Raw genomic sequence first — 56901 nt, 5'->3', positions numbered from 1 at the left:
GCCGCCAGCAGGGGGGTGCTGCCGTCGTGCTCGGCGCTCTTTCCCCGCGCACCCGAAATGCCCAGGTGGAGATCTTCCAGTCCGGCGATGTCGACTATCTCGTCGCCACCGACGCCATCGGCATGGGCCTGAACCTCGATCTCGATCACGTCGCCTTCGCTCAGAACCGCAAGTTCGACGGCTATCAATACCGCAACCTGACCGCCGCCGAGCTTGGCCAGATCGCCGGCCGCGCCGGCCGGCACCTGCGCGACGGAACGTTCGGCGTCACCGGCCAGGTCGACCCGTTCGACGAGGATCTGGTCGCCAAGATCGAGGGACACGATTTCGATCCGGTGAAGGTGCTGCAGTGGCGCACCGCCGATTTCGACTTTTCCAGCCTCGATGCGCTGAAGCGCTCGATCGAGGCCAATGCGCCGGTCGAAGGCTTGACCCGCGCGCTGCCGGCCGTCGACGCGCAGGCGCTGGAACAGCTGTCGCGCGACGGCGACATCCGCGATTTGGCCACCGGCAAGGAGCGCGTGGCGCTGCTTTGGGAAGCCTGCGCGCTCCCCGACTATCGCAAGATCGCGCCGGCACAGCATGCCGATCTTATCGCCTCGATCTATATGGACCTTGCACGTCACGGCCATGTCGATGAGAATTACATGGCCGAGCAAGTGCGGCGCGCCGACACGACGGAAGGCGATATCGACACGCTATCGCACCGGATCGCGCAGATCCGCACCTGGACTTTCGTCTCCAACCGCCCGGGCTGGCTGGCCGATCAGCTACACTGGCAGGAAAAGACGCGCGAAATCGAAGACAGATTGTCGGATGCGCTGCATGAGCGGTTGACGAAACGCTTCGTAGACCGCAGGACTTCCGTCCTCATGCGGCGCCTTAGAGAAAATACCATGCCTGAAGCCGAAATCAGCCCCTCCGGAACCGTCCTCGTCGAAGGCCATCATGTCGGCGAGTTGCAGGGGTTCCGCTTCACCGCCGACCAGAGCGCCGGCGGCGAGGACGCCAAGGCGGTGCGCACCGCCGCCCAGAAGGCGCTCGCGGCCGAGTTCGAGGCGCGCGCCGAGCGCTTTGCCGCCTGCGCCAATGGCGACCTGGCTTTGGGCTCGGACGGCGTCCTGCGCTGGATCGGGGCGCCGATCGGCACGCTGGTCGCCGCCGACGAGGCGCTGAAGCCGCGCCTGGTTCTGCTTGCCGACGAGCAGCTGACCGGCCCCGCTCGCGACAAGGTCGCGGCGCGCGCCGAGCGTTTCGTCAATTTCCAGATCGAAACGCTTTTGAAGCCGCTGGTCGACCTGAAGAATGCCGACCAGCTCGCCGGCATCGCGCGCGGCATCGCCTTCCAGCTGGTCGAGCATTTCGGCCTGATCAATCGCCGCGACATCGCGGAGGAGATGAAGTCGCTCGACCAGGAAGGCCGCGCAGCGCTTCGCCGCCTCGGCGTCCGCTTCGGCGCCTACCATGTCTTCGTGCCGGCGCTGATCAAGCCGGCGCCGGCTGGCCTAGTGACGTTGCTGTGGGCGCTGAAGAACGACGGCAAGGACAAGCCCGGCTTCGGCGATGTGGTGCATGCGCTGGCCTCCGGCCGCACCTCCGTGGTCATCGACCCGGCCTTCGACAAGACCTTCTACAAGCTCGCCGGCTACCGCAATCTCGGCCGCCGCGCCGTGCGCGTCGATATCCTCGAGCGGCTTGCCGACCTCATTCGCCCGGCGACCAACTGGAAGCCCGGCCTCGGCCAGCGTCCAGACGGCGCCTATGACGGTCACGCCTTCATGGTGACGCCGCCGATGATGTCGATCCTCGGCGCCACGGCCGACGACATGGAGGAGATCCTGAAAGGTCTCGGCTATCGCTCGGAGGCCAAGCCGGCCGCCGAGGTTAAGGCGAAGCTCGACGCGCTGGACGACGCCGCCCGCGAAGCGGCCGCGGCCAAGCTCGCCGCGGATAATGCCGCGCGCGCCGCGCGGGAGGCAGAGGCACAAGCCGCGGCAACTGATACGGTCGCGGAGGTAACGGTCGGGGGCTCGGAGCCGGCTGCCGCCGAAGCTCCGGCTGAAGCCGTCGCGGACGTGGCGGTGGACGCTGCCACGGCAGAGCCGGCAGAAGCTCCGGCCGAGGTTACGGAAGAGGCCGCAGCGGTGGAAGACGCCGCAGCGGTGGACATTGCGGCAGCGCCCGAGTCGGCCGAAAGCGCCGACGCTCTTACCTCTCCCCACCACCAGGTGGAGGATAGTGCCGGCGGCGAGGCGCCAGCCGAAGCCGAGGAACCAAAACCTGTACTCCTGTGGCGCCAGGCGCGTTTCGACCATCAGCGTCCGCGCCATCGCCACGACAACCGTCGCGACAATCGCCCGCGCGGCGCCCAGCCCGCACGCGAGACAGGCGCCGCAAGCGGTCAGCCCGGCGATCGGCCCGCCCAGGAAGGCCGCCGCGAGCAGCGCGAAGGCGCCGGCAAGCCGCGCTTCGACCGCTCTAAGTTCAAGCCGAGGCCCGAGACGGGCGACCGGCGTGAGGGCGCTGAACGGCGCGAAGGCAAGCCGCAAGGCGAACGCCGCGAAGGCCGGCCGGACTGGAAGGGCGGCAGGCAGGACGGCAAGGGCAACGCCCCGGGCGGCAAGCCAGCCTTCCAGGGCAAGCCGCGCGAGGAACGCCCGCAGCGCTTCGATCCGGATTCGCCCTTCGCCAAGCTCGCCGCCTTGCGCGACCAGCTGAAGAAATAGGTTCGAGCATGATCCCGAACCGAAGGACCGCGTCAGCGAAAAGTGGGAACCGGTTTTCGGATAAGATCATGTTCTACCAAAGCTAGCCGCGATGGTTGGAGAAGGCCGTCAACGCATCGACAAATGGCTGTTCTTCTCGCGCGCGGTGAAGTCGCGGTCCTTGGCGGCAAAGGTCGTCGTCGCGGGACGCGTCCGCATCAATCGCGACAAAGCAGCGCAGGCGTCGGATCTGGTCAAGCCCGGCGACGTGCTCACCATCATGCTCGAGCGCCGTATCCTCGTCTGGAAGGTGCTGAACTGTGGCGCCAGGCGCGGCCCGGCCGACGAGGCGCGGCTGCTTTACGAGGATCTGTCGCCGGCGCCGGCACCCAAAGGCGAGGCGGTTCCGGACGCCGTTCCAGCCTTGCGCGAGGCCGGCAGCGGCCGCCCGACCAAACGCGAGCGACGGCAGACCGACCGGCTGCTCGGCGACGACTGAGATATAGCCGGGCCGCGGCACGGCTGCAGCAATTCCAGGAAAACTGCGCAACGGTTGGGCTGGAGGACTTGGCCGAAGCTTTCCGGCTGGAATTCCATTCCGCGACACCGGCTGCGCCTGCAATCCCTGCCCTTGCATGCGGCGGGCAAAGGCGTTACCTCAGCCGAAAAGCCCAGCAAAATGGGACGTTCCGGAGCCTGCAATGACCTATGTCGTGACCGACAATTGCATCAAATGCAAATATATGGACTGCATCGAGGTCTGTCCGGTCGACTGTTTCTACGAGGGCGAGAACATGCTCGTCATCCATCCTGACGAGTGCATCGACTGCGGCGTCTGCGAGCCCGAATGCCCGGCCGACGCGATCAAGCCGGACACCGAGGGCGGCCTCGACAAATGGTTGCAGATCAATTCCGAATACGCCGAGAAGTGGCCCAATATCACCGCCAAGAAGGAGCCGCCGGCGGACGCCAAAACCTTCGACGGCGAGACCGGCAAGTTCGAGAAATATTTCTCGGCGGAGCCCGGCGAGGGCGATTGATATAGCGGCCGGGAATACCGGCATGACGCGGCGTAACCGGACCGATACAATTGCTGTCTTGACGGGCAGCGCTGCCGCTTGGCGTTAGCGAATGCAGCAAAACCTTGATTCTTCCGACTTTTTGTGTTACATCAACGAAACATGCCGGTGACACAACGTCGATTTATGGCGCTAACGCCCCAAATCACTGAAAGGTGAGCTTTTAGATCCGGACCAGAGCGATCTGGGGCAGGCGGTCGCATTCGTGCGATATGCCGGCCCTTGGCTTTTCCGGTGGGTTCATCCTGTTGCGCGGCTAACGGTCGGCTTTGCCGACCTCGTGGGTTCGAGCCGGCATGATGCCGGCTGCACAACTTAAGGAGTTCAGGGCGTAATGGCAACGATCACCCCGCAGAAGAAGTCCAACGCGGCTCGCCACGGGTTCAAGACCGGCGAATTTATCGTCTATCCGGCGCATGGCGTCGGCCAGATCGTGGCGATCGACGAGCAGGAAGTTGCGGGTCACAAGCTGGAACTGTTCGTCATCGATTTCCAGAAGGACAAGATGCGGCTGAAGGTGCCGGTCGCCAAGGCGACCTCGATCGGCATGCGCAAGCTGTCGGAAGAGGATTATGTCGACCGCGCGCTGAAGGTCGTGCAGGGCCGCGCCCGCATCAAGCGCACCATGTGGTCGCGCCGCGCCCAGGAATACGACGCCAAGATCAACTCGGGCGACCTGATCTCGATCTCGGAAGTTGTGCGCGACCTCTACCGCGCCGACAACCAGCCGGAGCAGTCCTACTCCGAGCGCCAGCTCTACGAAGCCGCGCTCGACCGCATGGCCCGCGAGATCGCCGCGGTGAACCGCATGTCGGAGACCGAGGCGGTGCGCCTCATCGAGGTCAACCTCAACAAGGGTCCGAAGCGCGGCGCCAAGGCCGACAACGAGGAAGCCGAGCAGGAAGAAGCTGCCTGAGCTTTTTCGCTTTTGAGTTTACGAAGAACCCGGCCTCGCGCCGGGTTTTTTGTTTCTGGTACCCACTTCTACACCCCGCTGCCGGCTTCCTTCTGCGCTTCCTCTTGCCTGAGCGAGGCGATGAAGCGCTTGGTTCGCTCGCGCTCCGGATTGTCGAACACGACCGAAGCCGGGCCTTTCTCGACGATGACGCCGGCGTCCAGGAACACCACCTCCTGCGCGATCTTCGAGGCGAGCCTGAGATCATGCGTGGCCATCACCATGGTCGTGCCTTCGCGGGCAAGCTGTCCGAGCACGTCTACCACTTCCTGCGCCAGTTCCGGATCGAGCGCAGAGGTAGGCTCGTCGCAGAGCAGCACGCGCGGCGACGGCGCCAGCGCCCGGGCGATCGCCACGCGCTGCTGCTGGCCGCCGGACAGCGTCGCCGGCCAGTCATCGGCCTTGTGAGCCATGCCGACCTTTTCGAGCAGCGCCATCGCCCGCTCGCGCGCCCTCGGCTCAGGCCATTTCAGCACCGTCACCAGCCCTTCCATGACATTCTCGATCGCTGTGCGATGCGGGAAAAGCTGAAAATTCTGGAACACCATGCCGGTCTGCAGGCGGATGCGCTGAATATCCTTGGCCGGCACCTTGCCACCCGGATGGAACGCAAGCGTCTCGTCGCCGATGCGCAGGGACCCGGACGTCGGGATTTCCAACAGGTTGATGCAGCGTAAGAGCGTGCTTTTGCCGCCGCCGGAAGGGCCGACCAGCGCAGTCACGCTGCCCTCGTCGAGGGTGACGGTCACGCCCTTCAGCACAAGATTGTCGCCGAAGCGCTTTTCGATGTTGCTGAGGCCGATCATGCGTTGGCCTCCAGGAACCCGCCATAGCGGTTGAGCCGCACTTCCAGCCGCGCCTGCAGCGCCGACAGCACCGAGCTCAACGCGAGATAGAGCGCGGCCGCTTCGACATAGAGGATCAGCGGCTCATAGGTGGTCGCGACGATGCGCTGCGCGGCCTGGAACATCTCGGGCACCGTGATTGCCGCCGCGAGCGAGGTGTCCTTGACCAGCGAGATGAAGGTGTTGGAAAGCGGCGGCACGGCAACGCGGCCCGCCTGTGGCAGGATGGTGCGCCGCATCGCCTGGCTCCAGGTCATGCCGATCGAATAGGAAGCTTCCCACTGCCCCTTCGGCACCGAGCCGATGACGGCCCGGATGATCTCAGACGTATAGGCGCCGATGTTGAGCGTGAAGCCTATCAGAGCGGCGGGAAAGGCATCGAGCAGAATGCCGACCGACGGCAGGCCGTAGAAGATCAGGAACAACTGAACGAGCAGCGGCGTGCCGCGAAAAATCCAGACATAGAAGCGCACCATCGCGACCAGCGGCTTCGGGCCGAACAGCCGGATCAGCGCCGTCACCAGTCCGGCGATGAGCCCAAGCGCGAAGGACAGGAGCGTCAGCGGCACGGTGAAGATCAGCGCCGCCCACAACAGCGTCGGCAACGATTCCAGCATCAATTGCAGCCAGTGCGGCACGAAGCGCTTCTCCCTTCCAGATACGGCGGCGCGTCCCCCGTATGGACCGACTATCATGCAAAAACCGGCGGGCCGTCAAAGACGACCCCGATGAATGCCGTGCAAAAACAGCGGGCCGTCGAAGACGGCCCGCCGGTATCCGAGCAAGGAGACGATTGCCTTACTTCGAAACGTCCTGGCCGAAATACTTGTCGGCGATCTTCTGGTAGGTGCCGTCGGCCTTGATGTCGGCCAGCGCCTTGTTGATGGCCGCGACCAGCTCCGGATCGCCCTTGCGCACGATGACGCCGGAATAATCGGCATTCTCTTCCTGCGCCGCGATCTTCACATTGGCGTCCGGCTTGTGCTTCTTGAAATCGAGGAAGGACAGGCTGTCATTGATCGTGGCGTCGGCGCGGCCGGTGAGCAGAAGCTGGATCGACTGGTCGAACCCGTCGGTGCCGACGAGCTCGGCGCCGTTCTTCTCGGCGAGCTTGCCGAAATTGGAGGTCAGCGACTGCGCCGACTTCTTGCCCTTGAGATCGGCGAAGGTCTTGATGTCGGTGTTGTCGCCGCGCACGATCAGCACCGCCTTCGAGGCGATGTAGGGATCGGAGAAATCATACTTGGCCTTGCGCGCATCGGTGATGCCGACCTCGTTGATGACGGCGTCGTAGCGGTTGGCGTCGAGGCCGGCGATCAGGCCGTCCCACTTGCCTTCGAGGAATTGAACCTTGACGCCGAGCTTGTCGCCGATGGCCTTGGCGATCTCGACGTCGAAGCCGACCAGCGCGTTGGATTCGTCGTGATAGGTGAAGGGCGCATAGGTGCCTTCAGTGCCTACCTTGAGCACCCCGGCCTGCTTGATCTGGTCGAGATTGGCGCCGGCATAGCCGGCGGTGATCGCCAGAACCTGCAGCGTTCCGGCGATAAGAAGCGGTTTGAGCCATTTCATTTTTCTGTGATCCCGTTTTGACCGGTGTCCCGGCGCGATTGTGCGAGCCGGAAACTGGCAGATAGAAGGCAGCAAAATAAGGAACCAGATTTCAAAAATCGGCTCTGCCAGAAATCTGATTCTCTAAACCGCCGAGAATTCGCCAGAAGGCCTTCCCGGTAGATAACAGAACGTTTCCGCCGGCACCATCTGCCCCCTCGGGCGGCGGAACCATCCATGCGCCTGACACGTTGCATGGCTGTTGTAGGGCGCGGCGGCATCTTTTCAACCGCCATACGCGCAATCGTCGCAAAAGGAGCCGGCATGATCGAAGACGCGGCAGGACGGACATTGGTCCGGGCGGCAATGAAGGCTCCATACCTCGAGCGCGACGAGGAGCATGTCCTTGCGCTTCGTTGGAAGGAAGAGAACGACCAGCACGCGCTGCACAGGATCACTGTCGCTCATATGCGCCTTGTGATCTCCATGGCCTCGAAATTCCGCCATTACGGGCTGCCGCTCGGCGATCTGATTCAGGAGGGCCATGTCGGCCTGCTGGAGGCGGCCGCCCGTTTCGAACCCGCGCGCGAAGTACGCTTCTCAACCTATGCCACCTGGTGGATCCGCGCCTCGATGCAGGATTACATCCTGCGCAACTGGTCGATCGTACGCGGCGGCACCAGTTCCGCGCAGAAGGCGCTGTTCTTCAATCTCAGGCGTCTGCGCGCGCGCCTCGCCAACGGCGCCGAGCCGCTCTCCAACGCCTCGCTCTACCGCGAGGTCTCGGCGGCGCTGGGCGTGCCGGAGGCGGACGTGGCGATGATGGATTCGCGCCTGTCTTCCCCCGACAGCTCGCTCAACGCGCCTTTGGCCGACGAGAACGGCGCCGCCGAGCGGATGGATTTCCTGGTCTCCGAAGACCCGCTTCCCGACGAAATCGTCGGCGAGAGGATCGACGTCCAGCGCCGCGCTATCTGGCTGCGGAGCGCGCTCGGCGCGCTCAACGCCCGGGAGCTTCGCATCATCGAGGAGCGCAGGCTGAGCGATGACGGCGCCACGCTGGAATCGCTTGGCGAACAGCTCGGCATCTCCAAGGAGCGCGTCCGCCAGATCGAGGCGCGCGCCATGGAAAAGCTGAAGCTGGCGCTGGTGAAGCAAAATCCTGAATTCCTGGCGGAAGCCGCCTGAAGTCAGTCCGGGACCAAACTCAAAGATAAGAATAACACGCCGTCATCGGGGCCGTTTTTCCTCGATGATAACTAGGATTGTGAGCTCTTTAACAGACTGTTGCGCCGCAATCGGCTTTTTGACTCCTCCAGATCACACCACATGGGGGATTTGCCATGCTGCGATGCTGCGCGCTGATTGCACTCTTGATCCTCGTGGGTCTCACGACGTTTCAAGCGCATGCCGAGCGAAGGGTTGCCCTTGTGATCGGCAATTCGCAATACCGCGAAATCCCGACGCTCAAGAACCCGGACAAGGACGCGGAGAACGTGTCGAGGACATTCCGGCTGGCCGGCTTCGAGGTGTTCGCCGCCAAGGACCTGACCAAGCTTCAGTTCGAAGAGCGGTTCCGCAACTATCTGGCGGCGGCGGACGGCGCCGATCTGGCGGTTGTCCATTATTCGGGGCACGGCTTCCAGATCGGCGGAGAGAATTTCCTGATCCCGGTCGACGCGTCGCTGAAAGATGCGGCCGACATGGAGGTCCAGGCCATCAAGGTCGACGACATATTGCGGCAGCTGCGATCGAGATCGAAAGTCCAGATGATCATCCTCGACGCCTGTCGCAACGATCCTTTCCCGCGCAAGGACTATTGGCTGCGCGATCAGTTGATCGTCGCCGGCGGCGGCGGCCTTGCGCAGGTAACGGGTTCGCAGAACACGCTGATTGCCTTTGCCACCGAGCCGGGGGCGGTCGCCTATGACGGGTCCGGCGACCTCAGCCCGTTTTCGTCGTCCTTCTCCCGCCGTGCGCTGGCGCCGGACCAGGAGATACGCTCGGTGATGGCGGCCGTCCGCCGCGACGTGGTCAAGGCCACCAACGGCAAGCAGGTTCCATGGGAGAACTCCTCGCTGATCGACGACGTCGTGCTGATGCGCGGGGCGGAGCAACCAGCGCCGTCACCCGATACGCAACAGAACGAGCAGGTGGCGGAGCGCGGAATCCAAGTCGCCGATGCCGCCGAAGCGATTGGAAGTCTCGACATCCGTGTCCCGCTCGGCGTCGGTCCGGTTCCGCTGAAACTGGAGTTTCCGGCCAAGGATGCCTCTATCAGCCTTAAGCTTGCGAGCTACCCGGCGGCCGGCACGCTGTCCCTGCCCGATCGTGTCCTTTCGCCGCAATCGAGCCTGACGGCCGCCGAGGTCGACAAACTGCGCTACGAGCCGCAGATAGGCTCGGTCGCGCCCGTCGAAGTCGGCATCGAGATCCGCGCGGGCAGCGCCGCGAAGCGGTCGACGATGCAACTCTCGCCGAGCGTCGACCCTTGCGACCAAGCCGCCGGCGAGCCGCTCGACCTGCAGGGCGTTGTCTCGGGCCGCTTGCCGAACGAGATCGGCGGCGGAGCTGTCGAAGCTTGCGAGGCGGCGGTGAAGTCCTATCCTGACATTGCGCGCTTCCGCTACGAGTTGGGGCGGGCACTGCTGGCGTCGGGCCGGCTTGACGAAGCGAGGAATGTGATCCAGGAGGCGGCCGATAAGGGGCACGTCCGTGCCGTGTACGAGCTCGGCTACATCGCCGCATCCGGAATGAGCGCGGCTCCGGATTTGACCAAAGCCAACAGCCTCTATGCGCAGGCGTCGGACAAGGGAGATCCCTACGGCATGACTGCCTTGGGGCGCGCTTTGTTCGACGGTGTCGGCGTCCAGCGCGACACCGGCAAGGGACTGGACCTGCTGCTCCAGGCAGCGGCGATGGGGCATGTCGATGCCACCAAGGACCTTGCGGTGATCTTCAAGGAAGGCCGCAACGGCGTACCCGCCGACCCGGCCCGCGCCTTGGCTTTCCTCCGAGCCGGCATCGACCGGCAGGAGGCTTATTCGATGGCCATTCTCGGTCTCTCACCCAAGCGAAGCGAAAAGACGGTCCCGGTGTGCAAGCCCAAGGTGGTGACCAAAGTGGTCACGAAGATAAAGGTGGTCCGTACCCCCGCGCCAAAAGCGCCGCCACCGGTCACCAAGATACCGGCCAAGCGCATACCGAACGGCACCGGATCAGCATCTTGGCGTGGCAATGGCGGCGATCACCCCGAGCCCCGCGGCGGCGGATCTGACAGCGGCAGCACCGACGGTGACAGCACCGGCAGCACCGACTCCGGCAGCACCGACACTGGCAGCACCGGCAGCACTGACTCCGGCAGCACCGACACTGGCAGTCCCGGCAGCACTGACTCCGGCAGCACCGACACTGGCAGCACCGGCAGCACTGATTCCGGCGGCACTGATACTGGCAGCACCGGCGGCTCTGACGGGATCAGATAGCAGCATCGATGGCGTGGACGCAGCCAGCCGAACGGCAGCGTCGAGAGAGCATGATCCCGATAAGTGGGAACCGGTTTCGGACGACATCATGCTCCAACAAGGATCGTGATGGCGATTCAACGAAACGCCGTCACCATCAAGCGGCCGCCGGAAAGCGGGGTGTCGGTCTTATTTGTCGGTGACGATCTTGACCTTGTCGCCGGACGACACAGTCGCGCCCGGCGACATGGCGTTGAGCACGCGGAACAGATCGAGCTTGCGATCGACGCCGACCATCTGCGCGGCGAGCGAGCCCATAGTCTGGCCGGCCTGGACGGTAATGACCCTGATATGCAGCGGCTTCAGCGCCGCCTTCTCGGCCGGGCTCAGCACGCGGAAGGAGCCGCTGACCGAGCGCGCCACAGGGTCCAGCGAAGTGCTGGCCGAGGGCGCGGCCGTCAGCAGCCTGTAGACCTGCCCACCGGCCCGGATCACCGCGATGTCGAACTGCCAGCCTTGCGCGCTGGCATGGGCCGTCGCCGCATCGTTGCCGTTGATCGTGTCCTGGCGCACGCTGGCGTCTTCCAGCCCCGCGACCCAGCCGCTGCGGATGTAATCGGTGAGCGACACGGACTTGTCGATCGCCACGCCGTCGAAGCGGATGGCGATGTCGCCCGGCCCGGTCGCGGTCACGGCGGCCGCCGAATTGTCGATGACAAAGCCGTCCGGCACGGTGAACGAGACGCCGAGATTGGGATGCATGAAGGTCTGGCCGCGCACATAGCCTTCTTCCGGCGTGTCGCCGTAAAGCAGGCCGTCTATGCCGGCCAGAAATGCGTCGCGGTCGCGCGTGCCGACGCCGGGCGGGCCGAAATTGCGCGCGAGGCGCTGCGCCAGCTCGATACGCTGCGGCGTGTTCGGGTGCGTCGCCAGGAAGTCGAGGCTGGCGTCTGTGGCGCCGCTCACCGAGCGGAAATCCGTATAGGCCGACATCGACTGCAGGAAGCGGCCGGCGGCATAGGGATCATAGCCCGCCTCGCCGATCGACTTGATGCCGATGGCGTCGGCCTGCAGTTCCTGGTTGCGCGAGAATTGCGCGAGCCTGAGCTTGCCGCGGATCAGCGCCGCCTTGGCGGTCGGGCTGTCGCCGAGCACATCGGAGACCACCTTGGTCGCCAGGCCCTCCTCCGCTTCGAGCTGCTGCCGCTGCAGGCCGTGATTCGCGGTGACGTGCCCCATCTCATGCGCGATGACGGCGGCAAGCTCGGAGGAATCGTTGGCCAGCGCCAGCAGGCCCCGCGTCACATAGAGATAGCCGCCCGGCAGCGCGAAGGCGTTGACGTTGGGCGAATTGAGGATGGTTATGCGATAGGTCTGGGTCGGGTTGGCCGACACCACCGTCAGATTGCCGACGACCTTGGCCACCATGCGTTCGAGCTTTGGGTCGGAATATTCGCCGCCATAGGTGGCGAGAATCCGCGGGTGCTGCGCCTTCGCCATCTCTGCGAGCTTGGCGTTGGCCACGACATTGTCGACGGTGATCGGCTTGTCGGAAGGTTGGAAGCCGCTCTCCTGCACGTCCGGCGGCGTGAACATCTGGCAGCTCGCCAGCAAGGCGACGCTCGCCAGCGCGAGAAATCGTGCCAGCGGCTTCATCCACACCTTCTCAGCGCCGCTCGACAGGTCGGCTTCCTTCCAAATCTTTCGGCAAATCACGGTCCAGCCGGACCAGCATGGCCGGACCTAGCCATACTCCCCCGGACAAGGCAAGCAAACGCCGGATCGCCCATTGCCGGTTTGGCCATAAATTATGTCCGCTTCCGGGCAACATGTTGTGATCCGGCAACGGTGCCGCCTCGATCGCCGATATAGCGCCGGAACGCATCCGGTCCAGACCGATCGAAGAAATCCTCGGCGGGCCCGGCTGCCGCGATCGTGCCTTCGTCGAGAAATGCCACGTCCTGCCCGACGCGGCGCGCATCTTCCGGCTGATGCGTCACGAACAACACCGTCATTTCGCGCTCGGCATGAATGCCAGCCACAAGATCCAGCATATCGTCGCGCAGCGCCGGGCCGAGCGACGCGAAAGGTTCGTCGAGCAGCAAAACGGGCCGGTCGCGCAGCAGCACGCGCGCCAGCGCCACGCGCTGCCGCTCGCCGCCGGACAGCTCGCGCGGCAGCCGCTTTTCCTTGCCGGCAAGACCAACCCGCGCCAGCGCCTCGGCGACCTCGGCGCGATCGGCGTCGCCGAGTTTCAGCGACGGCGAGCGGCCGAGCCCGACATTGGCTTCGACGGAAAGATGCGCAAACAAATTGTTTTCCTGGAACACCATCGACACCGGCCGCGCCGAAGGCGGCGTGTTTCCGAGATCGACGCCGCCGATCAGGACCTTACCCGCATCAGGCGCTTCGAAGCCGGCTATCAGATTGAGCAGCGTCGACTTGCCGGAGCCGCTCGGCCCCATGATGGCGGTGATCCTGCCGGCCGCGAATTCGGCGTCGAAGCGGAAGGAGGATTCGCCATAGCTGAACGAGACGCCATCCAGCGCGACGGCGAGGCCCTTTTGCGCGGCGGTGCCGTCGATGGTCGTCATGACTTTCCTTCCCGCCCCAGCCAGTCGGCCGCGACCACCAGCATCAGGCAGACGAGGCCGAGCAGCAAGGCAAGTCCCGCGGCGTCGGCTGTCCTGTAGCTGCTCATGCGCGCCAAAAGCAGATAGGGCAAGGTCTGCACGGAATCGCTGCCGAACAGCGCGATCACGCCGAGATCGCCGAGCGACAGCGCCATGGCGAAGGCGAAGCCGGTGGCCAAGGGCCGCCTCAGCGACGGCCAGTCTATCAGGCTGAGTCGGTTCCAGCCGGTTATGCCGAGCGCAAGGCAAAGCCGCTCGTGGCGCTCGCTCGCCGCGTCATAGGCCGGGCGAACGGCGCGAATGGCGAAGGGCATCGCCATCACTGCGTTGACGGCGACGACCATGACCGGCGCGATGGCAAAGACATCGGTGACGTGGCGCAGCGCCAGAAACCAGCCGGCGCCAAGCACGATCGGCGGCACGACGAGCACGAAGCCGGCGCCGGTGTCGGCGGCATGTTCGAGCAGGCCCATGGCCCCGCCTGCCCGGCGCCGTAGGGCCAGCGCGCGCCGTGCCGCGATCAGCGCCAGCGACAGCGTCACGCTGAGAAGCGCCGCAAGCAGGGCAAAGCCGGCGCTGGTGAAGGTGGCGCGGCGCACCGCCGCTTCACCGGCCAACCGTCCGAGATCCGTCCCCAGACCTGAAAGCACGGTCGCCAGCATCGGTCCGGCGACGAACAGCAGGGCAAGCATGATGAGGCCGGCATTCAGCGCGCTTTCGATCCGGCCCGCCGAAAGGTAGCGGCGCGGCGCCACCGGCAGATTGGCATCACCGACCGTGTTGGCGCCGAGCCGCGTGAGTGCTGCGACCACGACGAAGGTGAGCGCGATCTGGAGAAACGTCAGTGTTACGGCCCGCGTAGGATCGAAATCGAAGCGCAGCGCCTGGTAGATGGCCACTTCCAGTGTCGTCGCGGCCGGACTGCCGCCGAGCGTCAGCACGATGGTGAAGGAGGTGATGCAGAGCATGAAGACCAACCCGGCAATCCCCGGCAGGGCCGCGCGCAGCACCGGCCATTCGATCAGCCGGAAGGCCGGCCAGGCACCCATGCCGAGCTGGCTCGCCAGCCGCCACTGGTCGGCGGGAACGGTGCCCAGCGCCTCGAGGAACAGGCGCGTCGCCAAGGGCAGGTTGAAGAAGACATGAGCGACAAGGATGCCGGAGAGGCCGTAGATCCCCGGCCAATCCGCACCGCCAAGTCTGGCGAGGACGCCGGCTAAATATCCGACCCGACCGTAGAGCGCCAGAATGCCGAGCGCGGCGACGATCGCCGGTAAGGCCAGCGGCAGGGTGAACAATTGCAGGATCAGGCCGCGACCTGGAAAGGCCGGATGCCTCGACAAAGCGCGCGCCACGAGCAGCGCCGGCGCGACCGACAGCAGCGTCGAGAGAGCCGCCTGCCACAGCGTGAAGCGGGCGACGCGCAGGAGATAATTGTCGAAGGCGGCGGCAGCGCCGGAGAGATCGTGCGCGCCTTCGACGGCGAGGCCGGCGAAGGCACCGCCGATGAGGAGGGCGATGGCCGCCAGCGCGACGACGCCGGCGGTGACGCGGGAGTCAGGGTGCACGGCGGCTTGCACGTTGCACCTTGGTGGAATTCAGCAAACGCCGTGTTCCTTCGCGCCCCCCTCTGTCCTGCCGGACATCTCCCCCACAAGGGGGGAGATCAGCAGCGCCCGCCCCTCGCTCATCACTGCAACGTCGCCAGTTGGCGAAACCGCCGATGACGGCCAATTTCCCCCCCTGTGGGGGAGATGTCCGGCAGGACAGAGGGGGGCGCCGTAGAGCGATCATCTTGCGCGAATAGCGATCCTACTTGCTCATCACCGCCAGCCACTCATCCACCCACGCCTTGCGGTTGGCGGCGACCTCCTGCGGGCTGAACAGCAAGGTCTTGGTCGGCTTCACCAGTTTGTCGAAGGCCGGGTTGAGCGGCTTGTCGGTCTTGCCGGCCGGGAACATCCAGTTGGTTTCCGGAATGACATCCTGGAATTTCGGTCCGGTCATGAAGGCGATGAACTTTTGCGCCAGCGGGTTCTTCGCGCCCGTCGTGGTGATGCCGGCAACCTCGATCTGCAGGTATTCGCCTTCCTCGAACGAGGCGGCCTGGTAGCGCTCGGTGTTCTCGGCCACCATGTGGTAGGCCGGCGAGGTGGTGTAGGAAAGCACCATTGGCGCCTCGCCCTTGGTGAACAGGCCATAGGCCTCGCTCCAGCCCGGCGTCACCGTCAGCACTTTCGATTTCAGCTTGGCCCAGGCTTCCGGCGCCTTGTCGCCATAGACCGATTTCACCCACAAGAGCAGGCCGAGGCCCGGCGTCGAGGTGCGCGGATCCTGGATGACGATCTTGTCCGTGCCGGCGCCTTCGACCAGTTCCTTCAGGCTCTTCGGCGGGACTTTAAGCTTCTGCGTGTCATAGACGACGGCGAAATAGCCGTAGTCGAAAGGCACGAAAGTGTCGTCGCTCCAGCCTCCAGGCACGTCGATGGCGGAGACTTCGCCATGCGGCACGAACAGTCCGCTCGCCTTGGCGTCGGCGGTGAGATTGGTGTCGAGGCCGAGCACGATGTCGGCCTTGGTGCCGGCGCCTTCGAGCTTGACGCGGTTGAGGAGCGCCACGCCGTCGGCCACCGAGACGAATTCGAGATCGCAGCCGCATTCGGCCTCGAATTCCTTCTTCACCGCCGGGCCGGGACCCCAATCGGCGGTAAAGCTTTCATAGGTATAGACGGTGAGCTTGTCCTTCGCAGCGGCAGGCGCGACGCCCGCCAGAAGCGAAACTAAGCCGGTTGCGAGAATGAGATGGGACAGTATTGCGCGCATATCGGCGCCTCCTTCGTTCGAGTGACAAGGAATTGAGGCGCCGGATCGTCCGAAACGTCTAATCCCTCCGCCGGTACAAACCGGATCAGGTTCAGCGGGTTGGCTTGATCGCCTCTCAGCCGGATCACGTCCGGCACCCCGTTAGAGCGTTTCGACAGATAGGCCCCGCCGAAGCAGCGCGCAAGCGGAAGTTTGCCGGGCAGCTAATGTTCGCCGGTAGCCTCGCAGCCGAAGCGCACGGCATCCCGCTTCCGTTTCGCCCGACGGGCTGGTAAGGGCGACGGCCATGGGCACATTCACCATCCTGCTTGCCGGCGAGCTTATCCGCACGCCCCGGCTCGAACGCCAGATCGCTGGCTCGCGCGTCATCGCCGCCGATGCCGGCATCGGCCATGCCCGCATGCTTGGACTTGTCCCCGAACTTTGGGTCGGCGATTTCGACTCGGTGCCGGCGAACCTGCCGGATGATCTCGCCGCCGTGCCGCGAAAAGTCTTTCCGGCCGAGAAGGACATGACCGATGGCGAGCTCGCCATAGCGGAAGCGCTTCAGCGTGGCGCCACCAGCCTCGTGCTGGCCGGCGCCTTCGGCGGCAAGCGCGCCGACCATGCCTTCCTGCATCTGGCGCTGGCCGTGCGGCTGGCCGAGGCTGGCACGACCGTGCTGCTGACCAGCGGCGCGCAGGAAGGCGCTCCCATCCTGCGCGGCAAGGCCAGCTTCGACTATGACGACGGCACCTTGTTTTCGGTGCTCGGCTTTTCCGACCTGTCCGGCCTGACGGTCACCGGCGCCAAATGGCCTCTCGACCGCGTCGAGGTGGCGTTCGGTTCCTCGCTCACTATATCAAATGAGGTCAAAGGGCAGCTTGGCATCGCGCTGGAGCGCGGCCGGGCCCTGCTTCTGGCCCACCCCTATCCTCTTCCAGAAAGTTGACATGGCGCCGCCACTCCTCAACCTCGACGACATTAAACTGACTTTCGGCGGCACCCCGCTGCTCGACGGCGCGGCGCTCAGCGCATCCGCCGGCGAGAAGATCGCGCTGGTCGGGCGCAACGGCTCGGGCAAGTCGACGCTGCTCAAGATCGCCGCCGGGATGATCGAGCCGCAGGATGGCGAGGTGTTCCGCCAGCCTTCGGCCACGGTCCGCTATCTGCCGCAGATGCCGGACATGGACGGCTTCGCCGACGTGCGCGCCTATGTCGAGGCGAGCCTTGGCCCGGCCGACGATCCGCATCGCGCCACCTATCTGATGGACCATCTTGGCCTGACCGGCGAGGAGCGGCCGAACGACCTGTCCGGCGGCGAGGCGCGCCGCGCCGCCCTTGCCCGCGTCATGGCACCGGAACCCGACATTCTGCTCCTCGACGAGCCGACCAACCATCTCGACCTTTCGGTGATTGAATGGCTGGAAGAAGAGCTCGCCCGCACCTCCTCCGCGGTGATCCTGATCTCGCATGACCGCCGGTTTCTCGAGCGCGTCACGCGCGCCACTGTCTGGCTGGACCGCGGCCAGACGCGGCGGCTGGACAAGGGCTTTGCGCATTTCGAGGAATGGCGCGACCAGGTGCTGGAAGAGGAAGAGCGCGATCAGCACAAGCTCGGCCGCCAGATCGTGCGCGAGGAACATTGGCTGCGCTATGGCGTGACCGCCAGGCGCAAGCGCAACATGCGCCGCCTCGGCGAGTTGCAAACCATGCGCCAGCGCTTCCGCAGCCATCGCGGCGCAGAGGGCACCGCGACGATGGTGGCCAGCGACGCCGCCGAGTCCGGCAAGCTGGTGATCGAGGCCAGGAACATCGACAAGAGCTTTGGCGATCTCACCGTGGTCAAGGGGTTCTCGACCCGCATCCAGCGCGGCGACCGCGTCGGCCTGGTCGGCCCGAACGGCGCCGGCAAGACGACATTGTTGAAGATGCTGACCGGCGAGCTGGCGCCGGACGCCGGCACCGTGCGGCTCGGCGTCAATCTCGAGATTGCGACGCTCGATCAGAAGCGCGAGGCCGTCGATCCGCAGGAGACGCTGGCGCATTACCTCACCGACGGACGCGGCGAGAACCTTGTCGTCAATGGCGAGCAGCGTCATGTCGTCTCCTACATGAAGGATTTCCTGTTCAAGCCGGAGCAGGCCCGCACGCCGGTGCGCGAGCTTTCCGGCGGCGAACGCGCGCGGCTGCTTTTGGCCCGCGTGCTGGCCCGGCCGGCGAACCTTCTGGTGCTGGACGAACCGACCAACGATCTCGACATGGAGACGCTGGAGCTGCTGCAGGAGCTTGTCGCGGGCTTTGCCGGAACCGTGATACTGGTCAGCCACGACCGCGACTTCCTTGACCGCACCGTCACCAGCGTGATCGCGCCGGACGGCGGCGGCCGCTGGATCGAATATGCCGGCGGCTATTCCGACATGCTGGCGCAGCGCGGCGGCTCCAGGCTGGAAGACCGCAAGGCAAGGTCCAAGACCGAGGCGAGCGAGGCTGGACCGAAAGCCGAACCGGCGGCGCCCAAAGGCGCCGCGAAAAAGCTCTCGTTCAAGCAGAAATTCGCACTGGATTCGCTCCCTAAGAAGATCGAAGCGGTGACGGCCTCGATCTCGCGACTGGAGAACAACATCGCCGACCCCTCCTTCTACGAGCGCGACCCCGCCTCGTTCCAGAAGACTATCGCCGCGCTCGACAAGGAGCGCACGACGCTGGCGGCACTCGAGGAAGAGTGGCTGGAACTGGAGATGCTACGCGAAGAGATGGAAGGGTAGGCTTGCCTGCACGTTCTATGCGCTTATATTATGCGCATGGAATAGAGAGGCTGCCGTGCTCCAATCAACTGCGAAACCGCAACGCAAATCGGTAAACACCTCGATCGATTCGAGATTGATCGAGGAGGCCAAGGCATTGGGTATCAATATGTCCCGCGCCGCCGAGCAAGGAATCGCCAAGGCAATTTCTGCCGAGAAGATCCGTCGCTGGCAGGAGGAGAACAAGGAAGCGCTCGAAAGCTCTAACGAATACGTCAAGCGTAACGGTCTGCCTTTGGCCAAGTACCGGCTGTTTTGATGGCTCGCTACGATTTCTACCGAAGCACGGGAAGCGACGGTTATCTCCTCGATGTCCAGTCCGACATACTAGAACAGCTCGATACCAACGTCGTCGTTCCCCTTCTGCCCCCCAACATCGCACCGCTGCCGGCACGCAGGCTGAACCCGATCTTCAGGATCGATGGCAAGGAACACGTTATGGTCACTCAGTTCATTTCGGCTGTGACGGCTTCCGAATTGCGGGCGGCAGAAGGAAACCTTGGCAGGCATCATGACGAGATCGTCGCCGCTCTCGACATGCTGTTTCAGGGCTTCTGAGCGGCGGCTTAAAACCGCCGCTGCCATCACCCCGATGTCTTCGCCGCCCAGGCCTTCAGCGCCTCGTCAAAAACCTTCTCGCCGGGGATGCCCTTTTCCATGGTGAGCAGGGCGCGGCGTCCGGTCTTGTAGACTACTGGCACGTCGATCCAGGCCTGGCCTCTCAGCAGCGTCAGGTTGGCGTCCTCGTCGGCCTTGGTGTCGTTGAGCGCGACGAGGAAGAAGCCGTCGGCGATCTTGGCCGGGATGCCGATCAGCGGGCTGCCGGCATCCTGTTCGGAACTCTTCATGGCGATGCGCAGGATGTTGTCGACGCCGCCGCCATCGAACCCTTCCGGCGTCAGGAAGATCATCTCGATTATGTGGCTGGCGGGCAGTGTCTGGTCGGTGTTGCGCCGGATCGTCATGCGCAGCTGGATATTCTTGCCCGGGATCGTCGCCTCGGCGCGGATCGCCGGTTCCGGCGGCAGGTCGCCGCCGGGCGATTCCTGCACAAGCGACCAGACGATGCTGCCGGGCTCGGCCGTACCCTGCTGCGTGCTGGTGCGCTCCTCATAGAAGATCGCCTTCTGCCCGACCGGCACGGTTGCCTCGGCGGTCGCAGGCGCCGGCGCAGCCGGTGTCGTGCCCGCGGGCGGCGGCGTTGTCGCTGCCGCAGGCGGCGTGGCGCCGGCCGCGGGCGGGGTTGCCGCGTTAGCCGCCGGCGGCGTGGTTCCGGCTGCGGGCGGCGTTGGATTGGCCGCGTCGGTCGCCGGCGCTCCGGCCGCAGGCGTCTCAGGCGTCGGCGTGGCCGGAGCAGGCGTGACCGGAGCAGGCGGGGTCGTCGCCGGCGTAGCCGGCGGCCGCGAGGTCAGCGCCGCGACGGATTCGCCTTCGCCGATCGTGGGCTGTCCGCCGGCCGGGCCGGGATCCGTCTCCTTGCCCTCGGGCGTCAGGCGTTGCGTGAACTTGTTGGTGTCGGCCGCCTCGCCGGTGCCGGACGCAGCCGGCGCGGCCGCCGTCTCCGTCGCCGGCTTGGCCGGAGCCGGCTTGACCAGCGGCTCTGTCGAGGCCGTCTTGCTGCCACCGCCGCCAAGGCCGAAGAGCGACCCGAACGCATTCTTGTTCAGCCATATGCCGTAGCCGCCGCCGGCCAGCACCAGGAGCGCGACGACGGCGGCGATCAAGCCACCATAGCTGCGCTTGCGCTTTTGCGGCTGTGGCCGCAGGCGCTGGAAGGTATCGGCCGCCGGCTGCTCGTCATTGGCAAAGACATCGCTGCCGTCATTGGCATCGTCCATGCCCGCCAGGCCTACATCGTCCTCGCGCGGCGACGGCATCGGCGGCGGCGCCTTCTGCCAGGCTGGCTCCGCCTTTGGCGCGGTCTGCCAGTTCGGCTCGGTCCTTGCCGTGTTCTGCCAGGCTGGCTCGTCCTTCGCAGGGGTTTGCCGCGGGGGTTCCGCCTTCGGCCCGCCTTGCCAGCTGGGTTCGGTCCTGGCGGGCGCGGGCGACGGCCTGAACGGCTCGGACTTGAACGGATCCGGCTTGGCGGGTTCCGGCGCCGCCGGCTGGCGGGAATGGCTCGGCTGGTTCTTGTTGCGGTCGATGGAGGAGAAAATATGCTCCAGCTCCGCCAGCGGATCCTCAGCCGGAACGCGTTTGACATACTCGCGCTCGACACTGGAAATGGCGTCTTCCAGCGAGCGCTTCTGCTTGCTGACGACATCGGGCGCAAGCGGCGGGGAATACTCGGCCAGTTTCTTTGCCAGCACGGCGCGGGCGCCGTCGTATATCTGCTTGCGCATCTCGAACGAAGGGTCGGCCTTCTTGTCGAGCTGCTTTTTCAGAACACTAACGAAATCTGCCATGCGTCAGGTGACCTGCATTCTTTTCCCGCCGACCGCAAATCAGCCATAGCGCCGGGAAGGGCTGTGAAACTAGTCTTGAAACGGGTCGGTCACAAGTATTGTGTCGTCCCGCTCGGGGCTGGTGGAGAGCAACGCCACGGGGGCACCGATCAGCTCCTCGATATGGCGGACATATTTGACGGCTTGCGCCGGCAAATCGTTCCAGCTTCTGGCGCCGGCCGTGGTTCCCTTCCAGCCTTCGAGCGTCTCGTAAACGGGCTCGACCCGCGCTTGCGCGCCCTGGCTGGCCGGCAGGTAATCGATCGTCTCGCCGTCGAGGCGATAGCCCGTGCAGACCTTGATCTCGTCGAGCCCGTCGAGCACGTCGAGCTTGGTGAGAGCGATGCCCTTGATGCCGTTGACGGCGACGGCCTGGCGCACCAGCACGGCGTCGAACCAGCCGCAGCGGCGCTTGCGGCCGGTGACGACGCCGAACTCGTGGCCGCGCGTGCCGAGGAACTCGCCGATCTCATTCTTCTGCTCGGTCGGGAACGGCCCTTCGCCGACGCGCGTCGTATAGGCCTTGGTGATGCCAAGCACATAGCCGATGACGCCGGGGCCTACGCCCGAACCGGCGGCGGCCTGCCCGGCCACGGTGTTGGACGAGGTGACGAACGGATAGGTGCCGTGGTCGATGTCGAGCAGCGTGCCCTGCGCGCCCTCGAACAGGATGCGTTCGCCGGCGCGGCGCCTGTCGTCGAGCACCTTCCAGACGCGGTCCATGTAAGGCAGGATCTCGGCGGCCACCGAGGTCAGCTCCTGCATGATCGCCTCATGCGTCGCTTCCGCATGACCGAGCCCGCGGCGCAGCGCATTGTGATGCGTCAGCAGCCTGTCGACCTTCAAGGGCAGCGTTTCCAGATCCGCCAAGTCCATCACCCGCACCGCGCGCCGGCCCACCTTGTCCTCATAGGCGGGGCCGATGCCGCGTCGTGTCGTGCCAATCTTGGTTCCTGAATTTGAGGCGGCGTCTTCGCGCAATCCGTCCAGCTCCCGGTGCAGGGACAGGATAAGCGCGGTGTTTTCGGCTATTTTCAGGCGTTCCGGCGTGACCTCCACGCCCTGCTCCTTGAGCTTCTTGGCTTCGGCGACGAAGGCATGCGGATCGAACACCACGCCGTTGCCGATGATCGAAAGCTTGCCCTGCCTGACCACGCCGGACGGCAGCAGCGACAGCTTGTAAACCTTGCCGTCGACGACCAGCGTGTGGCCGGCATTGTGGCCGCCCTGGAAGCGCACGACCACATCGGCCCGTTCCGACAGCCAGTCGACGATCTTGCCCTTGCCTTCGTCACCCCATTGCGAGCCGACGACCACCACATTGGCCATGTTCTTTTCCCTTGAAATGCCGCGCGGGCGGCCTGAAACGACAGGCCTCTATAGCGTCAAGCGGAGGCTGGCGCGACCCTTTCTTTGCCGCCGAAACCATCGTTGGAGCATGACCCCAACCGAAGGTCGGCGAACCCAAAAAGCGGAACCGGCTTCAGCAAGTGACCATGCCCCTCAAGGACTTGGATCAAAATGACGCCAACGCCGAGACGTCAACCTGGTCCAGGCACAACAAATTCCGGCTTTCGCATCATTTACTTGCCGCCGCCGCCACTCTAGGCCGGGCCGAACCCTCGAGCACCCGCAGGGCCGGAACCTCCATGCACCGAGCCGCCTATCTGTTCCTTCTGTCGACCATGCTCTTGTGGGGCGGCAATTCGGTGGCGGGCAAGCTTGCCGTCGGCCATGTCTCGCCGATGACGCTGGTGTTCCTGCGCTGGGTGATGGCGGTGCTGATCCTGCTGCCCATCGGCTGGCGGACGCTGCGTGAGGATTGGCCCGAAGTGCGCAGGCACTGGAGGCTGCTTGCCGGGCTCGGCGCTTGCGGCTTCACCATCTTCAACGTCATCTTCTACACCGCGCTCAACTACACGACCGCCATCAATGTCTCGATCGAGCAGGCAGCCATCCCGATCGTCATCATTCTTGCCAATTTCGTGCTGTTCAGGCTGCGCGTGCAGCCTCTGCAGATCGTCGGCGTCGTGCTCACCATCGCCGGCGTCGCGCTGACGGCAAGTCATGGCGACCTCGGCCAGTTGCTGAAGCTCGAGCTCAATTTCGGCGACGCCATCATGCTTGTGGCGGTGCTTTGCTACAGCCTCTATTCGGTGGGACTGCGCCTCAGGCCGGCAATCCGCTGGCAAAGTTTCATGCTGGCGCTGTCGATCGCCGCGCTGCTGGTCTCCCTGCCCTTCTTCGTCTGGGAGGTCGCGTCTGGCCGCGTCATCGTGCCGGACGCGCGTGGCTGGGCGCTCACGCTCTACACGGCGCTTGGCGCTTCGGTCGTCTCGCAGGTCCTCTACATCAAGGGCAACGAATTGATCGGCGCCAACCGCGCCGGCCTGTTCATCAATCTGGTGCCGATCTTCGGCACGTTGCTTTCGGTGCTGATCGTCGGCGAGCAGTTTCAGGCGTATCAGGCCTTCGCGCTGGCGCTTGTCCTCGGCGGCATTGCGCTTGCCGAGTACAGCGGCAGCCGAGCAGCGCTGCAGACGGGGTGAATATCTCAACTTCCCGGCAAGCGGCCATCGGGTGACAGCCACCTCATGAATGCCCCGCCTGCTGATGCAAGCGGGGCGTTTTCACGTCCGGACGTTACTCGCTGCCGACGTCGAAGCGCAGCCGCTTTGCCGAGTCGATCGACTTGTGCGCGCGTACCTGCTCCAGCACACTTTCCGGGAAGGGCGCATCGAGATAGAGCAGCGCTATCGCATCGCCGCCCGGTCGGTTGCGGCCGAGCTGGAAGTTGGCGATGTTGACGCCGTTCTCGCCGCACACGGTGCCAAGCAGGCCGATGATGCCGGGCGCGTCGGCATTGGTGGTGTAGAGCATGTGCTGGCCGACCTCGGCATCGAGATTGATGCCCTTGATCTGGATGAAGCGCGGCTTGTGGTCGGAGAAGCAGGTGCCGGCGATCGAGCGCGTCATATGCTCGGTCTTGACGGTGAGCTTGATATAGCCGTCGAACACGCCCGACTTGTCGCGCTTGACCTCGGCGACGATGATGCCGCGCTCCTTCACCATGATCGGCGCCGACACCATGTTGACGTCGGAGACCTGCGGCCGGATGAGGCCTGCAAGGGCAGCGCTCACCAGCGCGCGCGTGTTCATCGTCGCGGTCGAGCCGTCGAACAGGATCTCGACCTCCTTGATCGGATCCTCGGTGACTTGGCCGACAAAGGCGCCGAGCACTTCGGCAAGCTTGACGAAGGGTTTCAGCCGCGGCGCCTCCTCGGCTGTGATCGAAGGCATGTTGATGGCGTTGGAGACCGCGCCCTTGATCAGGTAGTCGCTCATCTGCTCTGCAACCTGCAGCGCGACATTCTCCTGCGCCTCGGTGGTAGAGGCGCCGAGATGCGGCGTTGCCACGACATTCTCCATGCCGAACAGCGGGTTGTTCTCGGCCGGCTCGACCTCGAACACGTCGATGCCGGCCCCGGCCACCTTGCCGCTCTTCAGCGCCGCGACCAGGTCCGCCTCGACGACCAATCCGCCGCGGGCGCAATTGATGATGCGCACGCCGTCCTTCATCTTGGCGATCGCCGCCGCATCGATGATGTTGCGCGTCTTGTCGGTCAGCGGCGTGTGCAGCGTGATGAAGTCGGCGCGGGCGAAGAGCTCGTCGAGTTCGACTTTCTGAACGCCGAGCTCCTCGGCGCGGCTGTCCGACAGGAACGGATCGAAAGCGATCACATGCATCTTCAGCCCGACGCCGCGCGTGGCGACGATCGAGCCGATATTGCCGCAGCCGATCACGCCCAGCGTCTTGCTGGTGATCTCGACACCCATGAAGCGGTTCTTTTCCCACTTGCCGGAATGGGTCGAGGCATTGGCTTCCGGTATCTGCCGCGCCAGCGCGAAGATCATCGCCACCGCATGCTCGGCCGTGGTGATCGAATTGCCGAAGGGCGTGTTCATCACGATGATGCCCCTGCGGCTGGCGGCCGGGATGTCGACATTGTCGACGCCGATACCGGCGCGGCCGACGACCTTGAGCCTGGTTGCCGCATTGATCAGCTTCTCGGTGACCTTGGTCGCCGAGCGGATGGCGAGGCCGTCATACTGGCCGATCACCTCGGCGAGCTTTTCCTTGTCCTTGCCGAGATCGGGCAGATAGTCGACGTCGATGCCGCGATCCTTGAAGATCTGCACGGCGGTGGTGGAAAGTTTATCCGAAACGAGAACGCGGGGCGCCATTGCGGCCTCCTTGAGGTGGGAATGGAATGTGTCGGGAACTGGCGGCCCGCGGGCCGCCATGAAACTCAGGCCGCTGCCTTGAGCGACGCCTTCTGCGTGGCGAAGGCCCAGTCGAGCCAGGGCAGCAGCGCTTCGAGATCGGCGGTCTCGACGGTGGCGCCGCACCAGATGCGCAGGCCGGGCGGGGCATCGCGGTAGGAGCCGATGTCGTAGGCGACGCCTTCCTTGTCGAGCGCGGACACGATCCCCTTGGCGAAGGCCGCCTGGCCGTCGGCATCGAGCGCCGCCACTTGCGCGTCGGTGAAGGAGAGGCACACTGACGTGTTCGAGCGCGTCGCCGGATCGACGGCGAGGTGGCCGAGCCACGTCGACTTCTCAGCGAACCGGTCGAGCACCGCGGCATTCGCGTCCGCGCGCGCGATCAACGCTTCCAGGCCGCCGATCGACTTCGCCCAGCGGAGCGCATCGAGATAATCCTCCACGCACAGCATCGACGGCGTGTTGATGGTCTCGCCCTTGAAGATGCCCTCGATCAGCTTGCCGCCCGAGGTCAGGCGGAAGATTTTCGGCAGCGGCCAGGCCGGCTTGTAGGTCTCCAGCCGCTCGACAGCGCGGGGCGACAGGATCAGCATGCCATGCGCGCCCTCGCCGCCCAGCACCTTCTGCCAGGAAAAGGTGACGACATCGAGCTTTTCGAAATCGAGCCTTTGCGCGAAGGCGGCCGATGTCGCGTCGCAAATGGTCAGGCCCTTGCGGCTCGCGGGAATGAAATCGCCATTCGGCACGCGCACGCCCGAGGTCGTGCCGTTCCAGGTGAAGACGACGTCGCGGTCGAAATCGACCTGCGTCAGGTCGGGCAGTTCGCCGTAGCCGGCCTCGAACTTGCGAACATCCGCGAGCTTGAGCTGCTTGACGACATCCGTCACCCAGCCGGAGCCAAAACTTTCCCAGGCAACCATGTCGACGCCGCGCTCGCCAAGCAGCGACCAGAGCGCCATCTCGACCGCGCCGGTGTCCGACGCCGGCACGATGCCGATGCGATAGTCTGTGGGAACCTTGAGGATTTCGCGCGTCAGCTCGATAGCCTGCTCGAGCTTCGCCTTGCCGATCTTGGCGCGGTGGGAGCGCCCAAGCGCGGCGGCTTTGAGCGCCTCGACCGACCAGCCGGGGCGTTTTGCGCAGGGACCTGAAGAGAAATTGGGGTTTGCCGGACGGAGTCCGGGCTTGGTAAGCGTCGTCATCGTGGTCTATCCTTCCAGATAGTGGCCCCTCGTTGGGGAGGGGTGGCCCACGGACGGCGATATGCGCTCACGCTTCCGGCGTCAAGAGCAAAGTTTTTGTCGCTGTCGGGATACTGGCGATACCGATCAAACTCTCGTGACCTCAAACGCGAACGGCGGACCCAAAAGATCCGCCGTGGTCGTTCTCATGCATTCACAGCGCCTACCAGAGATCGTAGCGCAGCCCGAGCTTGACCTGGTGGTAGTCGAGGCCTTTCTTGAAAATAGGGTCGCCGGCATTATCCGACACCACATACTTCGCAGAGGGCAACGCGACATATTGATAGCCGACATCGACCGCGACATTCTTGCTGACCTGATAGGCAAAACCGGCGCCTAGCATGTATGTCAGGCTGAACTGCTTCTCCGACTGCGCAGAACCTTTGTAGCCGCTCGGATCGTCGCATTCGAAGATCGTCGTGGTTGAGCCCACCGTCGTGGACGAATCCACGCAGTTGCGATCGCCTTGGGCAAATCGGTAGGAGCTATATGCAAGGCCAATGCCGCCTCCGACATAGGGCGTTATGCCGACATAAGTGCCTAGATCGACAAACGCGCTCGCCATGACATCATAGGCCTTGTTGTTGCCGTTGTTGGAGCCTTCGCAGCCACGGGTGCTTGGGCCGGCGAACACGCTTGTGCCGCTGGCGTCGGTAACGCTTACCGTCTGCGTTCCATCGCAGGTGGTTTGGAAACTGCTAGCGAACTTGCTGGTCGGCAGCAGACCGAAATTCAGTTCACCGCGGAAATAGTCGTTGAAATGGTAGCCCATGCCTATCGAACCGGACAATGGACTGTTTTTGGTGGAGAGGCCCGCTGGGGTTTCCGAAAAGTCATAAGGCTTGTTGAAGGCATAACCGACATCGCCGCGCAGATACCAACCCGAGCCGACCTCGACCGGCTGGTAGTCCGGCGCCTGGTCGACATAGATCGGCGGATCGTAGTCGGCTGCGAGCGCCGGCGTCATCGGCAACAGGATGATTGCGGCAAGCGCTGACGCGATACGCGATCTGGATATCATGGTCCCCGGCTCCTGAAATTGGCGCCAGCCGCGAACGCGAGCGCCGTTTCAAGGAGCCATTGTTAACCATAGTGGTTAAGTGGCAGTTAAGGATAACAGTCGGTTACCGAATTGATTTCGATCAATATTTGTCGGCGTTGCATAACAAAAGCCGCCCGGCTGGCGCCGGGCGGCTGACGAATTTCGGGATAATGAAGGCGATTACTTGGTGTAGATCGGCTCCGGCTCCGGCTGATAGGCGACCACTGGTGCGGCGCAGCCATTGTTGCCGCCGAACTGGTAGCGCAGGCCGCCGCGCACTTCATGCGTGTTTATGCCATGATCGAACCCCGGCCCGGAGCTGGTCGAATCGAACTCGAACATGCGGCCGCCCTGGATGTGGGTGAAGCGATAGCCTGCATCGAGGATCACCCTGTCGGTCAGGCAGTAGGAAGCGCCCGCCATGAGAGCGTAGGCGAAGCGCCAGTTGGATGACCCCGGATTGGTCTCGGTGGTGTTCGGATCGTGGACCGTGTCCCACTTGATGTGCGCGCCGCCGATGCCGGCGCCGACGTAAGGCGTGATGCCGTGCCAGGTGCCAATATCCACATAGGCGTTGGCGAGCAGCAGCAGGGCGCTCATCCTCGACACTTCGGTTGATGTCGTGGTGAGGTCCGAGGTCTGGCCGTTGAAGTTCGATTTGAACCAATAGTCGGCAGTCAGATCGGTACGGAAGTAGTCGTTGACTTTGTAGCCGACACCGCCGCCTAGCGAGAAGCCACCCTTCAGCTTGCCGAAATCGAAATCGTTGGTGCCGGGCGGCGGTCCGTACGTAATGTAGTCGATGCCACGCAAAGTCGACTTGTGATAGTCGATGTCGCCACGGATATACCAGCCGCCGACATCAATCGGCTGCGGTTCGACTACCGGCGGTGGAGCTTCTTCGATTTGCGGTTCCGCGAGGTCGGCGGCGAGAGCCGGTCCGGCTATCCCCGCGAACAGCGCGGCAAGCAATGCCATTCTTGCTGTCTTGAACATTCTGTCACCCCTAAGAAGCCTCGGGACGACATCGCCCGAAGATGATTGACCTCGGGTTTGGATAATGAATTGCAAAGGTTAAAAGCCGTTTAACCGTACCGATTAACCACGAATCTATACAATTTTAGAGCGAACGCCGTTGTCCGATCTGCCCGCCCGGCGACAAAAAGCCCGCCTAGCGGCGGGCTTGCCGACTTAGAGGAACTGCGGGACGGCGTTCAGGCGGCGCTGCGGGTGTCCTGCAGGATGCCGACGATATCGTTGACGACCGCTTCGACCAGCTGCGGATCATCGCCCTCGGCCATGACCCGGATGAGCGGCTCGGTGCCGGAGGGACGGATCACCAGGCGGCCGGCTTTGCCAAGCCGGTTGCGCGCATCCTCGATGGCCGCCTTGACCGGAGCTTCCTCCAGCGGCTTGCCGCCGGAGATGCGGACATTCTTCAGAAGCTGCGGCACCGGCTCGAACTTCTTCGACAATTCGCTGACCGGCCGGTTCTGCCGCTTGATGCAGGCCAGCACCTGCAGCGCCGAGACCAGGCCGTCGCCGGTGGTCGAGAAATCGGACAGCACGATATGGCCGGACTGCTCGCCGCCGACATTCAAGCCATGCGCGCGCATGTGCTCGACCACATAGCGGTCGCCGACCTTGGTGCGGTGCAGCTGCAGCTTCATGTCGCCAAGAAAGCGTTCCAGCCCGAGATTGGACATTACGGTGGAGACGACGCCGCCGCCGGCCAACCGCCCGCTCTGGTGCCAGGACTCGGCGATCAAGGCCATGATCTGGTCGCCGTCGACGATGGTGCCGTTCTCGTCGACGATCACCACCCGGTCGGCATCGCCGTCGAGCGCGATGCCGATATCGGCGCGCACCTCGTGCACCTTCTTCTGCAGGCCGGCCGGATGGGTCGAGCCGCACTCCTTGTTGATGTTGAAGCCGTTCGGCTCGACATTGATCGCCACCACCTCGGCGCCGAGCTCCCACAGCGCCTCGGGCGCCACCTTGTAGGACGCGCCGTTGGCGCAGTCGACGACGATCCTCAGCCCAGAAAGCGACATCGAGCGCGGCAGCGTGCGCTTGGCGAATTCGATATAGCGGTCATGCACGCCGTCGACGCGCTTGGCGCGGCCGAGCCCATCGGAATCGGCGAGCGCCAGCTCGATGTCCTTGTCGAGCATGCCTTCGATGCGTTCCTCGATCTCGTCGGAAAGCTTGTAGCCGTCGGGACCGAACAGCTTGATGCCGTTGTCGTAGTAAGGATTGTGCGAGGCCGAGATCATCACCCCGATGTCGGCGCGCAGCGAGCGCACCAGCATGGCGACCGCGGGCGTCGGTATGGGGCCGAGCAGGAACACGTCCATGCCGGCGGCGCACAGGCCCGCCACCATGGCGTTCTCGATCATGTAGCCGGAAAGCCGCGTGTCCTTGCCGAGCACGACGCGATGGCGATGATTGCCGCGCTGGAAGGAGAGCCCGGCGGCCATGCCGACGCGCATGGCGACCTCGGCCGTCATCGGAAATTTGTTGGCGCGTCCGCGGATACCGTCGGTGCCGAAATACTGACCTGCCATGTGTCTCAAAGTCCCCGTCGGTTTTTCAGCCGCCCGTTTTGCCACAAATTGGGCCGCATCCGATCATCAAATTTCGTGATTGTATATTACCAATTCTTAGAAAAACATTGTAGCGGGCGATGCAAGCGATTCGACAGCCTGTCACCACCTTTGACGTGGCGGCGCTATACCTGCCGGTGCGAGGCTTGTCGGCGCCCTGTTCCCGGCAAAGCCTGGCTGGCGGCAAACCGGCAGGCAATTCATCACCTTATCGCGAATAACACACTTTGTGAGAGCGCCTGTGCCGGAAGCATCTGGCGCAACCGGACATTGAGAGCTATTGATTTGGCATAGGGACACTTATTGGCGGCAGCAAGGGAGAAAACGCCATGCTTATTCATAGACTTGCAGCTTTGACGGGTATCGCCGTCGCAACCTTGTTCCTGGCGGCGCCGGCCAACGCGCTGACCATGGCCGAGTGCAGCACCAAGTATAACGCGGCCAAGGATGCGGGAACGCTCGCCGGCCAGACCTGGAACCAGTTCCGCAAGGCCCAGTGCGGCAGCGACGCCACCGCGACCGACACCAAGGCCGCGACCGACACCAAGGCCGCGACCGATACGAAGGCCGCCGACACCAAGCCCGCCAAGAAGACGAAGGCGGCCGCCGCTGCCGACGACGCGGCCAAGGGCCTGAGCTCCAAGGAGTGCAGCACCAAATACCAGGCTGCAAAATCCGCCGGCACGCTCAACGGCATGAAGTGGAACGACTTCCGCAAGGCCGAGTGCGGCCCTGGCGCAACCGCTGCGGCTGCCACCGCCCCCGCCACCAAAACCGCCACGACGACCAAGACCTCGACCGCCGCTGCCGATGGCGGCAAGGGCCTGACCATGGCCGAGTGCAGCACCAAGTACCAGGCTGCGAAGACCGCCAACAAGCTGAACGGCATGAAGTGGAACGACTTCCGCAAGGCCGAATGCGGCGCAGGTGCCGACGATGACGACACCGTGCCTGCGCCGACTGAGGCGACTTTCACGAAGGAACCGGCCAAGCCGACTGTGACCGCTCCGAAGGGCGTCACTTTCCCGGCCGCCATCTCGCCGAAATTCGCCAACGAGACCCCGGCCAAGGGCCGCATGCATACCTGCCTCGAGCAGTACTATGCCAACAAGGATGCCAACACGCTGAACGGCCTGAAGTGGATCCAGAAAGGCGGCGGCTTCTACAGCCTCTGCAACGCCAAGCTGAAGAGCTGATCGCCTAATTATTCGAAGGGAAAAGGCCCGCGCGTCGCAAGATGCGCGGGCCTTTTGTTGCGGGCGAAGACGCCCGCGGCCTTGCTCGCATCTGCATATGGCGGGACTGTCGGCATCGTCGATTTGCCCACACTGCCCATCGCCAGGTTTTGTCGGCAGCTCGCAAAGATTCCGGTTGAACATATAGGGAACAAACAGTATACAAAAAGATGTCAAACTTATCATCAATCAGGAGGGTCTCAATGTTCAGTTTGAAATTGGCGGCGTTGGCTGTGACGGCATTGGTCGCTTGGAACGCCTCACCTGCGAGCGCGCTGACGATGAAGGAATGCAGCGAGACCTATCGGGCGGCCAAGGAAGGCGGCACTTTGAACGGCATGGACTGGGCCGCTTTCCGCAAGGAGAAATGCGCGACGTCCGCCGCGGAGAGCGTCAGCCCGGATCCGGTCACATCCGCGGAGCAGCAGAAAACGGAAACCAGCGCGGCGGTCGTCCCCACGGTAGCGCCGGCGGGCGTGACATTCCCAACCACCCTCGCCGCCGAGTTCAAGACCGAAAAGCCCGCTAAGGCCCGGATGAAGACCTGCCTGCAGGGTTACCACAACAACAAGGAAGCGGGTACGTTGAACGGCCTTCGCTGGATCCAGAAAGGCGGCGGTTACTACAGCCTCTGCAATGCGCGGCTGAAAGCTGAATCATAAAAATCAAATACGGCGGATAAAGCGGTTCACCGTTTTTCCCGCAGACGTTGAGCCATCATCCTCGGGAGTATCTGGGATCTGCTGTTGGGCGATATCTACGCGCCAGGACGAGGGAAGCCTTGCCTTGTCTCCAATGCAAACAAAAACGCCGCGGAGCAAGCCGCGGCGTTTCTCGATCAGTCTTTCGCGCACCACCTCAGCTTGACGGCTGCGGCTCCATGCCGCCTTCGGGCTCGGGGCCCTTCTTGCGGCGGCCGCCGGTGCCGGCCTTCGGCACGGCCGAGCCGCGGCTGGGCGGGGTGTCGTCGCCGAGGTCGCGGGCGGGCTTGTTGCCCGCGATCAGCTGCTTGATCTCGTCGCCGGACAGCGTCTCGTATTCGAGCAGTCCTTCGGCGAGCGCGATCCATTCCTTCTTCTTCTTGGTCAGGATGGTCTTGGCGGTCGAATAGGCGTCGTCGATCAGGCGCCGCACCTCGGCGTCGATGATCTGCGCCGTCTCTTCCGAGATGTTTTGGGTGCGCGCCACCGAATGGCCGAGGAAGACCTCTTCCTGGTTGTCGCCATAGGCGACGTGGCCGAGCTTGTCGGAGAAGCCCCAGCGCGTGACCATGGCGCGCGCCAGCTTGGTCGCCTGCTCGATATCGGAGGAGGCACCCGACGTGATGTTCTCCTTGCCGAACTTGAACTCTTCGGCGACGCGGCCGCCCATCATGATCGCAAGCCGCGAGATCATGTACTTGTAGCTCATCGAATAGCGGTCGCCTTCCGGCAACTGCATGACCATGCCGAGCGCGCGGCCGCGCGGGATGATGGTTGCCTTGTGCAACGGATCGGCCGACGGCACGTTGAGCGCCAGGATCGCGTGCCCGGCCTCGTGATAGGCGGTCAGCTCCTTCTCGGCCTGCGTCATCGCCGACGAGCGGCGCTCGGCGCCCATCATGATCTTGTCCTTGGCGTCCTCGAACTCGGCCATGGTGACGAGCCGCTTGTTGCGGCGCGCCGCCATCAGCGCGGATTCGTTGACGAGGTTCATCAGATCGGCGCCGGAAAAACCCGGCGTGCCGCGCGCAACCACCTTGAGGTCGACATTGGGCGCCAGCGGCACGTTGCGCACATGCACCTTGAGGATCTTCTCGCGGCCGACGATGTCGGGGTTCGGCACCACGACCTGGCGGTCGAAACGGCCGGGCCTCAGCAGCGCCGGGTCGAGCACGTCGGGCCGGTTGGTGGCGGCGATGAGGATGATGCTCTCGTTGGACTCGAAACCGTCCATCTCGACCAGCAGCTGGTTCAGTGTCTGCTCGCGTTCGTCATTGCCGCCGCCGAGCCCGGCGCCGCGATGGCGGCCGACCGCGTCGATTTCGTCGATGAAGATGATGCAGGGCGCGTTCTTCTTGGCTTGGTCGAACATGTCACGCACACGGCTTGCGCCGACGCCGACGAACATCTCGACGAAGTCCGAGCCGGAAATGGTGAAGAACGGCACGTTGGCTTCACCGGCAACCGAGCGGGCGAGCAGCGTCTTGCCGGTGCCGGGCGGACCGACCAGGAGCACGCCGCGCGGGATCTTGCCGCCGAGGCGCTGGAACTTCTGCGGATCGCGCAGGAACTCGACGATTTCTTCGAGATCTTCCTTGGCCTCGTCGACGCCGGCGACGTCCTGGAAGGTGACGCGGCCATGCGCCTCGGTCAAAAGCTTGGCCTTCGACTTGCCGAAGCCCATGGCGCGCCCGGAGCCCGATTGCATCTGGCGCATGAAGAATATCCACACACCGAGGATCAGGATCATCGGCAACCACGAGATCAGATAGCCGAACAGCGAATTGGAGCCGTCGGTCTCGGGCTTGGCGGTGATGGTGACGTTCTTGTCCTGCAGCCTGGAGACCAGCGACGGGTCGCCGGGCGAATAGGTCTGAAAGCCGTTGGCGTTGTCCGTGTAGTTGCCGAAGATGCGGGCGCCGGCGATGGTCACGCTTTTGACCCGGCCCGACGCGACGTCCTGCAGGAACTGCGAATAGGCGATATCCGTGGTGGCGCCGCGCGTCTGCGGCGTCTGGAAAAGATTGAACAGGGCTATGAGCAGGACCGCTATGATCGCCCAGAGCGCGAGGTTGCGATAATTCGGATTCATCTATTGTCCCGTTGGCGTCCGCGCGCGGACCCGCGATGATGGATTAGCTTGGGCCTAACATAGGGAGAGCGCCCCCCCTTGCCAAGCAGAACAGCACGTATCGGTTAAGCTTTCGCCCACCCTCAACCATCATCATGGCGGCGGAATGGCGGTGCCGGCAACGGCGGCGCGCCGACCAGGGCCGCCGCGGCGGCGGCGGGCTCTATGTCGAAGGACGGCAGGAAGCGCGCGAAAGGAGCCACCGCCGGAGCGATCGAGACCGATCGCGAGCCGGCATTGCCGCCCGCAAGACCAAGGCATTCGCCGGCGGACCACAGCGCGGGCTCCGCGGCAAGCGCGGCGCGCGAAAGGCTCGGCGGGATATCCTCGCTCAAGGGCGCTTTCCCGGCGGCGGCAGCCCCCAGCGGCGCGATCACCAAATCGCCAGGCCCGTCTTTCAAAGTGATGCGCCGCCGATTGTCCCAGAGCCGGTTGTGCTGCGGTGGCGCGGCAGCAGGCAGGTCGCGGTTCTCGCGCCGAAGGAAAATGCCGGTTCGTCGCGCATCGATAACCGTCCGCGACAATGTGGCGCGAAACGGAGCGGACCGCAGGCGCGAATGCAGCGCAGCGCAGCGCGTCTCGTCGGCAAGAAACGAGACGCCGCCGATGGTGGCCAACAGGATGCGCAGCGCATGGATGGCGGCTTGGCCATCCTCATGTCCGGCAAACTTGCGATCGAGGCGGATGAGGCCCGGAACCGGCCTGCCGGCAAAGGCGTCGATGAGCATGGCGGCGCGGCGGCCGATTTCCCGGCGCTCGAGAGCCGCCTGGCCCGCGCGTGCCAGCGCCTGCGCGATACGCTGTTCGCCGTCGCCCTGTGCGAGCTTCGCCCGCAGGCGCGGCCGCTCGAAGCGGGCATCGGCATTGGTCGGATCCTCGATCCAGCCGATGTCGCGAGCCCGCAGCATCTCGCGCAGTGCCGCGCGCCTTGTGCTAAGCAGCGGCCGGACGATCCATGTCCGCCAGTCGAACAGCGTGGCGGGCGCCATGCCGGCGAGGCCCCGGCCCTCATCGTCGCGCGCCTGCCGCATCAGCACCGTCTCGGCCTGGTCGTCGGCGGTGTGGCCGGTCAGGATCAGCTTGATGCCTTCGGCGCCGGCAGCTTCGGCAAGCAGCCGGTAGCGCGCCTCGCGCGCGGCGGCCGCCAGACCGGTCGCGGGCTTGTCGCCGCGCCAGGCAAGAATGCGATGCGCGATGCCGCGATCGGCGCAGAAGCGTTGAACGAGCCGCGCCTCAGTGGCCGAGTCCGGCCTCAGGCCATGATCGATGGTCACCGCGAGCAGCCTGGCGGCCGATGCCGTCCGGTCGAGGTGATCTTTGAGGAGAAGAAGAAGGGCGGTCGAGTCGCTGCCGCCGGACACGGCAGCAATGGCGCCGGTCGAAAGATCCAGGTCGGAGAAAAGGCAGTCCAAAAGGTCAGGTTTGCTGTCGGGCGTCAGCACGACGCCAGGGCCCTTTCCTGCTTGATGCGTTCCTTGAGGGCGCCGGAAACATCGGGATAGCGCTTGCCGATTTCACTGAAGGTGGCGCAGGCGACGTCGTTCTGCTTCAGGCCGACCAGCGAAACGCCGAGCTTGAGCAGCATGTCGGGCGCCTTCTTCGCCTTCGGATAGTCCTTGCTGGCGGCGAGGAAGACTTCGGCCGCGTCGCGGTATTTCTGCTGCCCGAGCAGCGACTCGCCTAGCCAGTAATGCGCATCAGCCGCCTTGGCGTCCTTGGGGAAGCGGGAAATATGGTCGCGAAAACCCTGCTCGGCGGTCGGATAATCGCCCGACAGGATGAATTGGTAGGAATTGCGATAGAGCTCGTCGGGATTGTTGGTCGACGGCAGTGCCGCCACTTCGGTGCCGCCGGACTTGCTCTTCTTGGCCGGCGTTTCGGCGGAAGGAGCGTTTGCCGTGGCCGCGGGAGCTTCCGCCGGCGCGCTGGCCTGCGGACCGGTCTCGGCATTGACCACGTTGCCGTTCTTGTCGACGGTGATGGTGCCGAAATTCTTCGGCGGCGCGCCGGTGATCAGCTTGCCGGGATCGCCGGTCTGCGATTCCACGATGACGTCGCCAACGCTTTTGCCGCCGTTTTGCGCACCGGTGCCAGCCGGCGGCTGCGTCGCCGGGGCCTGGGCGACGCTATTGTCGGCTCCGGCGTCGCCGGTGCCGGATTGACCGGTGCCGGCATCGCCGAGATTGGTGTTGCCGTTATTGTTGTCCTGGGGCGCGGCTTCCGATTTCTTCTGCCCGGCCGGCTTGGCGCCTCCTTGGCCCTCCAGCTGCTGGAAACGGAACTCATTGTCTTCCTGCTGCTTGCGGATCTGTTCCTGCATCTGCAGGATCTGGAAATTCATCTCCTCGATCTTGCCGTTCAGCTGGCGCAGTTGATCTTCCAGACCAGTCACGCCGGCGCCGCCCTCCTGTTGTGCGACCTGCGCCTGTTCCGGCTTCTTCTTGTCGCCGAAGATGCCGAGCGTGGGCAGATGGAAGGTGAACCCGCTGTCGGCGGCCGGCCCGGCACTGTCGGCCGGCGCGGCAAGGCTTGGGAGGCTTGATACGAGCAGCAGCGCAAGCGTGCCGCTCAGGACCGTTCTGAAGTGCATTCTGTCTCTCGCGGTGGGTGTTGGCCTGATGCGCCTTTCCAAATCAAACAAGGGAGGAAGCGCCCTCGCGCTCATAGCAGGACGCGAGACTTCGGCCAAATTTTGTTTCGGTTTGTTGCAAAGGAAAAAGGCGGCCCTGAGGCCGCCTTTCATTTTTGGGATGTTGTATTTTTGTCGCCTGGGACGCCGAGCGCCGTTACCGAAAATCGACCCCGATCTTCGGTATCATGCGTCAGGAGCCGGCGCCGGAAAGCGTGGTAACGGCGCGGCGGTTCTGCGACCAGCAGGAGATGTCGTCGCAGACCGCGACCGGACGCTCCTTGCCGTAAGAGATCGTCTTCAGGCGGCCGGCGGAGACGCCCTTGGAGACAAGGAAGTCGCGGGTGGCGGCGGCGCGGCGGGCGCCCAGTGCCAGATTGTACTCACGCGTGCCGCGCTCGTCGGCATGGCCTTCGATGACGATCGCATACTGGCGGTACTGATTCAGCCACTGCGCCTGGCGGGCCAGCGTGGTCTGCGCATCGGCGCGGATCGACGAGGAATCGGTATCGAAGAAAATGCGGTCGCCGATGTTGACGGTGAAGTCCTGCGCCGAACCGGGCGTGGCGGCGCCGGCACCGTTGAGGCCGAGATCGGCCGCGCTGTTCGGGGTCTTCTTCGAGGCGCAACCGGTAATGGCGAGCGCCATCACGAGAGCGATCATCGCCGGGTTTCTGGTAAGTGCTGCGATACGGCCCATGCCGCCTCTCCTTCGCATATGAGTGATTTCGTTGATCACCCAGTAACCACGTTTGGGTTAACCGGCATTCAAGAAACACGGTTAATTTTTGGTTTCGAGCCGCCGTCCGCGACTGCTTGCCCCGCGCTTTACGAAGGGGCGACACTGCGCGCGGACCCTAGGCGGAAATGCGGCCAAAACGCGACCGGGTTGTGAAAAAGGGGAATTGAAGAATTGAGGAATTGAAGAATTGGCGAAAAGGGTCACTTCAATCTCTCCCTTAGATTCACCAGCATTCCATAGATGTGGGCATAGGCTTGCAGCCATTCGTCGCGTTGCCGCTGCGTGATGTAGCCAAGATCAAACGCATAAGAAATCCACGTTTCCATTTCGCTGCACGATCCCAGAGCCATCGAGATGAACCGCGCGAATTCGGGCCTGGAATGGGTCTGTTTGGCGAAGCCCTCAGCCAGATTGGTGCAGATCGCCTTGCTGGATCGACGCATTTGGTCAGCCAGCGCGTATTGCTCGATTTTCGGGAAAACGAGTGTGGCTCTATGGACCTCGAGGGAAACTGCATAAGCACGCCTATAGACCTCCAGATCCTTCGCGCGCTTGATGTAGCTACCCTCTTTCTCCATTCTTCAATTCTTCAATTCTTCAATTCCTCAGTTCCCCGCCCCCCTCACTCAAGCAACGGCGACCAAGCCGGGTCCGAAGCATAGTTCGCCGTCGGAATCTGCTGCTCGTTGCGGCCGGTGAGATCGACCGAGACCAGCTTGGGGCCGCCGGCGGAGTCGCGGAAGAACATCAGCACGCGGCCGTTCGGCGCCCAGGTCGGACCCTCCTGCTGGAAGCCGGAGGACAGGATGCGCTCGCCCGAGCCGTCGGTCTTCATGACGCCGATCTGGAACTCGCCGCCGCTCTGCTTGGTGAAAGCGATGAGATCGCCGCGCGGCGACCAGACGGGCGTCGAATAGACGCCGTCGCCGAAGGATATGCGGTGCGGATTGGAGCCGTCCGCGCCCATGACATAGATCTGCGAACGGCCGCTGCCGCCGCCGCGGTCGGAGGTGAAGACGATCTGCGAGCCGTCCGGCGAATAGGAGGGAGAAGTGTCGATCGCGGTCGAATCGGTGAGCCGCGTCGTCGAGCGGCTCCTCAGATCCATGGCGAAGATGTTGGAGTTGCCGTCGTCGCGCAGCAGGCTCATGATCACCTTCTGGCCGTCGGGCGAGAAGCGCGGTGCGAAGGTCATGCCGGGGAAGTTGCCCACCAGCTCGCGCTGTCCGGTCTCGATCTGCAGCAGATACACTTTCGGCTGCCCGCTTTCATAGGACATGTAGGTGATTTCCTGCCGGTTCGGCGAAAAACGCGGCGTCAGAACGATCGCGCGGCCGTCCGACAGGTAGCGTATATTGGCGCCGTCCTGGTCCATGATGGCGAGCCGTTTCTTGCGGGCGTTCTTGGCGCCGGACTCGTCGACGAAGACCACGCGCGTGTCGAAATAGCCCTTTTCGCCGGTGATCCGCTCATAGATGGCGTCGGCGATGATATGGGCGACGCGCCTGGTGTTGGCGTCGTTGGCGAAGAACTGCTCGCCCGCCATCTGCTGGCCCGCAAACGTATCCCACAACCGGTACTGGGCGCGGATGCGGCCGTCGGCTTCCTTGCCGACGCTGCCGGTGACCAGCGCCTGCGCGTTGATTACCTTCCAGTCGTCGAAGCGCGGCGTGGCGTCCGGACCGGAAATCTTTTCGATGAAAGCGCTCTTGTCGATCGGCGCGAACAGGCCGGAGCGCTTCAGGTCGGCGGTTACGATCTCGGTGATCTGCGCGCCCAGCGCATCATTCGACTGAAAATCCGTGATGGCGATCGGCAGCGGTTCGACATTGCCCTTGTTGACGTTGATCTCGACGAGAGCCCATGCCGGCGCGGCGGCGCCAACGATAGAACCCAGTGCTATTGTCGCGACCATCAGGAGCGGCTTGAGGGTGAATTTCATATCTTCTCGCTTCTCTTCGCTGATTGTGCGGAGGGCAGGCCTCAGAGGCCAAGCATTTCCCTCGGATCGAAAGTGACCTTGATCTGCGCCCAGATGTCCTGTTTTCCGGGAGGAACCTGCAGGCCGGCCATGTTGCATTTCTGGATAGCGCGCACCGCGCTTTCGTCGACCTGGCGGTTTCCGCTCGATTTCTCGACGACAGGCCGGCCGTCCAGCTTGCCTGAGGCGTCGAGGTTGAACGAGATCACGGCGATGAGATCGTCCGAGGCTTCCATGCCCGCCGGGAAGGTCCAGCAACCCGCAAGCTGATCGCGCAGGGCCCCTTCCTCCGACTTCGACAGCTTCTGGCCCTGGTCCTTTTCGCCGCCGAGCGAGGCCTGCTGCGTCGAGCGCTTGGCGCCGCCGCCGGACGGCTTCTGCTTGTCCAGCAGGGCGGAAATCTCATCGGCATTGAACTGCTTGTCGTCCGATTTCGGCTTGGAAGACGCTTCCTTCACCGGCTTGTCGGCGTCCTTGCGGTCCGGCGCCTTGGCGCTTTCGGCCTGGGCCGGCTGCGGCTTCGGCCGCGCTTCCGGCGCAGGCGCGGAGTCCGGAAGCTTGGCCTCGTCGGTGGGTTGCTGCTGGGCGATCGCCTCGGCGACGGCGTCAGGCTTCACCTCGTCCTTCGAAATAGCGGCGGTCGTGTCCTTCGGCGGCGTCGGTGTCGGCTGCTTGGCCGGCGTCGGCTTGGGCTCCGTCTGCTTGACCGGCTCGGGCTTGACCTCTTCCTTCGGCGTCGGCGTCGGCGCAACTTCCGTCGCCGGGGTCGGCTTCGGCTTTTCCTGCGGCTTCGGCACGTCCTCGACCGCCGGCTTCTCGGTCGGCGTCGGCGCGGGCGGCGGCGCCGCCGTCTTCTCGACCGGCTTCGGCTTGGCTTCGTCCGTCACCGGCTTGTCGGTATCGATGGTGTTCTCGCCGACCTTCTGTGCATTGGGCACGACGTCCGGCCGCTTGGTCGGCAGCGGCGCCGGTTTTTCATGCATCACCGACTTCTTGTCGCCTTGCAGCGTCTGCGGCACGGCTTCCATAGGCACGATGTCGACCGCCACCGACTCCACGTCGGCCGCGGGCATTGCAGGTGGCGACGACAGCGTGAACAGCCCGAAGGCCAGCGCCACCGTATGCAAGATCACCGATGAGGTGAGGCCGGTCCGCATTTGGCGTCTACTGATCCTGTTCCTGCAGCGAGACCAGGCCGATATTCTTGTAGCCGGCCGCCGAAATGCGGGCCATCACCTTCATTGCCGTGCCGTAGTCGGTCGACTTGTCGCCGCGGATGAAGATGCGTTCGTCGTAACCGGTCTTCGAGATCGCCTGCAGCTTGGCTACCAGCTCCTCGATCGGGATCTCGGTCTCCTGCAGGAAAATCTTGCCCGTCGAGTCGATCGAGACGGTGATCGGCTGCGTGTCGACATTCATCGCCTTGGCCTGCGTATCCGGCAGGTCGATCGGAACCCCGACGGTGAGCAGCGGCGCCGCGACCATGAAGATGATCAACAGCACCAGCATCACATCGACCATCGGCGTGACGTTGATCTCGGACATCAGGGCATGGTGACGGCCGCGCCGCCTATGGCCGCGTCCGCCTCGCCCCGAGCCACTTGCGCCTGCAGCAGACATCCCCATGATCGATCCTCAGCCCTTCTGCGCTACTTTTTCATCGATTTGGCGCGAGAGTATGGCGGAGAACTCGTCCGCGAAGCCTTCCATGCGCATGCCGATCTTGTTCGCGTCCGATGACAGCTTGTTGTAGGCGATGACCGCGGGAATGGCCGCGAGCAGGCCGATCGCGGTGGCGAGCAGCGCCTCGGCGATACCGGGTGCCACCACCGAAAGGCTGGTGTTCTTCGAGGCGGCGATCGCCTGGAACGACGTCATGATGCCGATGACGGTGCCGAACAGCCCGATGAAGGGTGCGGCCGAGCCGGTGGTGGCGAGGAAGCCGAGCCGACCCTCCAGCTTCTCCATCTCGCGCGTCAGCGCCAGGTCCATCGCCTTGTCGATGCGGGTCTGCAGCGCCAGCGCCGATTTCGCGCCCTTTTCGAAACTCTTCTTCCATTCGCGCATGGCAGCGACGAAGATCGCGCCCATCCCCGTGGTCTTGCGATCGGCCAGCGTGCGGTAGAGATCCTCCAGCGACTGGCCCGACCAGAACACCTGCTCGAAGCGGTTGAGCGCCAGCCGCATGCGGCTATAGGCGACGAGCTTGTCGATGATGATCGCCCAGGTCCAGATCGAGGCGCAGAGCAGGCCGATCATGACCAGCTTGACCACCCAGCCGGCCTGCATGAATAGAGCCCAGAGCGACAGATGCGCGCCCGGTTCGGCGAGTGCGATATTTTCCATGACTTACGTCCTTAAGATTTTCCGGGCATCGCTGGCGGCTGGCCCATGGGCATTCCTTTGGTCCGATCGCGCGAAGCTAGAAGCTTGCGGATAGCCCCGAATGCACCGTTTCGCGGCCTTTTCGAGGCAAATATTGGTGAAAGGAAGGCGCACGGATTGCGCCAATCTTCGCCAATTCCTTCATGAACCGTTATGGTTAAGGATGGGTTAGGGGATCAGGCGCGGCGCATTGCCGCGCATGGCTGGGGCCGCCGGCAACCGGAGCCGTCCGGTTGAAGCCTTCAAGATGGGCCTCGGGTGGAAGCTTCAGGCTTTTGCCTTCGGCATGAAAGCCGCGATCCATTCCTTTGGGAAACGCTTTGGCCGGCCGCTTTCGCCGACGATCGCCGCTTCGACCTTGGCCTCGACCAGCACATCGCCGCCACGCTTCAATTGCTGGCCCATGAAGATGCGGGCGCCGGAAATATCGCCGGTGCGCGTGTCGATGGTGAGGATATCGTCCATACGCGCCGGCGAACGGAAGTCGATCTCCATGCGCCGCACCACCCAGACGATGCGCTCGCCATGCTTGCCGTCCAGGAGTTCGGTGTGGTGGACGCCGGTCAGTCTCAGATAGTCGGAGCGCCCGCGTTCGAGGAATTCGAGATAGCGCGCATGATAGACGACGCCGGAGAAATCGGTGTCGGCATAGTAGACCCTCGCCATCAGCCGGTGGCCGAACTCCGTCAGCGCTCCGGAAAGCCCGGCGCCGAGCGCCGCCGATTCACCATGATCGTCCATCGCGCTTTCCTTTTCAGGCCCGAACAGGCACCTAAAGCCCTGCGGCTTTAGGCATTTTTTCTATGCGTGTCGTTGTCCCAAAAACCGCTGCACACTTTTGGGCGACACGCACTGTTTTCGCGCGGGAACGGGATGGCACTGTTGGGCACGATGATCAAGACCTTGATGGTGGCGCTGCTTGCGCTTGGCCCGTTGGCGTTGCCCGCCGCAGCGGCGACCTTCTCGATGAAGCGCGGCCTCAATCTCGACCAGTGGGTCACCTGGCCGGTCGAGGACAGATGGGGCGAGCGCCAGGCGATCCTGCCTTACCCGGAATGGCGCAAATTCCTCAATGAGGACGACCTCAAGGCGCTCAAGAGCGCCGGTCTCGACTTCCTGCGAATGCCGGTCGATCCCTCGCCCTTTCTTTCGGACCGCACCACAGCCCTCCGCGACGACCTCTATGCCAGCGTGCTGGACTCCGCGCGCATGATCAACCGTGCCGGCCTGAAGGTGATCGTCGACCTGCATCTGATCCCCGCCGGCGGCAACCGCAAGATCGGCATGAGCGAGGTGATGCATGACCCGGCCGTCTTCGATGCCTATGCCGAGCTGGTGCGCAAGATGGCGCGGACGCTGGCCAAGGAGGATCCGAAGCTTGTCGCGCTGGAACTGATGAACGAGCCGCTGGCCGATTGCGAGGCGAACGGCACCAACCTTTGGCCCGACCGCCAGAAGCAGCTGTTCGCCGCCGCGCGCGCCTCCGCCACCAGGCTCACGCTGGTGCTGAGCGGCGGCTGCTATTCGAACGCGGAGTCGCTGGCCAGGATCGACCCCAAGACGATCGCCGATGACAACATCATCTGGACCTTCCATTCCTACGACCCGTTCCTTTTGACACATCAGGGCGCAAGCTGGGCCGGGGACTTCATCCCCTACGTAACCGGCCTGCCCTATCCGTTGACGGCTGTCCCGAAGGCGCAACTCGACATGGCGCTGGACGCGATCCGCGACCGGATCAGGGCCGAGGCGCCCTGGGCGCGGCGAAGCGGCCTGCTTAGCTATCTCGACGAGCAGGTGGCGACGATGGACAGCTCCGAAAAGCTGCGCGGCCTGATGGATGCGCCGTTCGCGACGGTCGACGCCTGGGCGAAGGCCAAAGGGATCAAGCCGCAGGACATCACGCTCGGTGAATTCGGCATGATCCGCAAGGAATACGGCAACGGCTTCGTCATGCCGGCCGCATATCGCGCAGCCTATGTGCGCGACATGATCGCCCGCGCCGAGGCGCATGGCTTTTCCTGGTCGCTGTGGAGCTATGGCGGCGCCTTCGGCATCGTCGATGCGTTCGACGGCGAGAAGGCGGAACCGGACGTGATGGACGTGATCAGGTCGCTGCGCTGAGGCGGCGGGCCGGGGCGACACGCCTCAGCCCAGATCGATCTGCAGGATCTCCGGCCGCACCCCGAGACGAACCGGCAGAATGCTGAAGCCCAGCCCGCCCGACACAATCAGGTTGCGGTCATTCTCCACGACATGGCCGTAGGCGAAGCGATTGCCATAGTCCGAAGGCACGACCGGCGAATAACCAAACAGCCGCACCTGTCCGCCATGCGTGTGGCCGGACAAGGTGAGCGATACCCGCGAGGGCACCTTCGGGAAGATGTCCGGTTCATGTGCAAGCAGGATGATCGGCTCGCTCCCCTGGATCTTGGCCAAGGTGCCCGGGAGATCGTCGAAGCCCTGGAAACTGTCGCGTCCCTTGGCCTTGTTCGGCAGCAGCGCGAGTTGATCGGCTAGCCCGGCGATCCAGAAACCATGGCCGTCCTTTTCCACCCGCACGACGTCGTTTTCCAGCACCGGGATGCCGACATGCTCGAGCGCCTTGCGCGACTGGGTCGGGCCGGCTTCCGCTCGCTGGGCGAAGAAATCGGTCCACCAGTCGTGATTGCCGAGGATCGACAGCACGCCGAGCGGCGCCTTCAGCCCCGACAATGCCTCGGCCCACTCCTCCACCCGCACCCGGCCCGTCACCAGCTTTGTCCCGGCGGTATAGTCACCGAGCAGCACGATCAGATCCGGCTGCAACGCGTTGGCCTCCTCGGCAAGCGCTGCGATCCGTTCCGGCGTCATCCAGGGCCGGCAGGAGTGGATATCGGCAAGCGCCACGACGCGCAGCTTGAGCCCGGCCGGCCAGTGCGGCGGCGTCAGCGTGTAGCGCTTCACATGGGTGAGCAGCATCGGCTCGATGCCGACCGCATAGGCGCTGAGCGACACCATGGCGAAGGCCGAGCCGCCGATAAGGCGCAGGAAAGCGCGTCTGGTGATCATAGGTCGCCCCAAGCCCTAGGATTGCGTCAGATAGCCTATCTTAAAGGATGCAATTGCGCCCTCAGTCGGGCCGAGCCGCGCAGATTCTGCGCAGATGGACCGTTGCGCCGCCGAAACGGCGAACAAATCTGCGTTACTCTTCCTGAAACAGGCTGATCTGCTGCTGGGCGATGTCCTTCGGCGGGTCGAGGCCGAGATGGCGCCAGGCGTTGGCGGTCAGCACGCGGCCGCGCGGCGTGCGCTGGATGAAGCCCTGCTGGATCAGGTAAGGCTCGATGATGTCCTCGATCGCGTCGCGCGGCTCGGAGAGCCCGGCCGCGATCGTCTCGATGCCGACCGGGCCACCGCCGAAATTGCGCGCGATCATCGACAGATAGCGGCGATCGAGCGCGTCGAGGCCGAGCGCATCGACCTCCAGCCTGGTCAGCGCCTCGTCGGCGATCCTCCTGTCGACATGACCGGCCCCGGCGACCGAAGCAAAATCGCGCACCCGGCGCAGCAGTCTGCCGGCGATGCGCGGTGTGCCGCGCGCGCGGCGCGCGATCTCCACCGCCCCATCGTCGCCGAGCGGCATCGACAGGATGCGGGCGCCGCGGCGCACGATCAGTTCCAGTTCCTCGACCGTGTAGAAATTGAGCCGGACCGGAATGCCGAAACGGTCGCGCAACGGATTGGTCAGCAGGCCGAGCCTCGTCGTTGCCGCAACCAGCGTGAAACGGGCAAGGTCGATCTTGACCGAGCGCGCCGCCGGCCCCTCGCCGATGATGAGATCGAGCTGGAAATCCTCCATTGCCGGATAGAGGATTTCCTCGACCGCCGGATTGAGGCGATGGATCTCGTCGATGAAAAGGACGTCGCGCTCCTCGAGATTGGTGAGCAGCGCGGCGAGATCGCCGGCCTTGGCAATGACCGGACCCGAGGTCGAGCGGAAATTGACGCCGAGCTCGCGCGCCATGATCTGCGCCAGTGTCGTCTTGCCGAGCCCTGGCGGCCCGACGAACAGCACATGGTCGAGCGCCTCGCCGCGGCTCTTGGCGGCATCCACGAAGACCTTGAGATTGGCGCGCACCGCCGCCTGGCCGACGAACTCGTCGAGCGACTGCGGCCGCAGCGTCTGGTCGGCATCCTCGCCGCGCTTGTCGAGGGCAATGAGGCGGGGCGAAAGGGTCATGCCGCCTTCCTTGCATAGGACCGATGGCGGGACAAGCGTCGCTTCACCGCGCCAGTTCCTTCAGGCCGAAGCGGATCAACTTCGAAGCGTCGGCACCCTCGCCGGCTGATTTCAGCGCCGCGGCAACCGCGTTCGCCGCGATGTCGCGCGAATAGCCGAGATTGACGAGCGCCGAGACCGCATCGGTGATCGGTGCGGCCGCGACGCCTTCGCCAAGCTCCTGCTTGAGCCCGATCGTACCGCTGGCCGCGCCCGCAGAGGCTGGCGCTTTGGTGCGCAGTTCGGTGACGATGCGTTCCGCCACCTTCTTGCCGACGCCGGGCGCGCGGGAAACCATGGCAATGTCGCGCAACGCGATCGCGTTGGCGAGATCGGCCGGCGTCAGCGTCGACAGGATGGCCAGCGCCACCTTGGCGCCGACGCCCTGGACATTGTTCATCAAGAGGCGAAACCACTCGCGCTCCAGCCCGGTCTGAAAGCCATAGAGGCGGATCATGTCCTCGCGCACATAGGTCTCGATCAACAGCACCACCGCCTCGCCGGGCGAGGGCAGCGCGGCCAGCGTCCGCACCGAGCAATGGACGACGTAGCCGACGCCATGCACGTCGATGACGCAGCTATCTTCGTCGATCTCGTCCAGCGTGCCTTTCAGCTTGCCGATCATGATTGTCCCCTCACGCCAGCGCGGCCATGCGGTAGGCTGTGCTCGGGCGGTGATGCGCATGGCAGATGGCGATGGCCAGAGCGTCGGCGGCGTCGTCGGTGTCGAAGACAGCCTTCGGCATCAGCACCTTCACCATCATGTGGATCTGCTTCTTCTCGCCGTGGCCGACGCCGATAACAGCCTTCTTGACCGCATTGGGGGCATATTCGGCGACCACCAGCCCGGCGCGCGCCGGCACCAGCATGGCGATGCCGCGCGCCTGGCCGAGCTTCAGCGTCGCCGTCGCATCCTTGTTGACGAAAGTCTGCTCGACCGCTGCCTCATGTGGCATGGCCTGGTGCAGCACCTCGGCCAAGCCGTCATGCAGCTGGCAGAGTCTTGTCGCCAGCGACTCCTTCTCGTCGGACCGCACCGTGCCGGATGCGATGAAGCGCAGCGAATTGCCCACGCTGTCGATAATACCCCAACCGGTGCGCCTCAGGCCCGGATCGATGCCGATGATGCGAATCGCTTCCCCCATGCGCCAAGTCTAGCCGTGGCGGCAAGCGATGTCAGCAAAATGTGAACAAACCGGAAACAATTGCAATCTCGGCTATGCGCCGTTTCCGTACAACAACAGGGAGATGCCTAATTCGTCACGCGGCGGATGGTTTTCGACAGTCGCGTGAGAAATGCTGGCCTGGACGATGCGACCAGCTTCCACGCCAGGACTGCATTGCCCATGCGCCGCGGCAGGATTCCGATGCAAAGGAACCAGGCCGCCAGAGCAGCCCGCCGCCGCCAGGATGCGTTCATTTCCAGGCTGGCGGCGGCGCCCGCTCTTGCCAGTCCCAGCCGGGAGTCGGTGGCGACCGGATGCTGGGGCTCGTCGACGCAGAGCGAAGCCAGCCGTTCTTCCAGATGCACCGGATCGCGAAGGCCGACATCTGGCGGCACGGCCAAGCCGATCTCGGCCGCCCGGCCGGACAAGGCCTCGAGGCGCCGGAAGTCATGCTGCACGCGCCAACGCGCTCGCTCGGCAAGCTTTTCGGCAAAGATCGAATGATTGGAGCCGTGGATGCGGTAGGCGCCAAGGCAGGTGTCGATGGATTTCACCTCTCCGTGCAGCGGCGCGAGCGTCGCGAGATAGCCGTCGGCGCCTTGCCGGAAATCGCTTTCAGGCATCGGCATTATCGTTTCCAGCGCCTCGCGGTCGAACGCCAGCCCGCTTGTCACCGTCGTACGGTACCGCCCCTTGCGCAGCAATTCCGGCACGACGTCGCCTGAATCGAACGGCTGTTCCGGCGGTGGAAAGACATCCTTGATATGCTGGTCCTCATCAACGAGATGCAATCTGAATTGCGCTTGGGCGACATCCGCATCCCACTCGTCCAACACCTCTGAAACGGCGTTCGGATAGAGATAGTCGTCGGCGTCGAGGAAAAGGACGATCTCCCCGGTGCTCGCCTCGAACCCGGTATTGAACGCAGCCGCATGTCCGCCATTCCTGCGCCTGAGGCACGGACGGATTTTGTCGCCGTAGGATTCGATGACGGCCACCGATGCATCCGTCGATGCGTCGTCGACGACCACGACCTCGACATTTCGGTGGTCCTGCTCCAACGCGCTGTCGATGGCGCGTCCTAGAAACTGTTCGTAATTGTAGTTGGGGATGATGATCGATACCGGGATGCGGTCCAATGGCGAATGCACGGGATCAAGCCTCGCAATCTGCTTTGGTCACAGTGACGGTGGTTTTCTTGCAGAACCGGCTAGGGTCGACCCGGCTGCGGCGAACGGCTCCAACTAGGGGCCTATCGCTTCAAGGCAAGTGTGATCTTTGTCGGGAAGGCCGGCACAGCCTGCAATACGGCGATGGCTGCCGCAGTTTCGACGAGCGGCGGAAATCGCAAGCGTTGAACTTGCAGCCAAAGCCACGGCCAAATTACCGCCTGATCAAGGATATGCCGCTACCGCTATCGTTTTTTGCAAACGCGGTTTCAGCCGCGCGCGAACGCGGTATTCAAAAGGCTGATCTGGTCGGACACCGGGTTGGCCCGCCGGCTGGGCGCGTGCGTCTCGCTGATGACGCCGCCATAGATTTCCTCGTCCATGCGCCGCACCAGCGACTGCAAGCGCAGCGAGCGCGTCACGAGGTCCAGAAAATCCTTGGGCAGCTCGTTCCAGCCAAGCGCCTCGTCATGCGCGGACGCGGTGTCGAGACGCACCTTGGATTTCTCCGAAGCCACCTGGTCGCGCGTCATCTCGCCGGAATTCGCCGCCCGCTGCAAAAGCAGCCAGGAGGCGACCTGCATAAGCCTTGTGGTCAGCCGCATCGATTCGGCCGCATAGAGCGTCGCTGCCGTGCGCGACAATTTCTTGGCTTCGAGCCTGCCCTTGCCATCGAGATATTCGGCGGCCTGTTCGACCAGCCCCATGCCTTCCTGGTAAAGCGGCTTGAAGGATTGGGAGAAAACCCGGCGCTCCGCCAGTTTTATGGTTTTCGCGCTGCCCTTCGAAGGCTCGTTCATCGATACGCCCCTGCACTGCCGCAAGCCGATTCGGCATCCTTGCCGACGCGGCCCGCACCCTAAATGACTGAGGCTTGAAAATGCGCTTCGATGCCAATGAAGGCAAGCGCATGTTTAACAAACGGTTAACGCCGGGCCGCTTCCGGCCATCCGCAAGCGGATGGCATCAGCCAGCCGGCAGCGGATAAAAAAAGAGCCGCGGATAAGGCGGCTCTCAGGAGTTTAACAGGGAGGCGTCAAACAAAGTGGCTCCAACCACTCGGTAAGAATCCAGCAAAACTGGATGGGTGTAGTAAACGCCTGTAAAGCTTAATGAACCCTTAACGCGGCGGCGATTTTTTAAGCGAACGCGCGCTCCTGTGCCGGAACAGGACAGCGGATTCGCTGCCCGGGATCGTCCGAGCACCGGATTTCGGGCGCCGATCATGGCGGCCGTAACATGTTTGCTGCTGCCGCGGCATCGTTCCGAAACACGCGCCACGCAAAAGGCCGCTCCACAAAGGCGGCGCGCAAATCCGCGCCGCTTGAAATCAGGCAGGATATCCGGAGCAAACCATGGATTGGTATTCGATCGTCAAATTTCTTCACGTCGTCTCGGCTATTTTGTGGGTCGGCGGCGGCTTCGTGCTGTTCTTGCTCGGCGTGCTGGCCGAGCGCGCCGGCAACATCGAGGACAAGCTGCTGGCTATACGCGCCAGCGGACAGCTCGGCGGCCGGTTCTTCGCGCCGATGTCGATGCTGACGCTGGTCTTTGGCCTCATCATGTGCGGCTTCTGGGTCGGCTTTGCCGACCTGTGGATCGTCATCGGCCTCGTCGGCTATGCCACGACCTTCTCGATCGGCATGCTGATCTTCAAGCCGACCGGCGAGCGCATGGGCGCCATGATCGCCGAGCAGGGCGTGACGCCGGCCGCCCTCTCCATCGGCCAGCGCATGATGAACTGGGCGCGCCTCGATTATGCGGTGATGCTGGTGATCATCGCCGACATGGTGCTGAAGCCCACTCTGCACGACGTCGGCATTCTTGCCGGCATGGCGATGGTGGTCGCGCTGGGCGCCGCGCTCGCCTTCGGCGGCAGCCGCCAGATGGTGCCGAGCGCCGCGTGACATTAAGGCGCTCGCCGAAGGCGCGTTGAGATTCAGATCAGGCCGAGTCGAAAAATGGTGATTTCCGAGAACCGGAGCGGAGCGTACTTAAAGTACGTGAGCACCGGAAGCGCAGGAAATCGCCATTTGCAGGCCGGCCTCACCTGAATATCGACGCGCCTCACATCAGGCCGATAATGCCATCCCATAGCAGCTTGACGGCGACCACCGCGACGGTGGCGTAGGTGAACGGATAGAAGATCTCCGGCCGCATGCGGCGCACCAGCCACGCACCGGCGATGGTCGACAGCGGCGCCAGCGGCATCAGCACCGCCGAAGCGGTGAGATTGGCGGTGTCGAACTGGCCGAGCGCGAAATAGGGGATGAGCTTCAGCGCATTGGTGGCGGCAAAGAAGATCGCCGCGGTGCCCGACAGCACTTTCGGATCGAGCCGTATCGGCAGCGCATAGACCTGGAAGGGCGGGCCGCCGACATGGGCGACGAAGCTGGTGAAGCCGGCGACAGCGCCCCAGAAAGCGGCGGCAATGCGGTTCGGTTCCGCCACATGATCGGCGCCGTGACGGAACTGCAGGTAGATCCAGCGCAGCACGAACACCAGCGCGACGGCGCCGACGATCAGCCGCACCATCTCCTCTGTGACCAACGCCGCGGTCAGCCAGCCGAGCCCGATGCCGATGACGGCGCCGGGCATCATGTCAACCAGCATCCTGCGGTCGTAGACGCCCCACCAGGTCCACACTGAAACCACGTCCATCAGGCACAGGATCGGCAGCAGGATGGCGGCCGCCTGAACCGGCGGGATGGTCAGAGCCATCAACGGCACGCCGACGAAACCGACGGCGCCGCCGAAGCCGCCTTTCGACAGGCCGACAAGGATCACCGCCGGAATGGCGGCAGCATAGAACCACGGGTCGCTGAGCAAGCCTGACATCGGCAAAGGAAGGTTGGAGAAGGCGGGAATTCAGCCATAGCGCAGAACGGCGCCGCCGGGATAGTCATTTAATGCCGGCGCCGCTATTGCCGGCCCGATATCGACGTGCGCGACGATGCTCGACCGGTCCTCATCCGCCGCATAGCCGACTGTTCAAGCCGCTCCCTTTGCTCTATGCCGCAATGCAACCATCTTCGCCCGGCATAGGCGAAACCGGGATCGAAGGCCAATGAACGAAGCAACTCCTCCCAACCGCTGCCGCATCGTGCTGATCGCGCCGCCGCTCGTGCCGGCGGAGCAAATCTGCGCGGCGTTCGACGGTGGCGACGTCGCCTCGTTGATCCTGCCCGACAACGGCATGGACGATGCCTCCTTCCAGGCCTTCGCCGAAAGGATCGTGCCGATCGCTCAAGGTGCCGGCGTCGCCGTCATCATCGCCGGCGACAGCCGCATCGCCGGGCGCGTCCAGGCCGATGGCATCCATGTCGAAGTGAAGCCCGCGGAACTCGCCGAGACGATCGAGCGCGTGGCCGGCAAGATGATGGTCGGCGCCGGCGGCGCCAAGACGCGCGACGAGGCGCTGGAGCTCGGCGAGGAGCGGCCCGACTATATGTTCTTCGGCCGTTTCGGCTATGACAACAAGCCGGAGCCGCACCACCGCAACCTCGCGCTGGGCGAATGGTGGGCGGAGATGATTTCGATCCCCTGCATCGTCATGGCCGGCTCCGAGCTTGCCTCCGTCGAGACGGTGGCAGCGACCGGCGCCGAGTTCGTGGCGCTGTCCAGCGCCGTCTTTGCCGACGGACGCGACCCGCGCGCCGCGATCGCCGCCGCCAACGCGTTGCTCGATGAAACCGCGCCGCGTTTCGAGGACTGACATGCGCCTGCGTGGCCTTTGCCTGACGGTTCTGGCCGGCTTGTTTGCGCAGGCCGCGATGGCGGCTGAGACCGTCCCGCTGCCGCAGCCGCGGCCGGAGACGAGCGCACCGGACAAGAGCGCACCCGACGCAGCCAAGCCGGATGCAAGCACGCCGGATGCTGGCACGCCGGATAAGGGCACGCCGGATAAGGGCAAACTGGACACGGCCGCGCCGGACGCCGGCGAGCCGGATCCGAACAGGTTCGGCACCGGCGCGCATATCGACAAGCCGATCCAAAACACCTTGCCGCAACCGGCGACCATGACGCCGCCGTCGGCCGACGCCGTCAATCCCGACCGCTTCGGCGCCAAGCAGCCGGACGCCGCCTACGGCGCCTTCCAGCGCGGGCTTTACAAGACCGCCTACAATCTCGCCATGGAGCGCGCCAAGAACGGCGATCCGGCGGCCGAGACGCTCGTGGCCGAAATCCTGTCGCGTGGGCTGGGTGTGCCGCTCAATCCGGCCGAGGCCGCGAAATGGTATGCGCTGGCCGCCGAACAGGGCGTGCCGGAGGCTCAGTTCCAATACGCGCTGGCGCTGCTGGACGGCCGTTATGTGAAGAAGGATGAAAAGGCCGCTTTCGCGCTGATGCAGGCCGCGGCCGAGGCCGGCAACCGGCTTGCCCAGTTCAACTTCGCCCAGTTGCTCGTCCAGCAGGATCCCGGCGACGACGGCCTTGTGAAGGCCGCCGCCTATTACGAACGCGCCGCCGCCACCGGACTTGCCGATGCGCAATATGCGCTGGCGCAGCTCTACGCCAATGGCGTCGGTGGCAAGCCGCATGACGACGCCCAGGCGCGTCTTCTCCTGGCACAGGCCGCAAGACAGAACTACGACACCGCGCAGATCGACCTCGCCGCCTGGATGATCGAGGGGCGCGGCGGCGGGCGCGACCTGAAATCGGGCTTTGCCTGGATGAAACGGGCGGCGGAAGGCGGCAACGTCGCCGCCCAGAACCGTCTCGCCAAGCTCTATATGAGCGGCATCGGCACCGATCCGGACCTGATCCTTGCCGGCGCCTGGTACATCGTCGCCCGCCGCGCCGGGCTGATCGATCCGCAGATGGACGATTTCCTGCAGGGCCTCGACGACCAACAGACCAAGCAGGCGCTGCAGAAGGCAAATCGCCTGCCTTGACGCATGGCGTCACGGACAGCATGTCCGGGCCGCCTTGGGCTCCCTCCCTTGCCTCCCCGGGCAATTTGTGGTCTTGGAGGCGCCAAATCGCGACCCGCGCCAGAAAAATCTCATTCCGGATCAGTTCATCATGGCCAAGATCAGTGGCAACGAAATCCGTCCCGGCTATGTCATCGAGCATGATGGCGGGCTTTGGGTGGCGGTCAAGACCAACACCGTCAAGCCGGGCAAGGGCGGCGCCTACAATCAGGTCGAGCTGAAGAACCTGATCAACGGCACCAAGCTCAACGAGCGCTTCCGCTCGGCCGAGACCGTCGAGCAGATCCGGCTCGACCTGAAGGATTTTTCGTTCCTCTACGAGCAGGGCGACGCGCTGGTCTTCATGGATACCGAAAGCTACGAGCAGCTCGAACTGGCGAAAGACTTCGTCGGCGAGCGCGCCGCCTTCCTGCAGGACGGCATGATGGTGACGGTGCAGCTTTACGAGGAGCGGCCGATCGGCATTTCGCTGCCCGACCAGGTGACGCTGGCCATCACCGAGGCCGACCCGGTGGTGCGGGGCCAGACGGCCGCCTCCTCCTACAAGCCGGCGGTGCTGGAGAACGGCATCCGCGTGCTGGTGCCGCCCTTCATCTCGGCCGGCGAGCGCATCATCGTCGACACCAACGAAATCACCTACGTGCGCCGCGCGGATTAACGGCAAGAAAGCAGGAAGAAAAAATGGCGCGTTCCGCTCTCCTCAACGTCATGGTCCAGGCCGCGATGAAGGCCGGCCGCTCGTTGTCGCGCGACTTCGGCGAGGTGCAGAACCTGCAGGTCTCGATGAAGGGCCCGGGCGACTATGTCAGCCAGGCCGACCGCAAGGCCGAAGAGATCGTCTTCGCCGAGCTTTCCAAGGCGCGGCCGGGCTATGCCTTCCTGATGGAGGAGCGCGGCGCCGTCGAAGGCGAGGACGCTCAGCACCGCTGGCTCGTCGATCCGCTCGACGGCACCACCAACTTCCTGCACGGCATTCCGCTCTTCTCGGTGTCGATCGCGCTCGAGCGCCAGGGCCAGATCGTCGCCGGTGTCGTCTACAATCCAGCGATGGACGAGCTCTACACGGCCGAGCGCGGCGGCGGCGCCTTCATGAACGACCGGCGGTTGCGTGTTGCCGGCCGCTCCAAGCTGACCGACGCGGTGATCGGCTGCGGCGTGCCGCATCTCGGCCGCGGCCAGCACGGCAATTTCCTGATCGAGCTGCGCAACGTCATGGCCGAAGTCTCCGGCGTCCGCCGCCTGGGTTCGGCGGCGCTCGACCTTGCCTATGTCGCGGCCGGACGCATGGATGGTTTCTGGGAGACCGGCCTGTCGTCCTGGGACGTCGCCGCAGGCATCCTTCTGGTGCGCGAAGCCGGCGGCTTCGTCTCCGACATGGATGGCGGACAGGGCATGCTGGACAGCGGCGAGGTCGTCGCCGGCAACGAGCTCATCCAGCGCGCGTTGCTGAAAACCGTGAAGAAGCCATTGGCTGCTCGCTGACCAATGCATGTCGCCCAGAAGTGTGCAGCGGTTCTGGGACAACGACATGCATCAAACAAAGACTTAAAGCGCGTCACCTGAATCCGGTCCAGCGCGACGCGCTTTAGGGCGTTCTTTGCGTCGAAAGGACGCGCGGCTTTGGTCGCAAAACCGCAACCGAAGCTTGAAATACTGGTCCGCGACTGCCCAGATTAGGCGTTGCAGGATCATTCATGAACGACGCGCATCCAGATACAAAGCTTGAAATCCCCTTTGTCGGGCGCTGGCACTATTCGCGCGCAGAAATGATCGCCGACGGCATCGTTCACGCGGTGGGCATCGTGCTGGCGATCGCCGCCGGCTCGACTCTCCTGGCCCTGGCCGCCTTCCACTCCGGCCCGGACGAATATGTCGCCGCGGTGTTCTACGTGGTGTCGCTGCTCACCGTGCTCTCGGTTTCGCTGGCCTATAATCTGTGGCCGGTCTCGTGGCCGGCGAAATGGATCCTGCGCCGCTTCGACCATGCCGCGATCTATCTCCTGATCGCCGCGACCTACACGCCCTTCCTCGCCCAGCTCGACAACTCGCCGCTGGCGCTGCCCATGATCGTCATCGTGTGGAGCGCCGCAGCGGCCGGCATCGCCATCAAGATGTTCCTGCCCGGCCGCTACGACCGGCTGGCGATCGTCTTCTATCTCGCCATCGGCTGGAGCGGCGTCGTGCTGGCCGGACCGCTGGTCGAGACGCTGCCGACGACCTCGGTCGCGCTGCTTGTCGCCGGCGGCATCGTCTATTCCTGCGGCGTCGTCTTCTTCGCCTGGAAGGGCCTGCGCTTTCACAATGCCGTCTGGCACGGCTTCGTCGTCACCGGCGCCGGCCTCCATCTGGCCGCCATGGTAGACTGCCTGGTCGTCAACCGGTTCTAGGCCTGTGGCCCGGGCCTATCGGGCCATATTGCCAAGCACCATTCAATTTGGTCACAATTCCGTTTAGAGTCGCGGCAATTCTGCGGCGGTGGCATCGGAAACGGGGCACGGATGGCTTTTCTCAGATCCTTCGGCAGGCGATCGGACGTCCTGGTCTATGATCCGCATAAGCTGTCGAGCCCGCAGGTCTTCCTGCTCACCATGGTGATCTTCCTGATCATCGTCGCTTTCATCGCCGCCATCCTCACCCGCCAGATCTCGACCGCCTTCTCCAGCAATCCGGGCCTCAACGGATTGATCGTCGGCGTGCTCGCGGTCGGCATCCTGCTTGCCTTCGCCCAGGTCGGGCGGCTGTTTCGCGAGGTGCGCTGGGTCAATTCCTTCCGCGCCGGCTCCGAAACCACCGAGCCGGTGCTTTTGGCGCCGATGAAGGCGATGATCGGCCGCTCGTCGACGATCGCGTTTTCGACCTCGTCGATGCGCACCATGCTGGACTCCATCGCCACCCGGCTCGACGAGAGCCGCGACACCTCGCGCTATCTGGTTGGCCTGCTTGTGTTCCTCGGCCTGCTCGGTACCTTCTGGGGCCTGCTCAACACCATAGCCTCGATCCGCGAGACGATCGAGGCGCTGGACCCGGGCACCGGCGATGCTGCCGCCGTGCTCGACGCGCTCAAGCAAGGCCTGTCGGCGCCGCTCGCCGGCATGGGCACCGCGTTCTC

At 64.2% G+C, this 56901-nt stretch carries 52 protein-coding genes and 1 riboswitch (2 of these 53 cut by a window edge); of the genes, 21 read left to right on the top strand and 31 right to left on the bottom strand.

The features are described 5' to 3' along the window. The 4 genes from LB552_RS18035 to LB552_RS18020 form a co-directional block, all read left to right on the top strand. A protein-coding gene (locus LB552_RS18035) for a helicase-related protein (protein ID WP_224608911.1) crosses the window boundary here: on the top strand, nt 1–2726 show its 3' portion. It extends 583 nt beyond the left edge of the window; the window shows 2726 of its 3309 coding nt (coding positions 584–3309); its start codon lies beyond the left edge, outside the window; the stop codon is at nt 2724–2726. A 91-nt stretch (nt 2727–2817) separates the two neighbouring features. After that, nucleotides 2818–3204 (top strand): RNA-binding S4 domain-containing protein, encoded by a 387-nt coding sequence (locus LB552_RS18030; protein WP_095767305.1) that lies wholly within the window; start codon nt 2818–2820, stop codon nt 3202–3204. 202 nt (nt 3205–3406) lie between these two features. Further along, nucleotides 3407–3745, top strand: a complete 339-nt coding sequence (fdxA, locus tag LB552_RS18025) for a ferredoxin FdxA (RefSeq protein WP_095767304.1) — start codon at nt 3407–3409, stop codon at nt 3743–3745. Between the two features lie 373 nt (nt 3746–4118). Beyond that, nucleotides 4119–4700 carry a CarD family transcriptional regulator gene (locus LB552_RS18020; RefSeq protein ID WP_040991750.1) on the top strand — a complete coding sequence of 194 codons (582 nt, stop codon included), beginning with the start codon at nt 4119–4121 and terminating at the stop codon, nt 4698–4700. A gap of 68 nt (nt 4701–4768) precedes the next feature. Here LB552_RS18020 and LB552_RS18015 read toward each other — a convergent pair whose 3' ends face one another. From LB552_RS18015 to LB552_RS18005, 3 genes are all read right to left on the bottom strand, one after another. Beyond that, the gene (locus tag LB552_RS18015; protein WP_224608873.1) at nt 4769–5545 is read right to left on the bottom strand and encodes an amino acid ABC transporter ATP-binding protein; all 777 of its coding nucleotides are present in this window, start codon (nt 5543–5545) and stop codon (nt 4769–4771) included. Beyond that, a complete protein-coding gene (locus tag LB552_RS18010; RefSeq protein ID WP_140841602.1) occupies nt 5542–6222 on the bottom strand; it encodes an ABC transporter permease subunit in 681 nt (226 codons plus the stop codon). Before LB552_RS18010 ends, LB552_RS18015 begins: the two co-directional genes overlap by 4 nt. A 160-nt stretch (nt 6223–6382) precedes the next feature. Continuing rightward, complete coding sequence (locus tag LB552_RS18005) at nt 6383–7156, bottom strand: amino acid ABC transporter substrate-binding protein (RefSeq protein ID WP_140544634.1); 774 nt, start codon at nt 7154–7156, stop codon at nt 6383–6385. Nucleotides 7157–7459: 303 nt separating this feature from the next. Between LB552_RS18005 and LB552_RS18000 the strand changes: the two genes are divergently transcribed. Both LB552_RS18000 and LB552_RS17995 read left to right on the top strand, forming a co-directional pair. Then, nucleotides 7460–8323 (top strand): RNA polymerase factor sigma-32, encoded by an 864-nt coding sequence (locus LB552_RS18000; RefSeq protein WP_095767541.1) that lies wholly within the window; start codon nt 7460–7462, stop codon nt 8321–8323. Nucleotides 8324–8478: 155 nt separating this feature from the next. Continuing rightward, nucleotides 8479–10620 carry a caspase family protein gene (locus LB552_RS17995; protein WP_224608870.1) on the top strand — a complete coding sequence of 714 codons (2142 nt, stop codon included), beginning with the start codon at nt 8479–8481 and terminating at the stop codon, nt 10618–10620. Nucleotides 10621–10788: 168 nt separating this feature from the next. Here LB552_RS17995 and LB552_RS17990 read toward each other — a convergent pair whose 3' ends face one another. The 4 genes from LB552_RS17990 to thiB form a co-directional block, all read right to left on the bottom strand. Further along, nucleotides 10789–12255, bottom strand: coding sequence for a M48 family metalloprotease (locus tag LB552_RS17990; protein WP_224602224.1), 1467 nt, complete (start codon nt 12253–12255; stop codon nt 10789–10791). A gap of 152 nt (nt 12256–12407) precedes the next feature. Next, entirely contained in the window at nt 12408–13193 is a 786-nt protein-coding gene (gene thiQ / locus LB552_RS17985; RefSeq protein WP_224602223.1) for a thiamine ABC transporter ATP-binding protein, read from the bottom strand. Continuing rightward, nucleotides 13190–14800 carry a thiamine/thiamine pyrophosphate ABC transporter permease gene (thiP, locus tag LB552_RS17980; RefSeq protein WP_224602222.1) on the bottom strand — a complete coding sequence of 537 codons (1611 nt, stop codon included), beginning with the start codon at nt 14798–14800 and terminating at the stop codon, nt 13190–13192. The genes thiQ and thiP overlap by 4 nt, the downstream gene beginning before the upstream one ends. A gap of 244 nt (nt 14801–15044) precedes the next feature. Further along, on the bottom strand, nt 15045–16055 hold the full coding sequence (thiB, locus tag LB552_RS17975; protein ID WP_224602220.1) for a thiamine ABC transporter substrate binding subunit: 1011 nt from the start codon (nt 16053–16055) through the stop codon (nt 15045–15047). A gap of 45 nt (nt 16056–16100) precedes the next feature. Next, a riboswitch (TPP riboswitch) is annotated at nt 16101–16206 on the bottom strand. Between the two features lie 135 nt (nt 16207–16341). On the opposite strand from thiB, the gene LB552_RS17970 reads away from it, so the two are divergent. From LB552_RS17970 to LB552_RS17955, 4 genes are read left to right on the top strand one after another with little or no spacing between them, the layout of a single operon-like run. After that, on the top strand, nt 16342–16986 hold the full coding sequence (locus tag LB552_RS17970; protein ID WP_224602219.1) for a thiamine diphosphokinase: 645 nt from the start codon (nt 16342–16344) through the stop codon (nt 16984–16986). Between the two features lies 1 nt (nt 16987). After that, nucleotides 16988–18802, top strand: coding sequence for an ABC-F family ATP-binding cassette domain-containing protein (locus LB552_RS17965; protein ID WP_224608865.1), 1815 nt, complete (start codon nt 16988–16990; stop codon nt 18800–18802). 55 nt (nt 18803–18857) lie between these two features. Further along, the gene (locus LB552_RS17960; RefSeq protein ID WP_095767295.1) at nt 18858–19100 is read left to right on the top strand and encodes a type II toxin-antitoxin system CcdA family antitoxin; all 243 of its coding nucleotides are present in this window, start codon (nt 18858–18860) and stop codon (nt 19098–19100) included. Continuing rightward, on the top strand, nt 19100–19399 hold the full coding sequence (locus LB552_RS17955) for a CcdB family protein (RefSeq protein WP_095767294.1): 300 nt from the start codon (nt 19100–19102) through the stop codon (nt 19397–19399). The genes LB552_RS17960 and LB552_RS17955 overlap by 1 nt, the downstream gene beginning before the upstream one ends. A gap of 26 nt (nt 19400–19425) precedes the next feature. On the opposite strand, the gene LB552_RS17950 is transcribed toward LB552_RS17955, so the two are convergent. Together LB552_RS17950 and LB552_RS17945 are read right to left on the bottom strand one after the other, a co-directional pair. Next, nucleotides 19426–21246: a hypothetical protein gene (locus tag LB552_RS17950; RefSeq protein ID WP_224608862.1), complete on the bottom strand. Its 1821-nt coding sequence runs from the start codon at nt 21244–21246 to the stop codon at nt 19426–19428. Nucleotides 21247–21315: 69 nt separating this feature from the next. Then, nucleotides 21316–22614 (bottom strand): adenylosuccinate synthase, encoded by a 1299-nt coding sequence (locus LB552_RS17945; RefSeq protein WP_224527997.1) that lies wholly within the window; start codon nt 22612–22614, stop codon nt 21316–21318. Between the two features lie 320 nt (nt 22615–22934). Between LB552_RS17945 and LB552_RS17940 the strand changes: the two genes are divergently transcribed. Next, nucleotides 22935–23834, top strand: a complete 900-nt coding sequence (locus tag LB552_RS17940; protein WP_224549297.1) for a DMT family transporter — start codon at nt 22935–22937, stop codon at nt 23832–23834. Between the two features lie 94 nt (nt 23835–23928). Here LB552_RS17940 and serA read toward each other — a convergent pair whose 3' ends face one another. The 5 genes from serA to glmM all read right to left on the bottom strand — a co-directional run bounded on the left by serA (nt 23929) and on the right by glmM (nt 30419). Continuing rightward, a complete protein-coding gene (gene serA / locus LB552_RS17935; RefSeq protein WP_224608859.1) occupies nt 23929–25530 on the bottom strand; it encodes a phosphoglycerate dehydrogenase in 1602 nt (533 codons plus the stop codon). Between the two features lie 65 nt (nt 25531–25595). Further along, nucleotides 25596–26771 (bottom strand): phosphoserine transaminase, encoded by a 1176-nt coding sequence (locus LB552_RS17930; protein WP_224608857.1) that lies wholly within the window; start codon nt 26769–26771, stop codon nt 25596–25598. 202 nt (nt 26772–26973) lie between these two features. After that, a complete protein-coding gene (locus LB552_RS17925; RefSeq protein WP_224608856.1) occupies nt 26974–27831 on the bottom strand; it encodes an outer membrane protein in 858 nt (285 codons plus the stop codon). A 201-nt stretch (nt 27832–28032) separates the two neighbouring features. Next, nucleotides 28033–28848: an outer membrane protein gene (locus tag LB552_RS17920; RefSeq protein ID WP_140841634.1), complete on the bottom strand. Its 816-nt coding sequence runs from the start codon at nt 28846–28848 to the stop codon at nt 28033–28035. A 218-nt stretch (nt 28849–29066) separates the two neighbouring features. Beyond that, entirely contained in the window at nt 29067–30419 is a 1353-nt protein-coding gene (gene glmM / locus LB552_RS17915) for a phosphoglucosamine mutase (RefSeq protein ID WP_140841636.1), read from the bottom strand. Nucleotides 30420–30787: 368 nt separating this feature from the next. Between glmM and LB552_RS17910 the strand changes: the two genes are divergently transcribed. Together LB552_RS17910 and LB552_RS17905 are read left to right on the top strand one after the other, a co-directional pair. Continuing rightward, nucleotides 30788–31654, top strand: a complete 867-nt coding sequence (locus tag LB552_RS17910; protein WP_224602214.1) for a hypothetical protein — start codon at nt 30788–30790, stop codon at nt 31652–31654. A 242-nt stretch (nt 31655–31896) separates the two neighbouring features. Next, complete coding sequence (locus tag LB552_RS17905; RefSeq protein ID WP_224608853.1) at nt 31897–32355, top strand: hypothetical protein; 459 nt, start codon at nt 31897–31899, stop codon at nt 32353–32355. Nucleotides 32356–32551: 196 nt separating this feature from the next. On the opposite strand, the gene ftsH is transcribed toward LB552_RS17905, so the two are convergent. The 10 genes from ftsH to ybgC form a co-directional block, all read right to left on the bottom strand. After that, entirely contained in the window at nt 32552–34486 is a 1935-nt protein-coding gene (ftsH, locus tag LB552_RS17900; RefSeq protein ID WP_095767284.1) for an ATP-dependent zinc metalloprotease FtsH, read from the bottom strand. A gap of 122 nt (nt 34487–34608) precedes the next feature. After that, nucleotides 34609–35967, bottom strand: coding sequence for a tRNA lysidine(34) synthetase TilS (tilS, locus tag LB552_RS17895; RefSeq protein ID WP_224608850.1), 1359 nt, complete (start codon nt 35965–35967; stop codon nt 34609–34611). Continuing rightward, nucleotides 35961–37115 carry a tol-pal system protein YbgF gene (ybgF, locus tag LB552_RS17890; RefSeq protein WP_095767282.1) on the bottom strand — a complete coding sequence of 385 codons (1155 nt, stop codon included), beginning with the start codon at nt 37113–37115 and terminating at the stop codon, nt 35961–35963. The genes tilS and ybgF overlap by 7 nt, the downstream gene beginning before the upstream one ends. 232 nt (nt 37116–37347) lie before the next feature. Then, nucleotides 37348–37854: a peptidoglycan-associated lipoprotein Pal gene (gene pal, locus LB552_RS17885; protein WP_095767281.1), complete on the bottom strand. Its 507-nt coding sequence runs from the start codon at nt 37852–37854 to the stop codon at nt 37348–37350. Nucleotides 37855–38096: 242 nt separating this feature from the next. Further along, entirely contained in the window at nt 38097–38474 is a 378-nt protein-coding gene (locus LB552_RS17880; protein ID WP_224608847.1) for a four helix bundle protein, read from the bottom strand. 44 nt (nt 38475–38518) lie between these two features. Continuing rightward, nucleotides 38519–39811 (bottom strand): Tol-Pal system beta propeller repeat protein TolB, encoded by a 1293-nt coding sequence (tolB, locus tag LB552_RS17875; protein ID WP_224528395.1) that lies wholly within the window; start codon nt 39809–39811, stop codon nt 38519–38521. 68 nt (nt 39812–39879) lie between these two features. Further along, nucleotides 39880–41034: an energy transducer TonB gene (locus LB552_RS17870; protein WP_224528022.1), complete on the bottom strand. Its 1155-nt coding sequence runs from the start codon at nt 41032–41034 to the stop codon at nt 39880–39882. A 7-nt stretch (nt 41035–41041) separates the two neighbouring features. Next, nucleotides 41042–41503 carry a protein TolR gene (tolR, locus tag LB552_RS17865; protein WP_411909045.1) on the bottom strand — a complete coding sequence of 154 codons (462 nt, stop codon included), beginning with the start codon at nt 41501–41503 and terminating at the stop codon, nt 41042–41044. Nucleotides 41504–41512: 9 nt separating this feature from the next. Next, on the bottom strand, nt 41513–42223 hold the full coding sequence (gene tolQ, locus LB552_RS17860) for a protein TolQ (RefSeq protein ID WP_095767277.1): 711 nt from the start codon (nt 42221–42223) through the stop codon (nt 41513–41515). A gap of 306 nt (nt 42224–42529) precedes the next feature. Continuing rightward, nucleotides 42530–43003 (bottom strand): tol-pal system-associated acyl-CoA thioesterase, encoded by a 474-nt coding sequence (ybgC, locus tag LB552_RS17855; RefSeq protein WP_224608844.1) that lies wholly within the window; start codon nt 43001–43003, stop codon nt 42530–42532. Nucleotides 43004–43135: 132 nt separating this feature from the next. Here ybgC and LB552_RS17850 point away from each other — a divergent pair, with 132 nt between their 5' ends. After that, nucleotides 43136–44386: a glycoside hydrolase family 5 protein gene (locus LB552_RS17850; protein ID WP_224608842.1), complete on the top strand. Its 1251-nt coding sequence runs from the start codon at nt 43136–43138 to the stop codon at nt 44384–44386. 24 nt (nt 44387–44410) lie between these two features. Here the strand turns inward: LB552_RS17850 and LB552_RS17845 are convergent, their stop codons facing one another. The 6 genes from LB552_RS17845 to LB552_RS17820 all read right to left on the bottom strand — a co-directional run bounded on the left by LB552_RS17845 (nt 44411) and on the right by LB552_RS17820 (nt 49658). Then, nucleotides 44411–45313: a metallophosphoesterase gene (locus LB552_RS17845; RefSeq protein ID WP_224608839.1), complete on the bottom strand. Its 903-nt coding sequence runs from the start codon at nt 45311–45313 to the stop codon at nt 44411–44413. Nucleotides 45314–45446: 133 nt separating this feature from the next. Then, nucleotides 45447–46484: a Holliday junction branch migration DNA helicase RuvB gene (ruvB, locus tag LB552_RS17840; RefSeq protein ID WP_224608836.1), complete on the bottom strand. Its 1038-nt coding sequence runs from the start codon at nt 46482–46484 to the stop codon at nt 45447–45449. Between the two features lie 43 nt (nt 46485–46527). Beyond that, a complete protein-coding gene (ruvA, locus tag LB552_RS17835; RefSeq protein ID WP_224608833.1) occupies nt 46528–47148 on the bottom strand; it encodes a Holliday junction branch migration protein RuvA in 621 nt (206 codons plus the stop codon). A gap of 10 nt (nt 47149–47158) precedes the next feature. Next, nucleotides 47159–47668 carry a crossover junction endodeoxyribonuclease RuvC gene (gene ruvC, locus LB552_RS17830; protein ID WP_224608830.1) on the bottom strand — a complete coding sequence of 170 codons (510 nt, stop codon included), beginning with the start codon at nt 47666–47668 and terminating at the stop codon, nt 47159–47161. Nucleotides 47669–47775: 107 nt separating this feature from the next. Beyond that, nucleotides 47776–48840, bottom strand: a complete 1065-nt coding sequence (locus LB552_RS17825; RefSeq protein WP_224608827.1) for a glycosyltransferase family 2 protein — start codon at nt 48838–48840, stop codon at nt 47776–47778. Between the two features lie 287 nt (nt 48841–49127). Beyond that, nucleotides 49128–49658, bottom strand: a complete 531-nt coding sequence (locus LB552_RS17820; protein WP_095767267.1) for a DUF1465 family protein — start codon at nt 49656–49658, stop codon at nt 49128–49130. Between the two features lie 555 nt (nt 49659–50213). On the opposite strand from LB552_RS17820, the gene LB552_RS17815 reads away from it, so the two are divergent. Next, nucleotides 50214–50765: a DUF2269 family protein gene (locus LB552_RS17815; protein ID WP_140841692.1), complete on the top strand. Its 552-nt coding sequence runs from the start codon at nt 50214–50216 to the stop codon at nt 50763–50765. Nucleotides 50766–50925: 160 nt separating this feature from the next. On the opposite strand, the gene LB552_RS17810 is transcribed toward LB552_RS17815, so the two are convergent. Then, nucleotides 50926–51696: a sulfite exporter TauE/SafE family protein gene (locus LB552_RS17810; protein ID WP_224608824.1), complete on the bottom strand. Its 771-nt coding sequence runs from the start codon at nt 51694–51696 to the stop codon at nt 50926–50928. A gap of 229 nt (nt 51697–51925) precedes the next feature. Here LB552_RS17810 and LB552_RS17805 point away from each other — a divergent pair, with 229 nt between their 5' ends. The 6 genes from LB552_RS17805 to LB552_RS17780 form a co-directional block, all read left to right on the top strand. Beyond that, entirely contained in the window at nt 51926–52573 is a 648-nt protein-coding gene (locus tag LB552_RS17805; RefSeq protein ID WP_224608821.1) for a thiamine phosphate synthase, read from the top strand. Between the two features lies 1 nt (nt 52574). Beyond that, nucleotides 52575–53753 carry a tetratricopeptide repeat protein gene (locus LB552_RS17800; RefSeq protein WP_224608818.1) on the top strand — a complete coding sequence of 393 codons (1179 nt, stop codon included), beginning with the start codon at nt 52575–52577 and terminating at the stop codon, nt 53751–53753. Between the two features lie 130 nt (nt 53754–53883). Then, nucleotides 53884–54450 (top strand): elongation factor P, encoded by a 567-nt coding sequence (gene efp, locus LB552_RS17795; RefSeq protein WP_095767538.1) that lies wholly within the window; start codon nt 53884–53886, stop codon nt 54448–54450. Between the two features lie 23 nt (nt 54451–54473). After that, entirely contained in the window at nt 54474–55274 is an 801-nt protein-coding gene (locus LB552_RS17790; protein WP_224602199.1) for an inositol monophosphatase family protein, read from the top strand. 212 nt (nt 55275–55486) lie between these two features. Beyond that, complete coding sequence (trhA, locus tag LB552_RS17785; RefSeq protein WP_224608815.1) at nt 55487–56179, top strand: PAQR family membrane homeostasis protein TrhA; 693 nt, start codon at nt 55487–55489, stop codon at nt 56177–56179. A gap of 111 nt (nt 56180–56290) precedes the next feature. Continuing rightward, nucleotides 56291–56901, top strand: the 5' portion of a protein-coding gene (locus LB552_RS17780; RefSeq protein ID WP_095767261.1) for a MotA/TolQ/ExbB proton channel family protein. Its footprint extends 412 nt past the window's final position; 611 of the gene's 1023 nt are visible here — the first part of the coding sequence; the start codon lies at nt 56291–56293; its stop codon lies off the right edge, out of view.

The sequence above is a fragment of the Mesorhizobium sp. CA7 genome (genome assembly GCF_020165015.1).
Classification (GTDB): Bacteria; Pseudomonadota; Alphaproteobacteria; order Rhizobiales; family Rhizobiaceae; genus Mesorhizobium.
Note: the sequence above shows the minus strand (reverse complement) of the source record. Positions and strands in the feature narration are given on the sequence as shown.

Excerpts from the sequence above, each read along its gene's own strand:
- LB552_RS18030 (WP_095767305.1), top strand. The coding sequence starts at position 2,818 with ATGGTTGGAGAAGGCCGTCAACGCATCGACAAATGGCTGTTCTTCTCG.
- fdxA (WP_095767304.1), top strand. The coding sequence starts at position 3,407 with ATGACCTATGTCGTGACCGACAATTGCATCAAATGCAAATATATGGAC.
- LB552_RS18020 (WP_040991750.1), top strand. The coding sequence starts at position 4,119 with ATGGCAACGATCACCCCGCAGAAGAAGTCCAACGCGGCTCGCCACGGG.
- LB552_RS18015 (WP_224608873.1), bottom strand. The coding sequence starts at position 5,545 with ATGATCGGCCTCAGCAACATCGAAAAGCGCTTCGGCGACAATCTTGTG.
- LB552_RS18005 (WP_140544634.1), bottom strand. The coding sequence starts at position 7,156 with ATGAAATGGCTCAAACCGCTTCTTATCGCCGGAACGCTGCAGGTTCTG.
- LB552_RS18000 (WP_095767541.1), top strand. The coding sequence starts at position 7,460 with ATGATCGAAGACGCGGCAGGACGGACATTGGTCCGGGCGGCAATGAAG.
- LB552_RS17995 (WP_224608870.1), top strand. The coding sequence starts at position 8,479 with ATGCTGCGATGCTGCGCGCTGATTGCACTCTTGATCCTCGTGGGTCTC.
- LB552_RS17990 (WP_224602224.1), bottom strand. The coding sequence starts at position 12,255 with ATGAAGCCGCTGGCACGATTTCTCGCGCTGGCGAGCGTCGCCTTGCTG.
- thiQ (WP_224602223.1), bottom strand. The coding sequence starts at position 13,193 with ATGACGACCATCGACGGCACCGCCGCGCAAAAGGGCCTCGCCGTCGCG.
- thiB (WP_224602220.1), bottom strand. The coding sequence starts at position 16,055 with ATGCGCGCAATACTGTCCCATCTCATTCTCGCAACCGGCTTAGTTTCG.
- LB552_RS17970 (WP_224602219.1), top strand. The coding sequence starts at position 16,342 with ATGGGCACATTCACCATCCTGCTTGCCGGCGAGCTTATCCGCACGCCC.
- LB552_RS17965 (WP_224608865.1), top strand. The coding sequence starts at position 16,988 with ATGGCGCCGCCACTCCTCAACCTCGACGACATTAAACTGACTTTCGGC.
- LB552_RS17955 (WP_095767294.1), top strand. The coding sequence starts at position 19,100 with ATGGCTCGCTACGATTTCTACCGAAGCACGGGAAGCGACGGTTATCTC.
- LB552_RS17950 (WP_224608862.1), bottom strand. The coding sequence starts at position 21,246 with ATGGCAGATTTCGTTAGTGTTCTGAAAAAGCAGCTCGACAAGAAGGCC.
- LB552_RS17945 (WP_224527997.1), bottom strand. The coding sequence starts at position 22,614 with ATGGCCAATGTGGTGGTCGTCGGCTCGCAATGGGGTGACGAAGGCAAG.
- LB552_RS17940 (WP_224549297.1), top strand. The coding sequence starts at position 22,935 with ATGCACCGAGCCGCCTATCTGTTCCTTCTGTCGACCATGCTCTTGTGG.
- serA (WP_224608859.1), bottom strand. The coding sequence starts at position 25,530 with ATGGCGCCCCGCGTTCTCGTTTCGGATAAACTTTCCACCACCGCCGTG.
- LB552_RS17930 (WP_224608857.1), bottom strand. The coding sequence starts at position 26,771 with ATGACGACGCTTACCAAGCCCGGACTCCGTCCGGCAAACCCCAATTTC.
- LB552_RS17925 (WP_224608856.1), bottom strand. The coding sequence starts at position 27,831 with ATGATATCCAGATCGCGTATCGCGTCAGCGCTTGCCGCAATCATCCTG.
- LB552_RS17920 (WP_140841634.1), bottom strand. The coding sequence starts at position 28,848 with ATGTTCAAGACAGCAAGAATGGCATTGCTTGCCGCGCTGTTCGCGGGG.
- glmM (WP_140841636.1), bottom strand. The coding sequence starts at position 30,419 with ATGGCAGGTCAGTATTTCGGCACCGACGGTATCCGCGGACGCGCCAAC.
- LB552_RS17910 (WP_224602214.1), top strand. The coding sequence starts at position 30,788 with ATGCTTATTCATAGACTTGCAGCTTTGACGGGTATCGCCGTCGCAACC.
- LB552_RS17905 (WP_224608853.1), top strand. The coding sequence starts at position 31,897 with ATGTTCAGTTTGAAATTGGCGGCGTTGGCTGTGACGGCATTGGTCGCT.
- ftsH (WP_095767284.1), bottom strand. The coding sequence starts at position 34,486 with ATGAATCCGAATTATCGCAACCTCGCGCTCTGGGCGATCATAGCGGTC.
- ybgF (WP_095767282.1), bottom strand. The coding sequence starts at position 37,115 with ATGCACTTCAGAACGGTCCTGAGCGGCACGCTTGCGCTGCTGCTCGTA.
- pal (WP_095767281.1), bottom strand. The coding sequence starts at position 37,854 with ATGGGCCGTATCGCAGCACTTACCAGAAACCCGGCGATGATCGCTCTC.
- LB552_RS17880 (WP_224608847.1), bottom strand. The coding sequence starts at position 38,474 with ATGGAGAAAGAGGGTAGCTACATCAAGCGCGCGAAGGATCTGGAGGTC.
- tolB (WP_224528395.1), bottom strand. The coding sequence starts at position 39,811 with ATGGTCGCGACAATAGCACTGGGTTCTATCGTTGGCGCCGCCGCGCCG.
- LB552_RS17870 (WP_224528022.1), bottom strand. The coding sequence starts at position 41,034 with ATGCGGACCGGCCTCACCTCATCGGTGATCTTGCATACGGTGGCGCTG.
- tolR (WP_411909045.1), bottom strand. The coding sequence starts at position 41,503 with ATGGGGATGTCTGCTGCAGGCGCAAGTGGCTCGGGGCGAGGCGGACGC.
- tolQ (WP_095767277.1), bottom strand. The coding sequence starts at position 42,223 with ATGGAAAATATCGCACTCGCCGAACCGGGCGCGCATCTGTCGCTCTGG.
- ybgC (WP_224608844.1), bottom strand. The coding sequence starts at position 43,003 with ATGGACGATCATGGTGAATCGGCGGCGCTCGGCGCCGGGCTTTCCGGA.
- LB552_RS17850 (WP_224608842.1), top strand. The coding sequence starts at position 43,136 with ATGGCACTGTTGGGCACGATGATCAAGACCTTGATGGTGGCGCTGCTT.
- LB552_RS17845 (WP_224608839.1), bottom strand. The coding sequence starts at position 45,313 with ATGATCACCAGACGCGCTTTCCTGCGCCTTATCGGCGGCTCGGCCTTC.
- ruvB (WP_224608836.1), bottom strand. The coding sequence starts at position 46,484 with ATGACCCTTTCGCCCCGCCTCATTGCCCTCGACAAGCGCGGCGAGGAT.
- ruvA (WP_224608833.1), bottom strand. The coding sequence starts at position 47,148 with ATGATCGGCAAGCTGAAAGGCACGCTGGACGAGATCGACGAAGATAGC.
- ruvC (WP_224608830.1), bottom strand. The coding sequence starts at position 47,668 with ATGGGGGAAGCGATTCGCATCATCGGCATCGATCCGGGCCTGAGGCGC.
- LB552_RS17820 (WP_095767267.1), bottom strand. The coding sequence starts at position 49,658 with ATGAACGAGCCTTCGAAGGGCAGCGCGAAAACCATAAAACTGGCGGAG.
- LB552_RS17815 (WP_140841692.1), top strand. The coding sequence starts at position 50,214 with ATGGATTGGTATTCGATCGTCAAATTTCTTCACGTCGTCTCGGCTATT.
- LB552_RS17810 (WP_224608824.1), bottom strand. The coding sequence starts at position 51,696 with ATGTCAGGCTTGCTCAGCGACCCGTGGTTCTATGCTGCCGCCATTCCG.
- LB552_RS17805 (WP_224608821.1), top strand. The coding sequence starts at position 51,926 with ATGAACGAAGCAACTCCTCCCAACCGCTGCCGCATCGTGCTGATCGCG.
- LB552_RS17800 (WP_224608818.1), top strand. The coding sequence starts at position 52,575 with ATGCGCCTGCGTGGCCTTTGCCTGACGGTTCTGGCCGGCTTGTTTGCG.
- efp (WP_095767538.1), top strand. The coding sequence starts at position 53,884 with ATGGCCAAGATCAGTGGCAACGAAATCCGTCCCGGCTATGTCATCGAG.
- LB552_RS17790 (WP_224602199.1), top strand. The coding sequence starts at position 54,474 with ATGGCGCGTTCCGCTCTCCTCAACGTCATGGTCCAGGCCGCGATGAAG.
- trhA (WP_224608815.1), top strand. The coding sequence starts at position 55,487 with ATGAACGACGCGCATCCAGATACAAAGCTTGAAATCCCCTTTGTCGGG.